The 54,614-nt window shown below is 74.9% G+C and carries 43 protein-coding genes (1 of these 43 running past the window's edge); 20 read left to right on the top strand and 23 right to left on the bottom strand.

Features of this window, described 5'->3' with window-relative positions:
- Window positions 1-921: the final stretch of a DUF6541 family protein gene (locus ACI79E_RS04775; RefSeq protein ID WP_456931395.1), read on the top strand. Its footprint begins 1,020 nt before the window's first position; the window shows 921 of its 1,941 coding nt (coding positions 1,021-1,941); its start codon lies beyond the left edge, outside the window; the stop codon is at window positions 919-921.
- 85 nt (window positions 922-1,006) lie between these two features.
- On the opposite strand, the gene ACI79E_RS04780 is transcribed toward ACI79E_RS04775, so the two are convergent.
- The 4 genes from ACI79E_RS04780 to rfbB form a co-directional block, all read right to left on the bottom strand.
- The gene (locus tag ACI79E_RS04780) at window positions 1,007-2,935 is read right to left on the bottom strand and encodes a SpoIID/LytB domain-containing protein (protein ID WP_456931396.1); all 1,929 of its coding nucleotides are present in this window, start codon (window positions 2,933-2,935) and stop codon (window positions 1,007-1,009) included.
- Window positions 2,925-4,901, bottom strand: coding sequence for a peptidoglycan recognition protein family protein (locus tag ACI79E_RS04785; protein WP_456931397.1), 1,977 nt, complete (start codon window positions 4,899-4,901; stop codon window positions 2,925-2,927). Before ACI79E_RS04785 ends, ACI79E_RS04780 begins: the two co-directional genes overlap by 11 nt.
- A gap of 255 nt (window positions 4,902-5,156) precedes the next feature.
- Entirely contained in the window at window positions 5,157-6,035 is an 879-nt protein-coding gene (rfbD, locus tag ACI79E_RS04790) for a dTDP-4-dehydrorhamnose reductase (RefSeq protein ID WP_456931398.1), read from the bottom strand.
- Entirely contained in the window at window positions 6,032-7,051 is a 1,020-nt protein-coding gene (gene rfbB, locus ACI79E_RS04795) for a dTDP-glucose 4,6-dehydratase (RefSeq protein WP_456931399.1), read from the bottom strand. The genes rfbD and rfbB overlap by 4 nt, the downstream gene beginning before the upstream one ends.
- A gap of 270 nt (window positions 7,052-7,321) precedes the next feature.
- On the opposite strand from rfbB, the gene ACI79E_RS04800 reads away from it, so the two are divergent.
- From ACI79E_RS04800 to ACI79E_RS04840, 9 genes are all read left to right on the top strand, one after another.
- On the top strand, window positions 7,322-8,887 hold the full coding sequence (locus ACI79E_RS04800; RefSeq protein ID WP_456931400.1) for an LCP family protein: 1,566 nt from the start codon (window positions 7,322-7,324) through the stop codon (window positions 8,885-8,887).
- Window positions 8,887-9,678, top strand: coding sequence for a TIGR03089 family protein (locus ACI79E_RS04805; RefSeq protein WP_456931401.1), 792 nt, complete (start codon window positions 8,887-8,889; stop codon window positions 9,676-9,678). The genes ACI79E_RS04800 and ACI79E_RS04805 overlap by 1 nt, the downstream gene beginning before the upstream one ends.
- 170 nt (window positions 9,679-9,848) lie before the next feature.
- Window positions 9,849-11,951, top strand: coding sequence for a DUF6541 family protein (locus ACI79E_RS04810; RefSeq protein ID WP_456931402.1), 2,103 nt, complete (start codon window positions 9,849-9,851; stop codon window positions 11,949-11,951).
- 144 nt (window positions 11,952-12,095) lie between these two features.
- Window positions 12,096-12,896, top strand: coding sequence for a CoA transferase subunit A (locus ACI79E_RS04815; RefSeq protein ID WP_456931403.1), 801 nt, complete (start codon window positions 12,096-12,098; stop codon window positions 12,894-12,896).
- 2 nt (window positions 12,897-12,898) lie between these two features.
- Window positions 12,899-13,567 (top strand): CoA transferase subunit B, encoded by a 669-nt coding sequence (locus ACI79E_RS04820; RefSeq protein ID WP_456931404.1) that lies wholly within the window; start codon window positions 12,899-12,901, stop codon window positions 13,565-13,567.
- A 48-nt stretch (window positions 13,568-13,615) separates the two neighbouring features.
- Window positions 13,616-14,437, top strand: a complete 822-nt coding sequence (locus ACI79E_RS04825) for a DUF1028 domain-containing protein (RefSeq protein ID WP_456931405.1) — start codon at window positions 13,616-13,618, stop codon at window positions 14,435-14,437.
- Window positions 14,438-14,623: 186 nt separating this feature from the next.
- A complete protein-coding gene (gene nhaC / locus ACI79E_RS04830; protein ID WP_456931406.1) occupies window positions 14,624-16,111 on the top strand; it encodes a Na+/H+ antiporter NhaC in 1,488 nt (495 codons plus the stop codon).
- Between the two features lie 74 nt (window positions 16,112-16,185).
- Complete coding sequence (locus tag ACI79E_RS04835; protein ID WP_456931407.1) at window positions 16,186-17,595, top strand: basic amino acid/polyamine antiporter; 1,410 nt, start codon at window positions 16,186-16,188, stop codon at window positions 17,593-17,595.
- 50 nt (window positions 17,596-17,645) lie between these two features.
- A complete protein-coding gene (locus tag ACI79E_RS04840) occupies window positions 17,646-18,197 on the top strand; it encodes a copper chaperone PCu(A)C (protein ID WP_456931408.1) in 552 nt (183 codons plus the stop codon).
- Between the two features lie 26 nt (window positions 18,198-18,223).
- On the opposite strand, the gene ACI79E_RS04845 is transcribed toward ACI79E_RS04840, so the two are convergent.
- The 3 genes from ACI79E_RS04845 to ACI79E_RS04855 form a co-directional block, all read right to left on the bottom strand.
- Window positions 18,224-18,877 (bottom strand): GAP family protein, encoded by a 654-nt coding sequence (locus tag ACI79E_RS04845; protein ID WP_456931409.1) that lies wholly within the window; start codon window positions 18,875-18,877, stop codon window positions 18,224-18,226.
- A gap of 67 nt (window positions 18,878-18,944) precedes the next feature.
- Window positions 18,945-20,645, bottom strand: coding sequence for an alpha/beta hydrolase (locus ACI79E_RS04850; protein ID WP_456931410.1), 1,701 nt, complete (start codon window positions 20,643-20,645; stop codon window positions 18,945-18,947).
- 29 nt (window positions 20,646-20,674) lie between these two features.
- Window positions 20,675-21,190: a DUF1269 domain-containing protein gene (locus ACI79E_RS04855; RefSeq protein ID WP_456931411.1), complete on the bottom strand. Its 516-nt coding sequence runs from the start codon at window positions 21,188-21,190 to the stop codon at window positions 20,675-20,677.
- Between the two features lie 307 nt (window positions 21,191-21,497).
- Here ACI79E_RS04855 and ACI79E_RS04860 point away from each other — a divergent pair, with 307 nt between their 5' ends.
- The 3 genes from ACI79E_RS04860 to ACI79E_RS04870 all read left to right on the top strand — a co-directional run bounded on the left by ACI79E_RS04860 (window position 21,498) and on the right by ACI79E_RS04870 (window position 23,884).
- Window positions 21,498-22,772: an arginine deiminase gene (locus tag ACI79E_RS04860; RefSeq protein WP_456931412.1), complete on the top strand. Its 1,275-nt coding sequence runs from the start codon at window positions 21,498-21,500 to the stop codon at window positions 22,770-22,772.
- A gap of 137 nt (window positions 22,773-22,909) precedes the next feature.
- A complete protein-coding gene (locus ACI79E_RS04865; RefSeq protein WP_456931413.1) occupies window positions 22,910-23,407 on the top strand; it encodes an META domain-containing protein in 498 nt (165 codons plus the stop codon).
- Window positions 23,408-23,494: 87 nt separating this feature from the next.
- The gene (locus ACI79E_RS04870) at window positions 23,495-23,884 is read left to right on the top strand and encodes a DUF308 domain-containing protein (protein WP_456931414.1); all 390 of its coding nucleotides are present in this window, start codon (window positions 23,495-23,497) and stop codon (window positions 23,882-23,884) included.
- Window positions 23,885-24,311: 427 nt separating this feature from the next.
- On the opposite strand, the gene ACI79E_RS04875 is transcribed toward ACI79E_RS04870, so the two are convergent.
- Window positions 24,312-24,437, bottom strand: coding sequence for a hypothetical protein (locus ACI79E_RS04875; RefSeq protein ID WP_456931415.1), 126 nt, complete (start codon window positions 24,435-24,437; stop codon window positions 24,312-24,314).
- Between the two features lie 365 nt (window positions 24,438-24,802).
- Here ACI79E_RS04875 and ACI79E_RS04880 point away from each other — a divergent pair, with 365 nt between their 5' ends.
- Entirely contained in the window at window positions 24,803-27,412 is a 2,610-nt protein-coding gene (locus ACI79E_RS04880) for a LuxR C-terminal-related transcriptional regulator (protein ID WP_456931416.1), read from the top strand.
- An 18-nt stretch (window positions 27,413-27,430) separates the two neighbouring features.
- On the opposite strand, the gene ACI79E_RS04885 is transcribed toward ACI79E_RS04880, so the two are convergent.
- Genes ACI79E_RS04885 through ACI79E_RS04900 form a run of 4 tightly spaced genes read right to left on the bottom strand, consistent with a single transcriptional unit; the run spans window position 27,431 to window position 31,173 of the window.
- Entirely contained in the window at window positions 27,431-28,588 is a 1,158-nt protein-coding gene (locus tag ACI79E_RS04885) for an acyl-CoA dehydrogenase family protein (RefSeq protein WP_456931417.1), read from the bottom strand.
- 49 nt (window positions 28,589-28,637) lie between these two features.
- Window positions 28,638-29,138 carry a 5-(carboxyamino)imidazole ribonucleotide mutase gene (gene purE, locus ACI79E_RS04890; protein ID WP_456931418.1) on the bottom strand — a complete coding sequence of 167 codons (501 nt, stop codon included), beginning with the start codon at window positions 29,136-29,138 and terminating at the stop codon, window positions 28,638-28,640.
- Between the two features lie 8 nt (window positions 29,139-29,146).
- Window positions 29,147-30,352, bottom strand: coding sequence for a 5-(carboxyamino)imidazole ribonucleotide synthase (locus tag ACI79E_RS04895; RefSeq protein ID WP_456931419.1), 1,206 nt, complete (start codon window positions 30,350-30,352; stop codon window positions 29,147-29,149).
- Between the two features lie 23 nt (window positions 30,353-30,375).
- Window positions 30,376-31,173 (bottom strand): SGNH/GDSL hydrolase family protein, encoded by a 798-nt coding sequence (locus ACI79E_RS04900; RefSeq protein ID WP_456931420.1) that lies wholly within the window; start codon window positions 31,171-31,173, stop codon window positions 30,376-30,378.
- A gap of 60 nt (window positions 31,174-31,233) precedes the next feature.
- On the opposite strand from ACI79E_RS04900, the gene ACI79E_RS04905 reads away from it, so the two are divergent.
- Window positions 31,234-31,689 (top strand): GtrA family protein, encoded by a 456-nt coding sequence (locus ACI79E_RS04905; protein ID WP_456931421.1) that lies wholly within the window; start codon window positions 31,234-31,236, stop codon window positions 31,687-31,689.
- A 19-nt stretch (window positions 31,690-31,708) separates the two neighbouring features.
- Here the strand turns inward: ACI79E_RS04905 and ACI79E_RS04910 are convergent, their stop codons facing one another.
- From ACI79E_RS04910 to ACI79E_RS04930, 5 genes are all read right to left on the bottom strand, one after another.
- Entirely contained in the window at window positions 31,709-34,669 is a 2,961-nt protein-coding gene (locus ACI79E_RS04910) for an AAA family ATPase (RefSeq protein ID WP_456931422.1), read from the bottom strand.
- Complete coding sequence (locus ACI79E_RS04915; RefSeq protein WP_456931423.1) at window positions 34,666-35,817, bottom strand: exonuclease SbcCD subunit D; 1,152 nt, start codon at window positions 35,815-35,817, stop codon at window positions 34,666-34,668. Before ACI79E_RS04915 ends, ACI79E_RS04910 begins: the two co-directional genes overlap by 4 nt.
- Before the next feature lie 79 nt (window positions 35,818-35,896).
- Complete coding sequence (locus tag ACI79E_RS04920; protein WP_456931424.1) at window positions 35,897-36,454, bottom strand: PH domain-containing protein; 558 nt, start codon at window positions 36,452-36,454, stop codon at window positions 35,897-35,899.
- A 56-nt stretch (window positions 36,455-36,510) separates the two neighbouring features.
- Window positions 36,511-37,785, bottom strand: coding sequence for an acyltransferase family protein (locus ACI79E_RS04925; protein ID WP_456931425.1), 1,275 nt, complete (start codon window positions 37,783-37,785; stop codon window positions 36,511-36,513).
- A 124-nt stretch (window positions 37,786-37,909) separates the two neighbouring features.
- Window positions 37,910-38,752, bottom strand: a complete 843-nt coding sequence (locus ACI79E_RS04930; RefSeq protein ID WP_456931426.1) for a biotin--[acetyl-CoA-carboxylase] ligase — start codon at window positions 38,750-38,752, stop codon at window positions 37,910-37,912.
- Between the two features lie 70 nt (window positions 38,753-38,822).
- Here ACI79E_RS04930 and ACI79E_RS04935 point away from each other — a divergent pair, with 70 nt between their 5' ends.
- The 4 genes from ACI79E_RS04935 (at window position 38,823) to ACI79E_RS04950 (ending at window position 43,140) form a co-directional block, all read left to right on the top strand.
- Entirely contained in the window at window positions 38,823-40,451 is a 1,629-nt protein-coding gene (locus tag ACI79E_RS04935; protein ID WP_456931427.1) for an acyl-CoA carboxylase subunit beta, read from the top strand.
- Window positions 40,448-40,654 (top strand): acyl-CoA carboxylase subunit epsilon, encoded by a 207-nt coding sequence (locus ACI79E_RS04940; protein ID WP_456931428.1) that lies wholly within the window; start codon window positions 40,448-40,450, stop codon window positions 40,652-40,654. The genes ACI79E_RS04935 and ACI79E_RS04940 overlap by 4 nt, the downstream gene beginning before the upstream one ends.
- Window positions 40,655-40,727: 73 nt before the next feature.
- Complete coding sequence (locus ACI79E_RS04945; protein WP_456931429.1) at window positions 40,728-41,336, top strand: Maf family protein; 609 nt, start codon at window positions 40,728-40,730, stop codon at window positions 41,334-41,336.
- Window positions 41,337-41,379: 43 nt separating this feature from the next.
- Complete coding sequence (locus tag ACI79E_RS04950; RefSeq protein ID WP_456931430.1) at window positions 41,380-43,140, top strand: acetyl/propionyl/methylcrotonyl-CoA carboxylase subunit alpha; 1,761 nt, start codon at window positions 41,380-41,382, stop codon at window positions 43,138-43,140.
- Window positions 43,141-43,159: 19 nt separating this feature from the next.
- Here the strand turns inward: ACI79E_RS04950 and ACI79E_RS04955 are convergent, their stop codons facing one another.
- The 3 genes from ACI79E_RS04955 to ACI79E_RS04965 form a co-directional block, all read right to left on the bottom strand.
- Entirely contained in the window at window positions 43,160-45,274 is a 2,115-nt protein-coding gene (locus tag ACI79E_RS04955) for a reprolysin-like metallopeptidase (protein ID WP_456931431.1), read from the bottom strand.
- 77 nt (window positions 45,275-45,351) lie between these two features.
- Window positions 45,352-47,091 (bottom strand): reprolysin-like metallopeptidase, encoded by a 1,740-nt coding sequence (locus ACI79E_RS04960; protein ID WP_456931432.1) that lies wholly within the window; start codon window positions 47,089-47,091, stop codon window positions 45,352-45,354.
- A 140-nt stretch (window positions 47,092-47,231) separates the two neighbouring features.
- Window positions 47,232-48,635, bottom strand: a complete 1,404-nt coding sequence (locus tag ACI79E_RS04965; protein WP_456931433.1) for an NAD(P)H-quinone dehydrogenase — start codon at window positions 48,633-48,635, stop codon at window positions 47,232-47,234.
- Window positions 48,636-48,753: 118 nt separating this feature from the next.
- Between ACI79E_RS04965 and ACI79E_RS04970 the strand changes: the two genes are divergently transcribed.
- A complete protein-coding gene (locus tag ACI79E_RS04970) occupies window positions 48,754-49,227 on the top strand; it encodes a gamma-glutamylcyclotransferase family protein (protein WP_456931434.1) in 474 nt (157 codons plus the stop codon).
- A gap of 90 nt (window positions 49,228-49,317) precedes the next feature.
- Here the strand turns inward: ACI79E_RS04970 and meaB are convergent, their stop codons facing one another.
- Genes meaB through ACI79E_RS04985 form a run of 3 tightly spaced genes read right to left on the bottom strand, consistent with a single transcriptional unit; the run spans window position 49,318 to window position 54,445 of the window.
- Window positions 49,318-50,337 carry a methylmalonyl Co-A mutase-associated GTPase MeaB gene (gene meaB, locus ACI79E_RS04975; RefSeq protein ID WP_456931435.1) on the bottom strand — a complete coding sequence of 340 codons (1,020 nt, stop codon included), beginning with the start codon at window positions 50,335-50,337 and terminating at the stop codon, window positions 49,318-49,320.
- Window positions 50,334-52,544 carry a methylmalonyl-CoA mutase gene (scpA, locus tag ACI79E_RS04980; protein WP_456931436.1) on the bottom strand — a complete coding sequence of 737 codons (2,211 nt, stop codon included), beginning with the start codon at window positions 52,542-52,544 and terminating at the stop codon, window positions 50,334-50,336. Before scpA ends, meaB begins: the two co-directional genes overlap by 4 nt.
- On the bottom strand, window positions 52,541-54,445 hold the full coding sequence (locus tag ACI79E_RS04985; RefSeq protein ID WP_456931437.1) for a methylmalonyl-CoA mutase subunit beta: 1,905 nt from the start codon (window positions 54,443-54,445) through the stop codon (window positions 52,541-52,543). The genes scpA and ACI79E_RS04985 overlap by 4 nt, the downstream gene beginning before the upstream one ends.
- Window positions 54,446-54,614: the final 169 nt, after the last annotated feature.

Here is a 54,614-nt window from a genome sequence, read left to right on the forward strand (position 1 = left end):
GTGAGCTGGCCGGCGGTCTCCTCACCGCTGGAGGCCGTCGCGGACCTGCTGCTGCTCGACCACGCCACGACCGACCAGCCGCAGCTCTGGCTGGTCGTGCCGCTGCTGGCCGGGCTGCTCGCGGTGCGGTCGGCGCGGTACCTGTGGTGGTGGCTGGCCGGCGGCGCGCTGGCGTTCGCGATGTTCGTCCTCACCGCGTCCTCCGACGCCGCCCTCGTCGAGGCGCTCAGCCGGCCCTGGTGGAACGACCGCTGGCGCTTCGCCGGGATCGCCGCCCTGGCGATGGCACCGCTGGCCGCGCACGGGGTGGTGCGCCTCGGCTCGGCGGGAGTCGCGCTGGTGGACCGCGTCCGCCCCGCCGTCGGCCGGCCGCGGCGGCGCGCGGTGGCCGTGGGCGCCGTCCTGCTGGCCGTCGTCGCCGGGTCGCAGGGGCTCTACTGGCGGGCCAACAGCGACCAGATCGCCTCGGCGCACCGGTCCGACCGGTACCTGGACCGCGCGGAGGAGACGGCGATGGCCTGGCTCGCCGCGCGGGTGCGCCCCGGGGAGACGGTCATGAACGACTCCGGGGACGGGTCGGCGTACATGTACGCGCTGGAGGGGATCCGGCCCCTGTTCGGGCACCTGGTCTCGTCGGGGTCCGAGCTCGGCCCCACGCAGCTCGCGCTGCTGGGGCGGTTCTCCTGCCTGGACACCGACCCCACCGTCCGCGACGCCGTCACCGAGCTCGGGATCCGCTACGTCTTCCTCGGCTCCGGCTTCGTCCTGCCGAGCACCACGCGGTTCCCGGGGCTCCGGGACCTCGACGCCTCGCCGTCGCTCCACCTGGTCTACGACCGGGACGGCGTGCGCGTGTACGAGGTCGACCTGCAGCCGCCGGCCGACCGGCCGGACGAGGACTGCCTGCGGTCGATGGGCTGACCCGCCCCAACACGGGACAGGGGGCGCCGGCGACCTCCTCGGTCGCCGGCGCCCCCCTGGTTGCCGTGCTGGTGTCGCGCCGGGCTCAGTAGCCCCGGCTCACCCCGACGACGGAGCCACCGCGGTCGGACCACCGGCCCGGCAGCGGCCGGTCACCCGGGTCCCCGAAGGCCACCGTCAGCTGCGCGCCGCCGGCGGTGTTGGCGTTGCGCAGCAGGAACCGCCCGGCCCGGTGGACCCCGACGGTGTCGCTGCCGTTGCCGTCCCAGTCACCGACGGCGGGCAGGTCACCGGCCGCGCCGTACGCCAGGACGACGTGGGTGGCCGGCTGGACGTTGCTCTGGGTGAGGTAGAACGCGCCGGGCCGCCAGACGCCGACGGTGTCGAAGCCGTCGCCGTTCCAGTCGCCGGCCACCAGGGTGTCGCCGGGTGCCCCGAAGAAGTACTGGCCGTCCGCGACGCCGGTCGTGGTGCTGTTGCGCAGGTACACCGTCCCGTTGCGGTAGACGCCCACGCTGTCGCGGCCGTTGCCGTCCCAGTCGCCGCACACCGGCTGGTCGCCGGCCTGGCCGAACCCGAAGACGAGGTCGGCGGTGCCGGTGCCCGGCTTGCTGGCCAGGTAGAAGGTGCCCGACCGGTAGACGCCCGGGGTGTCGACGCCGTCGCCGTCCCAGTCGCAGGCGACGGGGACGTCACCGGGCTGGCCGAAGGGCACGGCCTTCGCCGCCGCCCCGGAGGTGTTGCCGGCGCCCTGGAAGAGCGTCGGCACCGCCGGGCCCCCCGTGCCGCCGCCCCCCGAGGGCGGGCCGCCGACGACGAACCAGTCGGACTTCAGCCCGAGCCTGGTGCGCATCGTGCTGCCGGTGGCCGTCACGGACCCCGTGGTCCCGACCACCTGCACCTCGAGCACCCGGCCGCCGTCGGCGCCCAGCCCGTTCCGCTTGGTGACCCGGACGTCGGTCAGGGTGCCCACCCCGAAGGCGTTGGCGATGGTGGTGGCCGGCACGGCCTGCGTCCAGTCGTGGTGCGGGGAGACGACGTCGCCGTCGTCGGCGATCGCGGGGAACGCGCCGCCGGCGGTGTGGCCGCCGGTGGAGGAGCTGAACTCGGCCCGGACGATGGCGCCGGCCCCGTTGCGCAGCACGATGCCCGCGGTCGCGGCGATGGCCGCGTCGGTGCGGGGGTCCTCCAGCGCCTTGGTGCCGTTCTGCCCCGCCCCGAGGTACACCTGGCAGGACGTCGTGTCGCAGGTCTTGGCGTACGCCGAGCGCCCCTCGGCGTAGGCGTACGAGCGGGCCGCGACGGCCTGGGCCTTGAGCGCCTCGATGCCCTTGCCCCCGCCGCCGTCGCCCCAGCTGGCCGGGGACTCCCGCGGGACGACGCCGCGCAGGTAGTCCTCCATCCAGATGGTGTTCACCGTGTGCTGGGCGTTGGCCGCCCACACCACCGACAGCTCACCGCGGTACTGGGTCGTGCCGGCGGCGGTGCAGACGCTCAGCATCGCCGACAGGTCGTTGCCGGGCTGGACGGTCGAGGCCACCCGGGAGTTCGGGATGGTCGTCGTCCACACGCCCGGCTGCGCGCACCCGTGGCTGGTGGTGAGCACGAAGCTGCCGTCGGCGCGGGCCTGCACCCGGGCCGCCGACCCCGCGGAGACCGGCACGCCGCCCACGGTGAAGTCGCGCCCGGAGGTGACCAGGAGGTCCTTGCCGTCCTGCCCGTTGAGGTTGACGGTGATCACCGTGTTGGGCTGGGTGCCCTGGACGGTGCCGCCGTAGTAGTGCTGGAGGATCAGCCAGAAGGGCCAGCCGGAGTTGATGGCGTAGCCGTAGGCACCCCACTGGCCCAGGCCCCGCCCGTGGCCCCAGCCGTGGCCGGTGAACTGCACGTCGCCGGTGATGGCCGCCTGCGCGGCCGGCGCCGGGGCGCCCAGCACGGCCGCGCTGACCAGTGCGGCACCGGCGACGGCCGCCGCCGTCCAGCGGCGGAGGCGGGCGCGCAGGTCAGTAGCCACGGGTGACCCCCACGGTCGTCGTCTTGTTGCCGTCCCAGTCGGCGACCAGCGGGCGGTCGGAGGCGTCCCCGAACTTCACCGTCTTGTCCGTGCGCGGCTGGGTGAGGGAGTTGGTGAAGTGGAAGGTCCCGGCGCGGAAGATGCCGAGGGAGTCCCTGCCCGCCCCGGTCCAGTCCCCGACCACGGCGCGGTCGCTGCCCAGCCCGAACGGCACGACCCCGGCGGCCAGCGGCCGGACGTTGCTGTTCGTGTAGTAGAAGGCCGCGTTCTGGAACACGCCCACGGAGTCGTAGCGGTCGCCGTCCCAGTTGCCGGCGACCGGCTGGGCGTCGGGGTTGCCGTAGGCGAACGAGCCGTCGGCGGCGCCGGTGGTGTTGCTGTTCCTGAGGTGGAACCAGCCGCTGCGCCAGACGCCGACGGTGTCCTTGCCGTCGCCGTCCCAGTCGCCGCACAGGGGCGTGTCCCCGGCGTCGCCGAACCAGAACTGCGCCGTCGGCTTCGCGGTGGTGCTGTTGGAGTCGAAGAGGATGAACTGGCCGCGGCGGAAGACGCCGACGGTCTCGTTGCCGCTGCCGTCCCAGTCGCAGGCGATGGGGACGTCGCCGGCGTCACCCCGGTTGGTGGTCCACTCCGCGACGCCGGTGGTGTTGGAGTTGCGCAGCAGGGTCTGCGCCGGCTGGAACGCCGGGCCCGCGGCGTACCTCGCCGCGACCATCGTGCGGATGTCGTTCATCCGGCTGTAGGCGTACTGGCCCGGGCAGGCGGTGGCGCCGACGTCGCGGTGGGCGAAGACCGTGGGCAGCTTGACCGCCACGCCGGCGGCGTACTTGGCCGTGCCGCCGCCGCCCGAGGTGAGGGTGGTGGTGCCCCGCGGGTCGACGCCGTACAGGGAGAGCTTCCAGGCCACGACGTCGGCGACCATCTCCAGCATCACCGTGGGCGGCGCGACCACGTCGTAGTTGCCCAGCATCGAGACGCCGAACGTGCCGGTGTTGAAGCCACCGGCGTGGGCGCCCACGACCGTGCTCGCCAGGCCCCCGGCGCGGCCCTCCCAGGCACGGCCGAACTTGTCGACGACGACGTTGTAGCCGATGTCCCCCCACCCGCGGCTGACCGCGTGGTAGGCGTACATCGAGCGCATGATCTGCGGGACGTCGGCGGCGGTGTAGTTGTTGCCGTCGGCCGTGTGGTGGATGGTCGCGGCCTTGATCGTCGGCGCGTACTCCGGGTCCCAGCCCATGAGGTTCTCGTCGGCGCCCCACTGGGCCCGGGAGAAGATCGCCGGCATCGCGGTGGCGGCGTTGGCCTGGTCGGTGATCTCCGGCGTGCCCGGGGTGGCGTCGGCCGCGCTCTCCCCCGGGTCGATCAGCTGCACCTGGACGTCGCGCGGCGTGCTGCCGTCGGCGGCCTGGACGACGACCTCGACGCCGCGCGCCTCGCCCGTCCACACCGGGGCGGTGCCCCCGCGGACGTCGGCGCCGGCCGGCGCGGAACCCGCCTCCTGCTCGACGTCGTCCTGCTCCACCGTCGTCCAGGCCCCCCAGCCGCCCGACGTCTTCTCGACGCGCAGCTGGACGGTCACCCCGGTCACCGAAGCGTCCTGCGCCCAGGTGACGCCGACGGCCGAGAACGGCTCGGTGCCGGTCTGCGAGACGGTCAGCGCGGGCACGCCGTCGAGCTCCTTGCCGGAGCTGGCCACCTCGTCACCGACGGCCGTCGTCGCGGGCGGGGCCGGCTGCCCGGGGGCGGGCGCGGCGACCTCGGCCTGGGGCCCGGCGTCGACGACCGTCCCGTCCGCGGTCACCACGGCGGCGTCCTCGGGTGCCTCCACCGAGCCCAGGTCGACCGCCTCGATGGACGGCGCGACCGGCTTCGCGTCAGGCGTGGGTGCGGCGGAGACCGGCAGGACGAGGACGGTCCCGGTGAGGGCGAGGAAGGCGGACGAGGCGATGAGTGTGCGGCGCACGAACTGGTTCCTCCGTTGAGCGAGCGGGAGCCCGGAGACACGGTGAGACGGACCCGTACCGCAGCTTCATCGTCCGGAGGGCACTACTGCTTGAGGCGCGCCGCTCACCGACGGTGATTGTCGCGACGAGGAAACCACCACTCTCGGCGGCTCCTCCAGCACCTGTGACCGGAGGACGCCCGATCCGCCCCTCGCGTCACACGGGCACCTGCAGTCGCCGGGCGCACACGCCCCGGCGTCACGGGGAGTGCGGCGTCACCAGGAGCGCAGGGCCTCCGTCAGCGCCGCCCGCCACGGCCGGGGTGCCGGCAGACCGGCGCGCACCCAGGCGCCGGTGTCGAGCACCGAGTACGCGGGCCGGGGCGCCGGCCGGGGGAAGGCCTCGGTGGTCGTGGGCAGGACCCGGTCGGGGTCGGCGCCCCGCTCCTCGAAGACCGCCCGCGCCACCTCCCACCAGCTGGCCGCACCGGTGTTGGTGTAGTGCAGGACCGGCGGCCCGCCGTCCGCGCGGGCGCCGAGGGCCACCAGGCCGCGCGCGAGGTCCAGCGACCACGTCGGCGAGCCCACCTGGTCGGTCACGACCGACACCGTCGGCCGCTCGGCCTCCAGCCGGAGCATCGTGCGGACGAAGTTGCCCCCGTGCTCCCCGTAGACCCAGGCGGTGCGCACGGTGGTGGCGTCCCCGCCGGCCGCGGCGACCGCCTGCTCGCCGGCGGCCTTGGTGCGGCCGTAGACCGAGCGCGGCGCGGTGGGCGCGTCCACGTCGTAGGGCTCGGTGGCGGCGCCGTCGAAGACGTAGTCGGTGGAGACGTGCACCAGCCGCCCGGCGCCGGCCATCTCCTGCGCCAGCCACCCCGGGGCGTCGCCGTTCACCCGCTGCGCGGTCGCCTGGTCGGTCTCGGCGTCGTCGACCGCGGTGTAGGCCGCCGCGTTGAGCAGGACGGCCCGCTCACCGCGGGAGCGCGCACCGGCCAGCCAGTCGCGGACGCAGCGCCGTACGGCCTGCTCGTCGGTGAGGTCCACCTCGGCCCGCCCGACGGCGGTGACCCGCTCCCCCGCCCGGCCGGCCAGGACGGCCAGCAGGTCCGAACCCAGCTGCCCGCGGGCGCCGGTGACCAGCCAGGCGGTGCTCATGCCTCGGTCGTGTCCACGTCCGAGGCCAGCGCGGTCGCCGCCGAGGCCTTGAGCGGCTCCCACCAGGCGCGGTTGTCGCGGTACCACTGCACGGTCAGCGCCAGCCCGTCCTCGAAGGACATCCGGGGGGCGTAGCCGAGCGCCGCGGTCTTGGAGTAGTCGACGGAGTAGCGCAGGTCGTGGCCGCCGCCGCGCGGGTCGACGATGTGCTCCACGTAGCTCCAGTCGCGGCCGGTGGCCTCCAGCAGCTTCTCGGTCAGCTCCCGGTTCGACAGCTCCCGGCCGCCACCGATGTTGTAGAACTCGCCGGGCAGGCCCTTCTCCACCACCAGCTGGATGCCGCGGCAGTGGTCGTCGACGAACAGCCAGTCCCGGACGTTGGCGCCCTCTCCGTACAGCGGCACCGTGCGCCCGTCGAGCAGGTTGGTGACGAACAGCGGGATGACCTTCTCGGGGAAGTGGTAGGGCCCGTAGTTGTTGCTGCACCGGGTGATCGAGATGTTCAGCCCGTAGGTCTTGGCGTACGCCCGGGCGATCAGGTCGCTGCCGGCCTTGGCCGCCGAGTACGGCGAGTTCGGCTCCAGGATGTGGTCCTCGGTCCAGGAGCCCTCGTCGATCGAGCCGTACACCTCGTCGGTGGACACGTGCAGCACCCGGCCCACGCCATGGCGCAGGCAGGCCTCGAACACCTGCTGGGCCCCGAGCACGTTGGTGAGCACGAAGTCGGCGGCCCCGGAGATGGAGCGGTCGACGTGGGACTCCGCGGCGAAGTTCACGACGACGTCCACACCGGGCAGGGCCGCGTCGAGGTCGGCGGCCACGCAGATGTCGCCCTGCACGAACCGGTAGCGAGGATCGTCGGCGACCGGGGCGAGGTTGGCCGGGTTCCCCGCGTAGGTCAGCTTGTCGAAGACGACGACCTCGGCGTCCTCGAAGCCGGGATACCCACCGGTCAGCATGGTCCGGACGTAGTGGGAGCCGATGAACCCGGCACCGCCGGTGACCAAGACGCGCACGCGAAGAACCCCTCGTTCCTGCCGGGCAGCCCCCGGCACGACGTCCAGTGTCGCGCATCCACCGCGCACCCCCGCGTGCAGCGTGTGACCGGTGCGCACGGTGAGCCAGGCGGTGGCCGGTGGGCGGACGGGTCCGTGTCGCGCGGCCCCCCGTCGCGCCGGGCGCAACTAGCATCGCCGCATCGACGGTCTGGCTCCCGGACCCCCGCGCCCGTCGGCGCACCCGGACGGGACCGGCTCCCCGCCCCATCCCGAGTGAGGATCGATCCCGTGAGCGACGAGCGGAACAAGAACGCCGCCCCGGGCGGCCGTCCGCTGCCGGCGCGACTGGATCCGCGCAGCGGACGCCCGCCCCGGCGCAGCCCGGCCGGGGCCACGGCCGCCGGTGCCTCCGCCGAGGAGGGCGGGGCGCGCCGCTCCGGGACGTCGGGCGGGCGGGGCCGCCTGGCCGTGGCCACCCGCGTGGTGGCCGCCGCCCTCGCCGCCGTCGTCCTCGGCGCCAGCGGCTGGGGCTGGTACCTCGGTCAGGTGGCCGACGCCAGCGTCAACCGCACCGACGCCATCCCCACCGACGGCAACGACGAGAGCGGCGACGTCCGCGAGGCCATGAACCTGCTGCTGGTGGGCAGCGACAGCCGCAGCCGCCTCACCCCGGAGCAGCTCGGCCAGCTCACCGCGGGCGAGGACTCCGGCCTCAACACCGACACGATGATCCTGGTGCACGTCCCCGCCGACGGGTCCAAGGCCTCCTTCGTCTCCTTCCCCCGCGACTCGTACGTGGAGATCCCCGGGCACGGGTCGGACAAGCTGAACGCCGCCTACGCCTTCGGCTACTACGGGCTGCCGGACAGCGCCGACGAGGCGGCCCGGCAGGCGGCCGGCGCCCAGCTGCTCATCCAGACCATCAGCGGACTGACCGGCCTGCAGATCGACCACTACGCCGAGGTGGACCTGCTCGGCTTCTTCCAGCTGTCCAGCGTGGTCGGCGGCGTGGAGGTCAACCTCTGCACCCCCGTGAAGGACAGCTACTCGGGCGTGGACCTGCCCGCCGGGGTCCAGACGATCAGCGGCGAGCAGGCGCTGGCGTTCGTCCGCCAGCGCCACGGCCTCCCGCGGGGCGACTTCGACCGGATCGTCCGGCAGCAGACCTTCATCGCCGGGATGATCCGCAAGATGCTCTCGGACAACGTGCTGCTCGACCTGGGCAAGCAGCGCCAGCTCGTGGAGGCCGCCGCCGGCTCGCTGACCGTCGACCAGTCCCTCGACATGTTCGGCCTGGCCGCGCAGATGCAGTCGGTCACCCCCGGGGGCATCCAGTTCCAGACCGTCCCCTACGTCGGCGACGACCGCGACGAGCAGGGCCGGTCGATCATCCGGCTGGAGGACGAGGACACGCTCCACGACTTCTTCGCCGAGCTCTCGGCCGAGCCGACCCCGGCCGGGGAGACCCCGGCGGCGCCCCAGACGGTGGCCCCGTCCGCGGTGACGGTCAGCGTGTTCAACGGCTCCGGGATCGCCGGGGTCGCGGCCACCGCGGCCGCTGACCTCACCGCCGGCGGCTTCGTCGTCGCCGGCAGCGGCAACGCCGACTCCTCGGACTACGACCAGACCGTCGTCCGGTACGCCGCGGGCGACGAGGACCTCGCCGCGACCGTCGCCGCCGCCATCCCCGGCGCGGTCACCGAGGCCAGCGAGGACGCCGACCCCGGGACCGTGCAGCTCGTGCTCGGCACGGACTTCAACGGCGTGGGGCAGGCCGTCGACCCGGCGGCGCCGGTCGCGCCCGTGGAGGGCGCGGACGCCCGCACCGCGGCCAACACCGACTGCATCAACTGATGGCCGACACCCCCGCCGACCTGCTGACGGCGGTGCTGCGCCGCGACGCCGCGGCACCGCTGGTCACCTACTACGACGACACCACCGGCGAGCGGGTGGAGCTGTCCGGCGCGACGCTGGCCAACTGGGTGGCGAAGACGGCCAACCTGCTGCAGGACGAGTTCGACGTCACCGCGGGCAGCACCGTGGCCGTCACGCTCCCCGTCCACTGGCAGACCGCGGCGGTGCTGCTGGCGGTGTGGAGCTGCGGCGCGACCGTGCTCGACACCGCGGCGGAGGACGACGGCCGGCTGGACGGCGCCGACGTCGTCCTGGCCGCGCAGGACCGGCTGGCGCCGCTGGAGGAGCTGGACCTGCCCGAGCTGCTGGGGCTCTCGCTGCACCCGCTGGGCCTGGGCATGAGCGGGTACGCCGGCCCGGCCCGCGACTTCGCGCTCGAGGTGCGCGCGCACGGCGACGTCTTCACCCCCTGGCAGCAGCCGGACGCCGAGGCGCCGGGGCTGCTCCTCGGCGGGCTCGAGCTCACCCTCGGCGGGCTGGTCGCCGCCGCCCGGGAGCTGGCCGGCCGGCTGGAGCTCACCGCCGGGGACCGGGTGCTCGTCGACGAGCGCACCGCCGAGGAGGCCGGCCCCGTGGCGTGGCTGCTCACCCCGCTGGCCGCCGGCGCCTCGATCGTGCTGGTCCACTCCCCCGTGCCCGGGACGCTGGCCGCCCGCGCCGCCGCCGAGCGCGTCACGGCTACTCTCGGTGTAGCCATGGACGGGATCCGTGAGCTCGGCCGCGGACGATGACCGGCACCGCGGCACGGTCGGCCTCGGATCCGCTCCGCTGACCACAGTCCCGGCGTCCCGTGGCGGCGCCGGCCCGGTCGGCAGCGGCCAGCCGCCGGGGTGAGGAACGAGATGTCCAGAGAGTCCAGGTCGCCGGTGCACGCCCCCGGCACCGTCCGGGGGGAACTGCGGTGAGCGACCAGGTCCTGCTGTTCCTCGGCGCCCTCCTCCTCTACGTCCCGGGCGTGCTCCTGCTGCTGGCCTGCCGCGTCCGCAGCGCCCGCGTGCTGCTCGGTGTGGCGCCGGTCGCGACGCTCGGCATCCTCCAGCTGGCCACGCTGCTGTCCACCGCGACACCGCTGCAGCTGCCCACCGCGGCCGTCGTCCTCACCGCACTGCTCGCGGTGCTGCTGGCGGTGCTCGACCTGCGCGCGGGCCGGGACGGCGCCCTGGCCGGGGTGGTGCGGCAGACCGCGGGAGCGGTGCGCCGGGCGCCGGTCCCCTCCGCCGTCGCCGCCGTCGTCCTCGGCACCGCCGTCTGGCTGGCGACCTCGACCTGGCTGCGGGGCCTGGCCGGGCTGGCGACCGCGCCGCAGGAGCACGACACGGTCACCCACGCCCTGCTCACCGCCTACATCGCGCGGACCGGTGAGGGGTCCCCGTTCGACGTGATGCCGGTCGACCTGGCCACCGGCGACTTCGTCCGCTACTACCCCGCGGCGCTGCACACCTACGCCGCGCTGCTCACCGACCTGGGCGTGGACGCCGTCACCGGCCTGAACGCCGCGACCGTCCTCCTCCTCGGCCTCGCCGGACCGCTGACGCTCGCCGCCGCCGTGGCCTCGGTCGAGCCGCTGCGCACCCGCCCCCTGTTCGGCGCGGTCGCCGCGCTGCTGGCCGTGGGCCTGTACCGGCCCTACCTGCAGCTGCTCCACGACGCCGGGATCCTCGCCTTCGCCGTGGGCCTGGCGCTCGCACCGGCGCTGGCCACCTGCCTGCTGGCGATGCGCCGACGGGACTGGCCGACGGCGCTGGTGACCGCCGTCGTGGCACTGGCCCTGTTCACCCTCCACCCCTCCATCGCGATCATCGCGGTCATCGTCATCGCCACCGTCCTGGTCGTCGTCCTGACCTCCCGCGAGGGACGGGCGTGGTTCACCGGGCGGCTGACCGCGCTGGGGGCCACCGCCGGGTTCGCCGCGCTGCTCGCCGCTCCGTGGGCGCTCGCCAGCGTCACGGTGGCGGACTCCGTGGCGGGCTACCCCGAGACGCCCCCGTCGGAGTCGCTCGGCGAGGTGGCCCGGCGCATCGGCGGCTTCTTCTACGGCGGCTTCTTCGACCTCAGCAACGAGAAGCTGCAGCTCGCCTTCGCCGCCGTCTTCTGGCTCGGGTTCCTCGGCTGCCTGACCAGCCGGCGGCTCTGGCCGCTCCTGGCCGCGTGGTGCACGTGGGCCCTCGCCGCCCTGCTCTACGCCTCCGGCCACTCCGACCTGCCGGGCCTGGCCCAGCTGGGCCAGCTGTTCTTCAACAGCTGGGTGCGGATCATGAGCGTCAACGGGGTGCTCGCCCCGGCCGTGGCCGCGCTGGGCATCGCCGCGCTCACCGACCGTCTCGCGACCCGCCTGGCCGGGCGCCGCGCCACGGCCCCCGACGGGCCGGGCGGGCAGCGCCGGCTCGCCGCCCTCCTCCCGGCCGGGATCGCCGCGGTGCTCGCCCTGGGGTACGTCCTGACCGCCGGCCTGGAGTACCGCACCACCAACACCCAGGCCATCGCCGAGCGCTACAGCGACCCGGTCTTCATCCGCATCAGCGCGGAGGAACGGGCGGCCTTCGACTTCCTCGCCACCGAGCCCGACGTCGGGCGCGTGCTCAACAACGGCAACGACGGGTCGACCTTCCTCTACGTCTATGAGGGGCTCCCGCTGGTCAACATCTACCCGCTGGGCATGACCGAGGCCCGTCACGGCATCTACCTCATGGAGCACTTCAACGAGATCGGGTCGGACCCGGCCGTCGCCTGTCTCGTGGAGCGCTGGGACATCACCCACGTCATCGTCTCCGTGAGCTCGCCCCGCATCGGCGCCAAGGGCGCCCCGGACCGGTGGGTCGACACCGAGTTCTTCGACTACGCCCCGGGCTTCCTGGACCTGGTCGACGTACCGCAGGTCGAGGTCGCCTACGCCAACCCCGACGTGGCGGTCTTCCGCATCGACCCGGCGGTGGGCGAGCAGGCCGACCTGAGCGCCTGCACCGCCGACCCGGCCCACCCCCTGCCGGACGACCAGGACGGCTGACCGCACAGCCGGTGCGCTGCCCGCCCGCGTGGCCGTCGAACGGGTTCCGACTACGCTCGGCGGCACGATCGGGGGCATCCGCGAGCTGGGCCGCCCCGCCTGACGCAGTAGCGCCCAGCCGCCCGGACGAACGGTGGTTCCTGCATGGACAAGGTGGTGGAGAGTGCTGCCGCGGCGGTGGCCGACGTGCCCGACGGTGCGGTGCTGGCCGTGGGCGGGTTCGGTCTGTGCGGCATCCCGTACGGGCTGATCGACGCGCTGCTGGAGCAGGGCACCACGGACCTGACCACGATCTCCAACAACTGCGGCGTCGACGACGCGGCGCTGGGCGTGCTGCTGTACGCCGGGCGGATCCGCAAGACGATCAGCTCGTTCGTGGGTGGGTCCAAGGAGGTGGCCCGCCGCTACCTGTCCGGGCAGCTGGAGGTGGAGCTCACTCCGCAGGGCACTCTGGCCGAGCGGCTGCGCGCCGGCGGGGCCGGCATCCCGGCCTTCTACACCCCCACCGGGGTGGGCACGATGGTCGCCGACGGCGGCATCCCGGTCCGCTACGACGCCGAGGGCAACGTGGTGGAGACCTCCAAGCCCAAGGAGGTGCGGGAGTTCGACGGCCAGCAGTACGTGCTGGAGACAGCGCTGCGGGCGGACTTCGGGCTGGTCCGCGCCGCGCTCGGCGACCGGCACGGCAACCTGGTGTTCCACGAGTCGGCGGCCAACTTCAACCCGCTGGCCGGCATGGCCGGGCGGATCACCATCGCCGAGGTCGAGCGGATCGTCGAACCCGGTGAGATCACCCCCGAGCAGGTGCACCTGCCCGGGGTGTTCGTCGACCGCGTCGTGCAGGCCGACCCCGACGACAAGAAGATCGAGAAGCTGACCACCCGCCCGCGCCGCGCGCCCGCCAGCCCGGCGGCGGCCGGCGAGGAAGCCACGGAGGGGAACTGAAGATGGCCCTGACCCGCGAGGAGCTCGCCGCCCGGGTGGCCCTGGAGCTCGAGGACGGCCAGTACGTCAACCTGGGCATCGGCATGCCGACCCTGGTGCCCAACTACATCCCCGACGGCGTGCACGTGGTGCTGCACTCGGAGAACGGCATCCTGGGCGTGGGGCCCTACCCGTTCGAGGGCGAGGAGGACCCGGACCTCATCAACGCCGGCAAGGAGACCGTCACCATCCTGCCCGGCGCCAGCTTCTTCGACTCGGCGCTGTCCTTCGGCATGATCCGCGGCGCCCACCTGGACGTCGCCGTGCTGGGCGCGATGCAGGTCAACCCGCGCGGGGACCTCGCCAACTGGCTGATCCCGGGCAAGATGGTCAACGGCATGGGCGGCGCGATGGACCTCGTCCACGGCGCCCGCAAGGTGATCATCATGATGGAGCACACCGCCCGCGACGGGTCGGCCAAGCTGGTCGAGGAGTGCACCCTCCCGCTGACCGGCAAGGCCTGCGTCGACCGGGTGATCACCGACCTCGCCGTCGTCGACGTCACCCCCGGCGGGTTCGTGCTGCGCGAGACCGCCCCCGGCGTCACCCCCGACGAGGTCGCCGCCAAGACCGGCGCCCCCCTCACCATCGCCGACGACGTCCGCGAGATGGCCCTCCCCGCCGGGGTGTGACCGGGAGCGCGAGCCCCCGTCGGGACGCGGCGCCGGCCGGGAGGTGAGGTGACCTTCTCGGTCATCGCCCGGGACCCGGAGACCGGGGACCTCGGCATCGCGGTCTCCTCCTGCATCCTCGCCGTCGGGCGGGCGGTCCCGGCCGCCCGTCCGGGTGTGGGTGTGGTGGCGGTCCAGGCGCGCAGCCGCCGCGGGCTCGGGCCGGCGCTGCTGCACGGCCTCGAGGACGGCGCGGCCCCCGCCGACCTGGTCAAGCGGGCCGCGCACTCCGCCGAGGACGCCGACCGGCAGATCGCCGTCCTGGACCCCGTCGGCCGGGTGGCCGCCGACACCGGGCGCGGCTCGTTCCCGGTCAGCGGGCACCTGCTCGGTGACGGGATGAGCGTCCAGGGCAACATGCTCGCCTCGCCGGAGGTGCTGCCGGCGATGGTGCAGGCGTACACCGCGTCCCGCGGTGACCTCTCCGACCGGCTGCTGGCCGCCCTCACCGCCGGGCAGGACGCCGGCGGCGACGTGCGCGGCCGGCAGTCCGCCGCGCTGCTGGTGGTCAGCGGCTCCCCCGCCACCGACGAGGACGACGGCGTGCGGATGGACCTGCGGGTCGACGACTCCGGCGACCCCGTGGCGCAGCTGCGGATGCTGCGCAACCTGCAGCGCGCCTACGACGAGCGCGACTACGAGCACCTGGCGCTGTTCGCCCCCGAGGGCGCCCGGGACCTCTACGCGGCGCTGGCCGCCTCCCAGCGCGGCGACCGGGCCGGCGCCCGCGCCGCGCTGGAGGCGCTGCGGACCCGGCCCGGCTGGTCGGCCTGGCTGAGCGCGATGGCGGGCGACGCCCGCCTGTCGGGGGTCTCCCGCCTGCTGGAGTGAGGCACCGGACCGGTCGGCCCGCGGTGCCCGCGACTGCACGCCCCCCGGCACATCTCATCCCTCCCGGAGGAGGCCGGACGGCCGCGCCGGGGAGCAGCCTCCAGCCGCTGCGGTGACCCAGCAGTACTGCCTGCTGCCCCGCAGCGGGTCCTGGGTGCAGCTGGTTCTCCGACCGAGGGGCACACCATGGGTGAGCGCGGTGTCGCGACGCCGAGGCGGCCGTCCCTGGTCGACGCCGTGGTGCCGCTGGTCGCGCTGGCGACCCTCATCGCCGGCTGCCTGCTGCTGTTCGGCCTGGACGCCCTGGACGGGCCCCTGCAGGTGGCGCTGGTGGTGTGCGCCGCGGTCGCCGCGCTGGTCGCGCTGAAGAACGGGCACCGCTGGGAGGAGGTGCAGAGCGCCGGGCAGGAGGCGATCGCCTCGGTGACCAGCGCGATGTTCATCCTGCTGGCCGTCGGCGCGCTGATCGGCACCTGGAACCTGTCCGGCACCATCCCGACCCTCGTCTACTACGGGATCCAGGTGCTCTCCCCGTCGTGGTTCTACGCGGCCACGGCGGTCATCTGCGGCATCGTCGCGCTGAGCATCGGCAGCTCGTGGACCACCGCGGCGACGATCGGGGTCGGCCTGGTCGGCATCGCCGGCCTGCTCGACCTCTCGGTGGCGATCACCGCCGGTGCGGTCATTTCCGGCGCCTACCTCGGCGACAAGACCTCGCCGCTGTCGGAGACCACCGTCCTGAGCGCACAGATGGTGGGGGTCGACCCGCGCGAGCACATCAAGCGCCAGGTCTGGACCTCCGTGCCGGCGTTCCTGGTCGCGCTCGTCGTCTTCCTCGTCCTGGGCTGGGTCACGGGCCCGGACGTGCGGGACGCGGTGCCGACCAGCACGGAGCTGGCCGACCTGGACCAGCTGTTCTGGATCAGCCCGGTGAACCTGCTCCCCCTCGCGCTGCTGGTGGTGCTGTCGGTGCGCAAGGCACCGGCGTCGCTCTCCCTCCTCGGGTCGGCGCTGTTCGCGGGCCTGCTCGCGGCGTTCACCCAGCCGCAGGTCGTCGCCGACCTCGTCACCGGCCGGGGCAACGTGGTGGTCGAGTCGATCACGGCGACCTGGCAGACGATGGCGACCGGCTTCACCGCCGACACCGGCCTCGCCGACGTCGACCGGCTCGTCTCCCGCGGCGGCATGGCCAGCATGCTCCCCACGCTCTGGCTCATCTTCGGGGCGGTGACCTTCGGCGTCCTGCTGGAGAAGTTCGGGCTCATCGCCCGGCTGGTCGACCCGATGGTCGCCGCCGCCAAGAGCACCGGGCGGCTGTTCGCCACCGTGTTCGCCTGCGCCTTCGGCCTGAACGTCGTCGCCGGCGACCAGTACATCGCCCTGGTCCTGCCCGCGCGGATCTTCCGCGTGGAGTTCGCCCGGCGGGGCTTGGCTCCGACGAACCTGTCCCGGCTCGTCGCCGACAGCGGCACCGTCACCTCACCGCTGGTGCCGTGGAACTCGTGCGGGGCGTTCATGGCGGCCACCCTCGGCGTCTCCACCCTCCTCTACGCGCCCTGGGCCGTCTTCTGCTACGCGAGCCCCGCGATCAGCGTCCTGTACGGCATCACCGGCTTCACGATCGAGAAGGTCGAGCCGGTCGCGCTCGACCCGTTCCCAGAACGGAGCGCCTGACGATGGTCGACACGGCCCCTCCCCCCCGGACTGCAGGCGCGGCGGCCGAGGTCCCGAGCGCAGCGCCGGGGAAGATGAGCCTGCCCACGCTGACCGCGATGGTGGTCGGCGGCATGGTCGGTGCCGGGGTGTTCTCCCTGCCGGCGCGCTTCGGCGTGGCGACCGGCATCCTCGGCTCGCTGATCGCCTGGGCGATCGCGGGCGCCGGCATGCTCATGCTCGCCTTCGTCTTCCAGAACCTCGCCGTGCGCAAGCCGGACCTGGACTCCGGGGTCTTCATCTACGCCAAAGCCGGCTTCGGGGACTACGCCGGCTTCAACTCCGCGATCGGCTTCTGGGCCAGCGCCATCGCCGGCAACGCCTTCTACTGGGTCTTCATCACCGCCACCCTCGGGGCGTTCTTCCCCGCCTTCGGCGACGGCGACACCGTCCTCGCGGTGGCGCTCGCCACCGTCGGGGTCTGGTCGTTCCACTACCTGATCGCGCGCGGGGTCCGGGACGCCGCCGTGGTCAACCGGATCGTGACCGTCTTCAAGATCCTGCCGATCCTCGTGTTCATCGTCGTGCTGTTCTCTGCCTTCGACGCCGGCGTCTTCGCCGACAACTGGATCGCCACCGGCTACGGCGATCTCGGCTCGCTGGACGAGCAGGTCCGCAACACGATGATCATCACGACGTTCGTCTTCCTCGGCATCGAGGGCGCCAGCGTGTACTCCCGCTACGCCAAGCGCCGGGAGGACGTGGGCAGGGCGACGGTCCTCGGGTTCCTGAGCGTCCTGGCGATCTTCTCCCTGGTGACCCTCGCGAGCTACGCGGTGATGGCCCAGCCGGAGATCGCCGCGACCCGTCAGCCCTCGATGATCGGCGTGTTCGAGTCCGTCGTCGGCGAGTGGGGCAGCTGGTTCATCAGCGCCGCCGTCATCGTGTCCGTCCTCGGCGCCTACCTCGCCTGGACCCTGATGGCGGCCGAGGTGATGTACATCCCGGCCCGCCACGACGACTTCCCCGCGTTCCTCGGCCGGGAGAACGGCAACGGGACGCCGATCACCGCGCTGGTCGTCAGCTCGCTGGCGGTGCAGGGACTGCTCGCCGCGACCCTCGTCCTGACCGACGCGCTGAACTTCATGCTCGACCTGTGCACGAGCCTGGCGCTGATCCCCTACTTCCTCGCCGCCGCGTACGCGCTGAAACTCGGCCTGACCGGGGAGTCCTACGAGAACGTGGCTCCCGGGACGCGCCGCAAGGAGGCGGTCATGGCGGGGATCGCGACCGCCTACACCCTGTTCCTCTTCGAGGCCGCCGGCCTGCAGTTCCTGCTGCTGTCCGCGGTCGTCCTCGCCCCGGCCACCCTGCTCTACGTCAAGGCGCGCAGCGAGCACGGCCGCCGGCTGTTCACCTCCAGCGAGATCGCGCTCTGCGCCGTGATCGTGGCCGCAGGCATCACCGGCATCGTCGGCCTCTGGACCGGCTTCATCGCCGTCTGACGCGGCGCCCACCGGAACCTCGTCCCCCTAGCTCGCCCCTGGGAGTCCCCATGAACCGCACCGGCGTCGTCGGGGCGATCCTGTTCCTCCTGCTGGCGCTCACCGGCTGCGCCTCGGTGCAGACCGGCTCCGATCCCCTCTTCGGCCGCGCCCGGATCGGCCTGGACAGCGTGGACGGGCAGGTCGGCTCGCTCCGGCTGCTCAGCGTCTCCATCGCCTCCCCGGGGACACGCGGCAGCGTCCACGTCGCCGGCGACAGCGCCGCACTCCTCGTGACGATCGCGAACGACGGTGACGACGAGGACGTCCTCGCCGGGGTGGGCACCGACGTCGCGGAGGAGATCGTGCTCCGCGACGGCGACGACCCCCCGGATCCCGAGCCGCAGGTGCCCGTGCCCCCGGGCGGCGTCGCGGTCGTCCGCGACGTGACCGGAACGCACCTGGAGCTGTCCGGACTGCAGGAGAGGCTCCGGAGCGGCTTCAGCGTCCCGGTCACCTTCGAGTTCCGCGACGCCGGCCCGATCACCCTCTCGGTGCCGATCCGCACCTACGAGGACGTGCGACCGGACCGCTTCTCGAGCCCGTTGGCGTGCTGTGGCTGACCGTTCGGGATCGGCGCAGCGAGGGGTCAGAGTCCGGCGACGCCTTGGGCGATGAGCAGGATCGCCGTCGCCGAGACGCCGACGGCCATGACGGCACCGCTGTGGGCGGCCAGCCATCCCCGCGCCCGGCCCAGCGGGGCGAGGGTCCGCGCCGCCAGCAGAGCGTGCAGCGCGAGCGGCAGGGCGACCGTCACGGTGGCGATCACGGAGAACGCCGCCACCCCGGCCGCGGTGCCGGCGATGCCCAGATCGGCCGCGCCGATCGTCAACCCTCCGGCCGCGGCCAGCAGCACGGTCCTGGGGTTAGCCGCCGACAGGAGCAGCCCCAGGCGGAGCGCGCGGATCGAGGACGGCACGTCCACGATCGGCATCCATGCGGACTCCGCCCGGTCGCCCCGCGCCCACCACAGCCGCACGCCGAGGGGCAGCAGGACCAGACCGAGCCCGAGCTTGGCCCAGTTCGCCCAGCCGGGGGTCTCCTCGCCGAGTTCGACGAGCGAGGTCAGCGCAGCGAATGCGCCACTGGCCAGGACGATCCCGCTCATCCGGCCGGCCAGGAACCCGCCGGCTGCCGCCTGCGCCCGGGCCGTGGAGAGCAACAGGATCGTCACGATGACGCTGGACGGCGACATCGCGATCGCCAGCGCGTAGGGCAGGACCTCGCCGATCACCGCGGCCATGGCCGTCGCCTGGGACTGCGCCTCGCCCTCCCGGCCGGCTTCGGGGGTGTGGCCCTGGCCACCGGCCTCACCCCCGGATCAGCGCGCGCAGTTCGTCGGCCTTCTCGTCCGTCCAGCCGGCCGGGCGGAGCAGCAGCGCCCAGGCGTCGACCGACTCGCGCGTGTAGCGGTGCCCGTGGCCCTCGGGCACGTCGGTCGAGAACGGCATGTCGAGGGTGACCTGCCAGAAGGTGACCAGGGGGATCCACGTCATGGCGGGGAGGACGTCGCGCCCGCGGGGTTCGGCCAGCCAGTCCGGGCGGTCGATCATCAGCGACGGGCTCCACCAGGTGATCGGATCGGACGGGTGCTGGAGGACCAGCACGCGGGTCCCGGTCCAGGGGACGCCGGCGGGTGGTGCGCCGGCGCCGACCTCGTTGCTGAAGCGCACCGTGCGGCCACCCCGGTAGACCGGCTCGACCTCGGTGCTGCCGGGATCGCGGCCGTCGCGGAACTCGGTGTGCAGGGCGTTGAAGTTCGGCGGTCCCACGAACAGTGCGCCGGTCACCCGGTTGCGCAGGTCGTACTCGCCGCTGAACGCCGCCTCCGCGCCGAACGAGCCGAGGCTCTCCCCGAACACGTACAGCGCGGGCCGGCCGTCCGGCGGCAGCGCTGTCCACCTCTCGTAGACCGCGTCGAAGAGCTCCCGCCCGGCGGCCCGCGCCCGGGACTGGTCGACGAGGTAGGACAGCCCGGAGGGGACGTAGGAGTACTGCATCGTGACGACCGCCGAGTCGCCGCCGGCGAGGTACTCGAAGGCGGCCAGGGAGCCGGCGTCCAGCCAGCCGCGGCCGGTGGTCGTCGCGACCAGCAGCCGGGCCCGTTCGAAGCCCCCGGCCCGCTGCAGGTCGTCGACGGCCCGCTGGGCCCGCGTCCCGACGTCCTCGGCGGTCAGCACCCCGGCGTAGACCCGGATCGGTTCGGCGGCCGTCCCGCCGGAGAACGCCCGGATCTCGGCAGCCGTCGGTCCACCGGCGACGAAGGTGCGGCCCTCACGGCCCAGGGTGTCCCACTCGATCAGCGAGCCCGGTCCCCCGGAGCGCAGCGGGCTGTCCGGTTGCTCGACACCGTCGGCCGTCCCCCGGTCCTCCAGCGCGAAGGTCCGGTCGGCGGCGGCCAGCAACCCGTCCACGGCCACGCCGCTGACCAGGAACACCGCGAGGGCAGCGACGACCAGGCCCCCGAGTGCGTGGGCGGCGGACGGGCCGATCCAGCGGGACAGCAACCGACCCAGCCCGCGGGCCGCGGCGTGCACCGCACGGGACACCCCGATCAGCAGGGCGAAGACGACCAGGGCCACGACCGGCGCGAGCAGCGCGCTCCACAGCGGCTCGGCCGGCATGCCCATGAGCGCGCGGAGGTCACCCTGCCATCGCCGGCCGAGGACGGAGAACGCCGCGACCAGCACGGTCGCGCTGCCGAGGAACACCCGCCACGCCCACGGCCGCGGCGGGCGCGGGCCGCGGTCGGCGAACGCACGCCACACCGCGGCGAGCAGGACGCCCAGCCCGTAGCCCGTGGCCGCGCTGATCCCGCCGACCACACCCTGGACGGTCCCGCTGCGCGGCAGGAGCGACGGCGTGAGGGACAGGCACACCAGCACGACCGCACCCCAGCAGCCCGGCAGTGACAGCCGCGGCCACCGCCGCGCCGGGTGGCCGGTGGTCCGCGGACGCCCTGCAGCCGGCCGCGGCGGCGCCTCGGCCGCCACCGCGTCCGGGGCGGTCATGCCGACGACCCGTGGCGGATCCCGGCCGGCTACGCGGTTCCCTGGAGGACGGTGGGCTCGTCGTCGGCGAACGCCGCTCTCAGGGTGTCCTCCTGCTCCCGGGAGAGGTTCGTGTGCAGCAGGTGGGCGCGCCGGCCGGCGAACGCCTCCCGCACCCGGTCCAGGACGGCGTCCGAGGTCAGCACGAACAGCGCTGACGTGCCGGGGGTGATCTCCTCCCGCACCCGCTGGATGAACGTGTCGTCGATGCCGACGTCGGCGAGCCGGCCGGCGAGCGCGCCGGCCGCGGCGCCGATGGCCGCGCCGAGCAGCGGAACGAGGAACAGCAGGCCGAACAGCATCCCCCAGAAGGCCCCGCCGAGGGCGCCGGCGCTGGTGAGGTCTCGCAGCTGCCGGGTCTTCGGCTTCCTCGCGGCGGGCTGCCAGGACACCGTCGCCGCGTCGTGCACGGTGATCAACTGCTGCCGGGCGAGGTCGGTGAGGGTGGCGACGGCCTCGTCGGCCCCGTCGGGGGTGTCGAAGCGCCACACGCTGAGGGTGGACATGGGGGTTCCCTTCCTGCAGGTCCGTCTGCGGGCGGGAATCCTGTGCCCGCCGCCGCCGGGCCGCCTCCTCTGCTCGGGATGAGAGCTCCAGCGCAGGCGAGCGCGCGGGAGCGGTGCCCGCCGTCTCGGACCAGCCGGGACGGGCGGAACCGGGGAGCGCCCGGGACACGTCTCGTCCCCACCGGACGAGGCCGGCCGGCACGCAGCGCGGCAGTGTTCGACCCCTGCGAGGCACTCCTCCGGCGAGCGCTGGTCCTGTCGTGGCCGGTGCCCACTGGCCTTCTCTCGAGCGAGGAGCGAGCGGACGATGACCGACACCACGACCGCCCGGGCCGGCACGGGCGCGCCGGCCGCCGCCTACGGCGTGCACTCCGAGGTCGGTGTGCTGCGCAAGGTGATGGTGTGCGCGCCCGGTCTGGCCCACCGCAGGCTGACCCCGACCAACTCCGACGAGCTGCTCTTCGACGACGTGATGTGGGTGGACAACGCCCGCCGGGACCATGCCGAGTTCGTGACCATGCTGCGCGACCGCGGAGTCGACGTGGTCGAACTGCACGACGTGCTGGCCGAGACGATGGCCGTCCCGGAGGCCAGGACCTGGCTGCTGGACCGCAAGATCGTCGCCAACGAGGTCGGGCTCGGTCTGGTGGAGGAGACCCGCGCGTTCCTCCGGGAGCTCGACGACCGGCGGCTGGCCGAGTTCCTGATCGGCGGGCTGTCCACCGTCGACCTCCCCGCCGACTTCCGCCCCGGCTACGTGGCCCTCGCCCGCGAGTCCACCGGTGCCCGCGAGTACCTGATGCCCCCGCTGCCCAACACGCTCTACACCCGGGACACCACCTGCTGGATCTACGGCGGGGTGACGCTCAACCCGCTGTTCTGGCCCGCCCGGCACGACGAGACGTTGCTGTACAAGGCGATCTACACCTTCCACCCGGACTTCTCCGGCGCGCGCGTCTGGTGGGGCGACCCGGAGCAGGACTGGGGCCTGGCCACGCTCGAGGGCGGCGACGTCATGCCCATCGGCAACGGGGCGGTCGCGGTCGGGATGAGCGAGCGCACGTCGCGCCAGGCCATCACCCAGTTCGCCGCCGCGCTGTTCGCCGAGGGGGCGGCCGACCGGGTCATCGTCGCCGGCATGCCGAAACTGCGCTCGGCGATGCACCTGGACACCGTCTTCACCTTCGCCGACCGCGACCTGGCGACCGCGTACGCCGGCATCGTCGACGGCATCCACACCTTCTCCCTGCGCCCCGGGGACAGGGAGCCCGTCGAGGTCACCGAGGAGAAGGACCCCTTCCCCGCGGTCGTCGCCGACGCGCTCGGCCTGCGCGAGCTGCGGGTGCTCCCCACGGGTGGGGACGCCTACGAGAGCGAGCGCCAGCAGTGGGACAGCGGCAACAACGTCGTGGCCGTGGCTCCCGGCGTCGTCTTCGCCTACGACCGGAACACCACCACGAACGCCCTGCTGCGAGACGCCGGCGTGGAGGTCCTCCCCATCGTGGGCGCCGAGCTCGGCCGCGGCCGGGGCGGGGGCCACTGCATGACCTGCCCGATCATCCGCGACCCCGTCGACTTCTGAGCGGCCGAACGGGTGATCCGGTTCCGGTTCCCGTTGGTCGTCGCCGCGGCGACGGTCGGTGTCGGCTCACGGCGTGCGGCGGGTCGCCGAACGGCACGCGGAGCGGGGCGGCCGGAGTCCCGGACCTCGAGCAGTCGTTGACGGCCCACGACTGGCTGCTCGACGTCGCCGACAGCTCGCTCGCCGGCGGCGTCGCGGATCCGGTGACGCTGGCCTTCGCCGGGAGGACCGCCGCATCGGGCACCGACCCGTGCAACACCCACCGGGGCGCGGTCACCCTCGACGGGGACGACGGCGTGCGCATCGCGGACATCGCCACGACCCTCATGAGCTGCGAGCCGGCCCTCGAGGTGGCCGAACGCGAGTACCTCGACGCACTGGCACAGGTACGCACCGCCGACACCAGGGACCCGGACCGGCTGGTCCTCACGTCGGACGGCGTGCGGCTGTCCTTCACCGCCATCGAGCAGCCGACCGGGACGTCGGTGAACTGCGAGGAACCGGCCGGCGTCATGGCCCGGGAAGCCGCCATCGCAGCGGCGCTGACCGCCGCCTCGACCGTCCAGATCACCCCGGCCTCGCTGACCATGCGCGACGACGTCGGGGACATCGTGCTGACCGCGCTGCGGGCCTGAGCGCAGATCTCCCCCTGCGTGGGGGATCCGGGGCCGGCGTCCGCAGGGACAGCCTGCGGACCGACCGGGCTCAGGAAGGGGACGGACGTGACGACGACTCCGGTACGCCCGCGCACCGGCGGGGACGTCATCGTCGGCATCCTGGTCATCGTCGCTGCAGTGATCATGTTCGGGGACGTGGTGGTCGCCACGGTGGTCCCTGTCCTGCTCCTCGGCTGGACGGCGCTGGTCTGCGGGGTCGTGATGGTCGCCAGGACGCTGCTCCACATCCAGGCGGGCGTGTCCTGGACCGTCGCCCTCGGCGGGGTGGTCCTCGCGGTCGTGGGCCTCTTCTCCATCCGCAACCCCGGCATCGGCGCGCTGACCCTCACCCTCCTCGCGGGGTCCCTGTTCCTGACCTGCGGCCACGGCTGGGTGAAGCCGCTCGCGGCGAGAGGGTGGGCGTCGCGCGACGCGCCGGGTGACCACACCGGATGAGGAACCGGCCGCCGGAGGGGACCTCGTCCTCCGCGCAGCACCGAGGCCCCTCGTGGGTGGCCGGCTCGACGACGGGCCCGCGGGGTGGGCCCAGGGGGCGGTCGGCGAGGTCCACGCGCGACGTCCACGTCCCCGGCGCACGCGACACCGCCGGCTCCACGTCCCGTCCAGGACCGACCGGCCCTGAGGACCACGACGACTACAGCCCCGCCTTCGCCGCTGTCGCGCTCCTGCTCACGACCGTGCTGCTCGCCGGCCTGGTGCTCGCGGTGTGGACCCTGGGCGGGCTGTGACCGCACCCGAGCCGGCCGGTGGGCCGCCTGCCGCCGAGCCACCGCGCGCGGCCCGGCCACCGCGCGCGGCCCGGCCACCGGCGCCCGGGCCGCCCGCCCGGGGGACGTCCACGGACGCACCGGTCTCCCGGTCGCTAGGGCTTCACCTCGTGCACGGACACGACGTGCAGCCCGAGGTCCTGGATGAGCGCCAGCACCCCGTGCAGGTGGGCCTCGTCGACGACCTCCCCGTAGATGATCGTCTCCGATGGCGCGTCCATCAGGAGCATGTCGGGGAACGCCCCCCGGACCCGGTCGGACAGGCGTCCCGCGACACGGAACTGGTAGTGCGACGTCACGTTCGCCCCCCTCCCCGGTCGCTGCGCCGTCAACGTCGCACCCCCTCCCGCCGAGGCGCATCGTCCGGCCGAGGTGAGGTGACCGGACCGCCGCAGCGACGTCGCCGGACCAGGCGGCATGCGATGCGCATCCCGACGAGCGGGGCGCGACCCGCTCGCCGGACCGTCGCCGAGCGCTCGCAGGCACTGTCCAGATCGGGTCGCCGGTCGTAGTTTGATGGATCATGGCTGCCGCCGATCCAGCCCACGGCTCGGCTCGGGGCGCGAGGCGTCTCGGTGTGCCGAGGGTGAAGACCGCGCTGCCGCGACTACCCGCGCGGTACGTGCACCGCCCCCGGCTGATCGTCGAGATGGAGGCGGCGGCCCCGGGGCAGGTCACCCTGGTGTGCGCGCCGGCCGGGTACGGCAAGACGCTGCTGCTGGCCGAGTGGGCGTCCCGGCACCCGGACGCGACCGCCTGGATGTCGCTCGACGTCGACGACAACGACGACCACCGCTTCTGGTCGGCGGTGCTGAGCGCGTTCGCCGCGTGTCCGGCCGTACCGGAGGACAGCGCTGTCCGCGAGCTCGCCGTCCCCGCCCGGCCGAGCCGGGACCCGCCGTTCCTGGCGGCGGTGGTCGACGCGATCGATCTGCTGCCGGGCCCCGTCCACCTCGTGCTGGACGACGTGCACGAGCTGACCGCGGCCGATCCCCTGCACGGGCTGGCCTGCCTCGTCCGTGACCGACCACCGGGGTTGCACCTGGTGCTGGGTGGCCGCAGCGATCCACCGCTGGCGCTCGGCCGGATGCGGCTGACCGGCGAGGTCCGCGAGATCCGGGCCGGAGCACTCCGGTTCTCGGTACCCGAAGCGGACGAGATGCTGGCCGGGAGCGACATCGTGCTGCGCCCCGACCAGGTGCGTCTGCTGGTCGAGCAGACGGATGGCTGGGCTGCGGGGCTGCGGCTGGCAGCGCTGTCCCTGCGCGAGGCCGACGCCCCCGACAGGTTCCTCGCCGACCTCACCGGCAACAGCCGCGCCCTCTCCGACTACCTCGTCGACGAGATCCTCGCCCGGCTCCCGGTGGAGAAGCTGGACCTGCTGCGGGCGGTGAGCGTCTGCGACCCGCTGTCGGCGCCGCTCGCGGTGGCGCTGTCCGGCCGCCCGGACGCGGGCGAGATCCTCGACTCCCTGGAGCACGACACCTCCCTCATCCTCAGCTCCGGGCAGAGCCGCACCTGGTACCGGATGCACCCGCTGCTGCGCTCCCACCTGTTGTCCGACCTCCGACGACGGCGACCGGACCTGGTGCTGGACCTGCACCGGCGGGCCACCGACTGGTACGAGGCCCGAGGCGAGGCCGCCCTGGCGCTGGCGCAGGCCCGTCAGGCCCGGGCGCCCGATCGGGTGGGCCTGCTCCTGCGTGAGCACTCCGTCCCACTGATCGCCGACGGGGAGTACCGAGCCGTGCGGGAAGCCCTGGACGGGCTCGGAAGCGGGTACGTGGACCATGACCCGTGGCTGTCCCTCATCGCGGGTCTCGTGGACGCGGAGACCGGGGCACTGGCGGCGGCCGACGTCCACCTCGACCGTGCTGACGCGGTGTGGCCGGCCGAGCCGGTGCCCGACCTCTGGGCGCTGCGCGTCCTCGTGCACGCGCGCCGGGTGAGCCTGGGCGGGGATCCGCGCGCGATGGTGCAGGTGACCGAGGATCTCGACGCGACGTTCGACGGCCGGCCCGGGCTGGCCGTCATCGGGCAGCTGGACCGGGCCCTGGCCCTGCTCACGGTCGACCGGCAGGAGGAGGCGCAGGCCCTCGCCGGGGCCGCCACCCGGCGGGCACGGCTGGGCGGACAGCCCTACCTCGTCGCGCGGGGGCTCACCGTGCTGGCGGCGGCCGAGTCCGCACGCGGGGACTACCGGCGGATGGTCGCCCTCGCAGAGGAGGCCGACGGGATCGTGCCCGGCGCCGACTGGCAGGCGACGGCCGGGGCGGTGCTGTCCTCGATCCTGCGCGCCTACGGCGCACTGCTCAGAGCCGAGCCCACCGGCTGCCTGGAGCTGCTCGACCCGGCGCTCGCCTTCGGGGATCCGGAGGAGGCGCCGTTGAGCGCGGTCGACCCGACGACCCGCGGGCTGCGGGGCGCGGCACTGGTGGACCTCGGACGCGTCGCCGAGGGACTCGACGAGCTCCGACGCGCGCGCACGGAGACGGCGGACCATCCACGGGTGGCGGCCGTCACCGCGCTGCTCGCGTTGCTCGAGTACCCGGCGGCGACGCTCGCCGGTCGCCCGGAGGCCGCCCGTACCGTCCTGGACTGGGCCGAGCACAGCATCGGCCACACGGGGGACGTGGCCCTGCTGCGGGCTCGACGGCTGACGTCGATGGGCAGGCACGCGGCCGCCGCGGAGGCCCTGCGGCCGCTCCTCGACGGGACGTCGCCCGTCCTCCAGCCGTGGGCGGTGGTCGAGGCCTGCGCGCTGGACTGCCGCCTCGCGCTGCAGGCCGGGCGTCGGGAACACGCCCGCGCCTCGCTGCACCGGGCGCTGGCGTTGAGCGAGGAGATGGATGTGCTGCGGCCGCTGGCGTTCGGCCCGCCCGAGGTCGCCGACCTGCTCGCCGGCCTGCTGGGCAGCTTCGGCGCCCGGGAGCCGATCGCCCGCCGGGTCCTGCGCGCCCGGTTCGCGCTCAGCGCCGACGATCGCCCGGCAGCTCTGACCGAGCGGGAACGGACGGTCCTGGACATGCTGCCCTCCCAGCGCTCGTTCGGCGAGATCGCCACCGAACTGGCCGTCTCCCACAGCACCGTGAAGACCCACGTCCGGGCCATCTACGGCAAGCTCGGGGCCACCTCCCGCCGGGACGCCGTCGACCGGGCGCGCAGCCGCGGCCTCCTCTCGTCGGCGACGACGTGACCGCGGACCGGAGGCCGGTCAGCGCAGCAGGCTGCGGGCGATCACCATGCGCTGGATCTGGTTGGTGCCCTCGTAGATCTGGGTGATCTTGGCGTCGCGCATCATCCGCTCCACCGGGAAGTCCTGGGTGTACCCGGCCCCGCCGAACAGCTGGACGGCGTCGGTGGTCACCTTCATCGCGACGTCGGAGGCGAACGCCTTGGCCGCGGCGCACAGCCGGCCGAGGTCCGGGCCGCCGGTCTCGCCGCGGGCGGCGGCGACGTAGACCAGGTGCCGGGCGGCCTCGATCTGCATGGCCATGTCGGCGAGCATGAACTGCACGCCCTGGAAGTCGGAGACGGCCCGGCCGAACTGCCTGCGGTCGCGGGTGTACTCGACCGCGGCGTCCAGCGCGCCCTGGGCGATGCCGACGGCCTGCGCACCGATGGTCGGGCGGGTGAAGTCCAGCGTCCGCAGCGCGGTCTTGAAGCCGGTGCCGGGCTCGCCGATGATCCGGTCGGCCGGGATGGTGCAGTCGGTGAAGTACAGCTCGCAGGTCGGCGAGCCCTTGATGCCCATCTTCCGTTCCTTGGGCCCGACGGCGAAGCCCGGGTCGTCCTTGTGGACGACGAACGCGGAGATCCCGTTGGCTCCCTCGTCCGGGTCGGTGACGGCCATGACCGTGTACCAGGAGGAGACCCCGGAGTTGGTGATCCAGGCCTTGGTGCCGTTGAGCACCCAGGAGTCGCCCTCGCGGCGGGCGCGGGTCTTCATCGCCGCGGCGTCCGAGCCGGCCTCCCGCTCCGAGAGGCCGTAGCTGATCATCGCGTCGCCGGCGGCGATCGAGGGCAGCACGGCCTGCTTGAGCTCCTCCGACGCCGACAGGATGATCGGCATCGAGCCCAGCTTGTTCACCGCAGGGATCAGCGAGGCCGACGCGTCGACGCGGGCGACCTCCTCGATGACGATGCAGGTCGCGATCGGGTCCGCGCCCTCACCGCCGTAGGCCTCGGGGATGTGGGTGGCGTGGAAGCCCGCCGCGGTCAGCGCCTTCTGCGCCTCGATCGGGTACCGGGACTCGGCGTCCACCTCGGCGGCGAACGGGGCGATCTCCCGCTCGGCGATGTCCCGGACCGCGGCCCGGATCGCGTCGTGCTCCTCGGTCAGCGCGTACAGCCCGCCGGCGTTGTTACCCACGGGTAGATGGTAGGACGCCGCAGCGGGGAACACGACGCACGCGCCCCCGTCAGGAGGAGGCGAGCCGCTCCTGCAGCGCCGCGTCGCGGGCGACCACCGACTCGGCCAGCTCGGCCTGGAAGCGCTCCACCGCGGCCCGCAGCTGTGCGTCGGCGGCGGCCAGGATGCGGACGGCGAGCAGCCCGGCGTTGCGCCCTCCGCCGATGGACACCGTCGCCACCGGCACACCGGCCGGCATCTGGACGATCGACAGCAGGCTGTCCAGGCCGTCGAGGCGGTCCAGCGGCCGCGGAACGCCGATCACCGGCAGCGGCGTGGCCGCGGCGACCATCCCCGGCAGGTGGGCCGCTCCCCCGGCGCCGGCGATGACCACCCGCAGCCCGCGGCCGGCGGCCGACTCGGCGTAGGCGAGCATCCGGCGGGGGGTGCGGTGGGCGGAGACGACGTGCACCTCGTAGGGGACGCCGAACTCGGCGAGCGCCTCGGCCGCGGGCTCCATCATCGGCCAGTCGGAGTCACTGCCCATGACGATGCCGACGACGGGGTCCACGACTCTCCTCAGTGCTCGGTGGCGAACGCGAAGGCCGGGCCGATCTCACCGTCGGCCAGGTAGCGGGCGGCGGCCACGGCGCGGGCCCGCACCTGGTCGAGGTCGTCCCCCAGCGCCGTCACGTGGCCGAGCTTGCGGCCGGGGCGCTGGCCCTTGCCGTACCAGTGCAGCTTCACGTCGGGCCAGTGCGCCATGAGGTGGTGCACCCGCTCGTCCAGCCCCGGACCGGCCCAGCCCTCCTCCATGGCCTTCCCGCCCAGGACGTTGGCCATCACCACGACCGGCGCGGTCATCCCGGTCGAGCCCAGCGGGTAGTCCAGGACCGCCCGCAGGTGCTGCTCGAACTGGCTGGTGCGCGCGCCCTCGATCGTCCAGTGCCCGGAGTTGTGCGGGCGCATGGCCAGCTCGTTGACCAGGACGGCGTCCGGGGTCTGGAACAGCTCGACGGCCAGCACGCCCACCACCCCGACGCGGTCGGCGACGCGGACGGCGAGCTCCTGGGCGGCGGTCGCGAGGTCGTCGTCCAGGCCGGGGGCGGGGGCGAGCACCTCGGTGTTGATGCCGTCGCGCTGCACGGTCTCGACGACCGGCCACACGGCGACCTGCCCGAACGGGGAGCGGGCGACGAGGGCGGCGAGCTCGCGCACCAGCGGCACCCGCTCCTCGGCCAGCAGCGTGCCGTGCCGCTCGACCAGCTCGGCGGCCGCGGCGGCGTCGTCCACCACGAACACGCCCTTGCCGTCGTAGCCGCCGCGGGGCGTCTTGAGCACCACCGGCCAGCCGTGCGCGGCGGCGAAGCGCTCGACCTCGGCGACCGAGGCCACCTCGGCCCACGCGGGCTGCGGCTCCCCCGCCTCGGCGAGCGCCCGCCGGAGGACCAGCTTGTCCTGCGCGTGGACCAGCGCGTCCGGCCCGGGGGCCACCCGGTGGCCCGCCGCCTCGAGGGCGTGCAGGTGCTCGGTGGGGACGTGCTCGTGGTCGAAGGTCACCACGGTGGCGCCGTCGGCCACGGCCAGCAGCGCCTCGAGGTCGCGGTGGTCACCGAGGCGGACGTCGGCCGCGACGAGCGGCGCGGACTCCTCCGGGCCGGTCGAGAGCACCCGCAACGACTGGCCGAGGGCGATCGCCGCCTGGTGCGTCATGCGGGCCAGCTGCCCGCCACCGACCATCGCGACGACGGGCAGCCCGGTACGGGGGTCGAGTCGGGACGCCATGGTGCGTCGAGCCTAACCGCCGGTCACCCGGCGGCCGCGATCGCGCCCGCCAGCCGCTCCCCCACCAGCGCGACCACCTGCTCGACCGGGTGGATGCCGTCGTCGCTGCCGCCGGCGACCCAGGCGCCCTCCGCCGACATCCCCGACCACGGGTCGACGAACTGCCACCCCTGCTCGGTCGCCAGCTGCTCCAGCCGCGCGTTGAGCTCCAGCACCCCGGCGGCGTGGTCGTCCTGGGGCGGGACCGCGGACAGCAGGACCGTCGGCACGTCCGTGGTCGCCACGATCTGCAGCAGGTTGTCCCGGACCGCCTCCCAGGGCACGTCCTCCCGGAGGTCGTTGGTCCCGCCCATCACCACCACGACGTCGGCGTCCACGGGGCCGACGCCGTCGCGCATGACCGCGGTCGTGGCGCCGGGGACCGCGTAGCCACCGGCGAACCCGACCCGCTCGTCCTCGTCCGCGAACGGGATCCACGAGCTGCGGTCGTTGACCGTCGTCCCCAGCACGGCCGCGAAGCCGGCGGTGATGGAGTCCCCGACCACCGCGAACCGCAGCCCGGCACCCGTCCCGGTGTCGGCCTCCGACTGCGCCGCGCCCGGAGCCCCGGCCTCCGGCGACCCGGCAGCGGAGGACGTCGACGGGGCGGTCGTGGCGGGCGTCGACGCGGCGGCGGTCGGCGACGTGGGCGGGGTCGTCGTCGTCCCGGCCGGCTCCGGGGCCCTGTCGTCGCAGGACGCGAGGAGCAGCACACCCAGCACGACGGCGACCAGCCGGAGCCGGCGACCGGACGGCCCGCGGCCGGCTCGGGTCGGGGTCACGCGGGCACGTGTCGCGCCGGACGTTCCACACACCGTCGGCGACCTCCGTAGATTGCCGTCATGCCCGTCCCCCGGCCCGCCGGATCCGGCGTCCGTACCAACGGGCGCCTGCTGCTGAAGGAACTGGGTGCCTTCGGCAGCGTCGGCGCCGTCTGCTTCGTGATCGACCTCGGCCTGTTCCAGCTGCTGTACGGCGCGCTGGGCGTCGGGGCCGTGACCGCCAAGCTGGTCTCGACCCTGGTGTCCACCACCGCAGCGTTCCTCGGTCACCGCTTCTGGTCCTTCTCGCACCGGGCGCGCACGGGGCTGCGGCGTGAGTACCCGCTGTTCGTCATGGTCAACGGCGTCACCCTGGCCCTCGGCCTGGCGATCGTCGCGTTCGTCCGGTACCCGCTGGGACAGGAACACGCGCTGGTCCTCCAGGCGGCGAACGTCGTGTCGATCCTCGTCGGCAGCGTCATCCGCTACCTCTCCTACCGGCGCTGGGTGTTCCCGGCGGTCGCCCCCTCGGCCTGACGGCGGCGCCCCACCCCGCTCATCCGGCCAGGCGGGAGCCGTGCCGCCCGGCGACGACCTCCAGCCGCGTCGGGATGCGGGTGCGCAGCTCCTCCAGGTGGCTGATGACGCCGACCGTCCGGCCGCCGCGGCGCAGCTCGTCGAGCACGTTCATCACCGCGTCGAGCGCCTGGGCGTCGAGCGTGCCGAAGCCCTCGTCGACGAAGAGGGTGTCCATCTGCACGCCCCCGGCCTCGGCGGTGACGACGTCGGCCAGCCCCAGCGCCAGCGCCAGCGAGGCCATGAAGCTCTCGCCGCCGGAGAGGGTCTTGGTGGGCCGCCGGGTGCCGGTGTACTCGTCGAAGACGTCCAGCCCCAGGCCGCCGCGGGCGCCGTGCCGGCCCTGCGCGTCGCTGTGCAGGAAGGTGTAGCGGGCGCCCGACATGTCCTGCAGGCGCCGGCTGGCCACCTCGGCGACCTGCTCCAGGCGGGCGGCTAGCACGAAGGACTGCAGCCGCATGCGCATCGTGTTGGCGCCGCGGCCGGTGACCAGGTCGGCCAGGCCGGTGACCTGCCCGGCCCAGGCGCGCCGCTCGGCGAGCTCGACCTCCGCGGCCACCACCTCGCCGGCCAGCGCGTCGAGGGCACCCGCGCAGCGCCGGGCCTGCTCGAGGGCGGCCACCGCCTCCTCCCGCCGGGTGGTGAGCGCGGCGCACCGCTGCTCGAGGGCCGGGACGTCGGGCCGCTCCGGCAGGTCGGTGAGCTCCGGGTCGGCGAGCGTGGCGACGAGGACGGAGCGGGCCTCGTCGTGCTCCCGGATCCGGCGTTCCAGCGCGGCGAGCTCACCGGTCTCCAGCAGGGCCCCCGCGGCGTCGAGCAGGTCGTCGAACCCGGCGGTGGCCGCGCGCTCGGCCGCGGTGCGCCGGGTCGACTCCGCGGCGGTGCGGGCCCGCAGCTCCTCGGCCTCCGCGGCGACGACGGCCTCGCAGCGCTCGGCGGCCGCGGTCAGCCGCCGGACCCGGGCGGGCAGGTCGGCGTCCTCGCCCCGGGCGGCGTCCAGGCGTGCCGTCAGCTCGCGGAGGGCCTCCTCGCGGGCCGCACGCTCCGCGGCGCAGCGCTGCAGCTCCTCGCGGTCGGTGGCCAGCGCGGCCGCGGCGGCGTCCCGGCCGGCCTCGGCCGCGGCCAGCCTCCGGCGGGCGTCGTCGGCGGCCCGGGCTCGGGCGGCGACCTCGGTCAGCTCGGCCCGGGCCTGCGCGGCGCGGGCGCCCAGCTCCGGCACCGGCAGCTCCCCGGCCCGGGCGCGGAGGACAGCCAGCTCGCGGTCCCGCTCGTCGACGGCGCCCCGGGCGGCGGTGGCCCGCGCCTCGGCGGCGTCGGCGGCGGCGCGCGCCCGCTCCTCGTCGTCGGCGGAGACCGCCGGGCCGGCCGGCGACGCCGGTCGTGGGTGCTCCGTGGCGCCGCAGACCGGGCAGTCGGCGCCCGGGACCAGCCCGGCGGCGAGCTCGGCGGCCATCCCGTCGAGCCGGGCGGCCCGCAGCTCCACCAGCTGCTCCCGCGCCTCCAGCCAGGCGGTGCGCGCGGTGTCGGCGGCGGTCCGGGCCGCCTCGAGGTCGGCGGCGACCCGCTCGGCGGCGGTGGCGGCGGTCAGCGCCGACCGGGCGGCCTCCTCGGCCGCGGTCAGCCCGGGCAGCCGGGCCGCCGCCGCCAGCGCCTCGTCCAGCCGTTGCTGGGCGTCGGTGACGCGGCCGGGCCACTCCTGCGCCGCGCGGGCACCCTCGTCGCAGCGGGCGGTGAGCGCAGCGACCCCGCGCGCCAGTCCGGCCAGCTCGCGGGTCAGCGCGTCGGCCCGGGCGGCCTCGGGGGCCAGCGCGCGGGCCGCGGCGGCCTCGTCGCGCAGTTCCCGGGCGACGAGGGGGTCCGCGGCGCGGCCGTCGGCGACCACCGCCCAGGCGGCCCGGGCCGCGGCCAGCGCCGCCGCGGCGGTCTCGGCGTCCCGCGCGGCGCGGCCGGCCGCCTCCAGCACGTCGCGCAGCCCCTCGGCGCGGCGCCCGGCGTCGGCACGGGCGCGCAGCGGCGTCAGCTGCTCCTCCCGGCCGGTCAGCCGCTCGAGCTCCTCCCGGGCGCGGTCGCGGCGGTCGTGCCGCGCGGCCAGCGCGCGGGCGTCGGCCAGCTCGGCGTCCAGCCGGGTGCTCGCGGCGGCGGCGGCCTCGGCGTCGGCGGCGGCCCGCGTGCGGTCGGCGGCGGCCCGGGTGCGCACGGCGGTCACCCAGGAGCCGACGGACGTCCCCGGGTGGGCCCCCACCAGCTCGGGGGCCAGCTCCTCGGGCACCTCGACGTCGGCGATCTGGGCGACCCGGTGCAGCAGCGTGCTGATGCGGTGCCGGTCGGCGCGCAGCGTCTCCTCGGCGGCGCGCCGCTCGGTGGCCAGCCACTCCTCGGCGCGGGCGAACCGGCCGACGTCGAACAGCGTGCGCAGCAGGCGCGCGCGGTCCTCCGGTTCGGCGCGGAGGAACCGCGCGAAGTCGCCCTGCGGGAGGAGCACCACCTGGCAGAACTGCTCGGCGGACAGGCCGAGCCGCACGCGCAGGTACTCCGAGCCCTCGTCGACCCGCGTGCTCACCGGCGTCCAGCCGGCGCCGTCCTGCCGCTGGACGAGCAGCCGGGCCTGCTCGGTCGTCTGCCCGGCGCCGCGCTTCTTCGGGCGGGTCTGCTCGGGGCGGCGCACCACGAGCAGCCGCTCCCCGGCCAGGGTGAGCTCGAGGGAGACCTCGGTGCGGGTGGCGGCGTCGGCGTGGTCGCTGCGCAGCCGCTTCTCCTCGCCGCGGGCGCCGGGCACGGTGCCGTAGAGGGCGAAGACGACGGCGTCCAGCAGCGTCGTCTTGCCCGCACCGGTGGGGCCCCACAGCAGGAACAGCCCGTCCCGGGCGACCTCGTCGACGTCGACGGTCTCGGTGCCGGCGAAGGGCCCGAAGGCGGACAGCGTGAGCCGGTGCAGCCTCACCGGGCCGCCTCCTCGCGGGCCTCGGCGCCCAGGGCCCGGGCCAGGAGCTCGCGCTCGGCGGACGTGGCCGCCACCCCGTCGCGGACGTGGGTGACGAACTCCCCGGCGACGTCGATGTCGCTGCGGCCGCGCAGCCGCTCCTGGTAGCTGCGGCCGTCTCCCCCGGCCTCGCCCGCGGTCCACTCCAGGTGCACGCAGTGCGGGAACCGGCCGCGCAGCTGCCGCATCGGGTCGGCCGGGCGGACGGCGTCGGTCAGCCGGGCGGAGACGAAGTGCTCCACGACGTCGGCGTGGGCGGGGTCGGCCAGCAGCTCGTCGAGGGTGCCGGTGAGCACGGTCAGCGGGCGGGGCGTGGGCAGGGGCAGCGGGCGCACCTCGGCCAGCCCGGTGGCGTCGAGGTCGACCAGCCAGGCCTGCTTCTGCTGGCCGGCCTCGCCGAAGGAGTAGGCCAGGGGGGAGCCGCTGTAGCGCAGTCGCGGGGTGAGCGTCTGCGGCCGGTGCAGGTGCCCCAGGGCCACGTAGTCGACGCCGTCGAAGACCGCCGCGGGCACCAGGTCGACGCCGCCGACGCAGATGTCGCGCTCGCTGTCGCTGGCCACCCCGCCCCCGACGAACGCGTGCGCCAGCACCACCGAGCGGGCGCCCGGGCGGAGGAAGAGGTCGGCGCGGACGCGGTCCATCGCCTCGGCGAGCACCGCCTCGTGGCTGCGCGCACCCGGCACGCCGAGCTCGTGCCGCGCGATCTCCGGCTCCAGGTAGGGCAGCCCGTAGACGGCGACCTCACCGTGCTCGTCGCGCAGCAGCACCGGCTCGTCGAGCCCGCTGGTCGACGCGCGCACGTGCAGACCCGCCACCGACAGCAACCCGGAGAAGGTGCCCAGCCGGCGCGCGGAGTCGTGGTTGCCGGGGGTCAGGACGACGGTGGCGCCCGCGCGCAGCAGGCGGCCGACCACCCGGTCGAGCACCGCCGTGGCGTCGGCCGAGGGCACCGCACGGTCGTAGACGTCACCGGCGACGACCACCGCGTCGACCGACTCGGCGACGACCACGTCGGCCAGGCCGGAGAGCACGGCCTCCTGCTCGCGCAGCAGGTCGGCACCGTGCAGGGAGCGGCCGATGTGCCAGTCGGAGGTGTGCAGCAGCCGCATGGCCGCAGAAGGTAGGTCGGGGTGCCGACAGAACCGGCCAGGCGCGCCGTGACGGACCCGTCACACCGCGCACCGGCCGTCAGAACCGGGCGGTCGGGTACGCCGTCTCCCAGCCGGAGCCCCAGCCGGCCGCCTCCTGGGCCCGCCGGTCGGCGTCCTCCTCCATCATGTGGTTGAGCAGGTGCTGCACCCCGTCGCTGTCGGGGATCTGCCGCAGCACCGTCGCGCCGCCGTCCCCGGCCGACTCGATGGTCAGCGTCCCGGAGTTGATGACCCGCTCCCACAGCGTCTGGCGGTAGGAGACGTCGGTGATGCGGGACAGCCCGATGTCCCGGCCCCGGCGGGCGAGCACGCCCTCCCGGAACAGCAGCCGGTGCGTGGTGATGACGTAGTGGGTGGTGCGCCACCGCAGCAGCGGCACCAGCACGGTCCAGGCGAGCAGCACCAGGGCGACACCCGCGACGACCAGCCGGACGACGCCCTGCTGAGGACCCTCCGGCACCAGCGCAGCCCCGAAGCAGGCGGCCCCCACGACGAGGAGGAAGGCCACGATCGGCCAGAAGATGGTCAGCCAGTGCGGGTGCAGGTGGCGGACCACCTCTTCGTCGTCGGCGAGCAGCTTGTCCGGGTACGGCACCGCGCCAGGATGGCCCAACGATCGGCGCGCCGTCACGCAGCGCGCCGACGTGTCCGCTATTCGGTGGTGGCGCCGACCGGTGTGCGCGCCGGGGCCGGGACGACCCGCTCCGCGCGGGGCTCGGGCAGCACGAGGTGGCCCACCGGCGGCTGCACGCGGGCCGCGCGCGCCCACCGGCCGGGCCCGCGGTGGCGCAGGAACAGCCGCGCCGGCTCCTCGAGGTGGCGGTAGCAGAGGTGGGCGAGGAGCACGGTGAGCAGCAGGACGTGCGGGATGAGGAAGCCGGCGAGCCCGCTGCCCGGCGCGATGGAGGGCGTCCACCCCATGGAGGTCCAGAAGACCTCGAAGACCGGGACGTGCACCAGGTAGAGGCTGTAGGAGATGCGTCCGCCGTGCACCATCGGCTCGGTGGCGAGCATGCGGCTGAGCCCGCGGCGGGACAGCGCCAGGGCACCGACCAGGACGGGGAAGGCCAGGACGACGACGCCGCCGTACTCCCCCTCGCCCTGACCGCGCCACTCGCCCCACCACAGGCCGACCAGGATCTCGGCCAGGGCGAGCACCGCCACGCCCGCGGCGACCCGCTCCACGCGCGGCGTCACCGGGATGCGGCGCACCGCCAGGCAGGTGAACGCACCGGCCAGGAAGCCGGCGCCGATGCGCAGCGCCCAGCTCCACGGGAAGTACGGGTCGCCGGTGGTGAAGCAGGTGTAGGCGAAGGGCAGCATCGCCCCGATCGCGAGGGCACCGGTGACCACGGCCGGGGCGTTGCGCAGCCGCCACAGCAGGAGGACGGCCAGGGGGAAGAGGACGTAGGCCAGCCACTCGGCGCTGATCGACCACGCGGCGCCGACCCACGACGAGCCGTCGAAGCCGGGCCGGGTCCAGAGCTGCACCATGGCCAGCTGCTGGAGGTAGTGCCAGAGGTCCACGACCGGCTGCTCGGTCTGGTAGGCGACCACGCCGTCGGCGACCCGCGTGCCCTTGTAGAGCAGCCACCCGCCGAACAGCGTCGTGACCACGGCGTAGACCGGCCAGACGCGGCAGATCCGCGCCCACCAGAACGTGAGTGCACCGCGCCCGGAGGGTCGCCGCCCCATCTTCTGCAGGTAGGTCAGGGTGATGACGAAGCCGCTGAGGACGTAGAAGAGGTCCACGCCCAGCGCGCCGGTGCGCACGATCGGGCGCAGCGGCTCCCAGAGGGCGGTGTAGGTGTCCCCCGGGGTGAAGGAGAAGTGGAAGGCGACGACCCAGAACGCGGCGACGATGCGCAGCCCGGTCAACGACCGGATCTCTCCGCCGGTCAGCGGGCTGGGGCTGGCAGCGCTCACGGGAGGGCCCTCCTGGCACGGCGGTGAGTCAACGACTGCCTACTGGCAGTAGCCGCAACCTACCGAGCGGACCCGTCCGTCCGGTGCCGCGACACCGTCGTCCCGGCCCCGCTGCCCCCACCTGTCACAGGCGTCCCGGAGGCGTCGTCCGCACGTGCCGCACGTCCCCGCTGGCCAGCTCCAGACGGCCGGCCGCCGTCCGGACGACGAGCCGGCCGTCCCAGTCCACGCCCTCGGCGACGCCCTCGACGGCGGAGCCGTCCGGGAGGGTGACCGCGACCGGGACACCGACCGTGGAGCACCACGCCAGGTAGTCGCGGGCCAGGCCGGTGCCGACCGGGTCGCCCAGCGCCCGCACCCAGGGCAGGTAGCGGCGCTCGAACCCGCGCAGGAAGCCGAGCAGCACCGCCGCGCGGTCGACCGGCGCCCCCGCGGCCAGCGCGAGGGAGGTGCCGCCCTCGGGCAACTCGTCGGCGCGGGTGGAGACGTTGAGCCCGACCCCCACGACGACCGCGCCGGACGCCACCTCGGCGAGGATGCCGGCCAGCTTGGCCCCGTCGGCGGCCAGCAGGTCGTTGGGCCACTTCAGCGAGGCCCGGACGCCGGGGACCTCCCCGACCGCCTCGGCGAGCGCGACCCCGGTCAGCAGCGGCAGCCAGCCGCGCCGCGCGGCGGGCACGTCGGGGCGCAGCAGGAGGGAGACGGTGAGGCCGGCCCGGGGCGGCGAGGCCCAGGTGCGGTCCAGGCGGCCGCGGCCCGCGGCCTGGTGCTCGGCGACCAGCACGGTGCCCTCCGGGGCCTCGTCGGCCGCCTCGGCCGCGAGGACGGCGTTGGTGGAACCGACCTCCGCCACGACCCGCAGCGAGCGCCACAGCGCGCTGTCCGAGGTCAGCGCGGCCGCCACCCCCGCCTCGTCGAGGGGCGGCCGGTCCGGGTCGACCGAGCGGGACGGCGTCGGTTCGGGCACTCCCCTACGCTACGGAACTCGTGAGCGAGCATCGCAGCGAGCGACCGAGCCGGCAGCGGAACGGGTCCCGGTGAGCGCGGCCGAACTGGAGAGCGCCGGCGAGCACGTCACCGGCGACGTCGACATCCACACGACCGCGGGCAAGCTCGCGGACTTCGAGCGGCGCGTCCAGGAGGCCACCCACGCGGGCTCGGCGCGCGCGGTGGAGAAGCAGCACGCCGCCGGGAAGATGACCGCGCGGGAGCGGATCGAGGCGCTGCTGGACCCGGGCTCGTTCACCGAGCTCGACGAGTTCGCCCGCCACCGCTCCACCAACTTCGGCATGGAGGCCCGGCGGCCCTTCGGCGACGGCGTGGTCACCGGCCACGGCACCGTCGACGGCCGGCCGGTGTGCGTGTTCTCCCAGGACGTCACCGTCTTCGGCGGCAGCCTCGGCGAGGTCTACGGCGAGAAGATCGTCAAGGTGCTCGACCTGGCGATGCGCAACGGCTGCCCGGTCATCGGCATCAACGAGGGCGGCGGCGCGCGGATCCAGGAGGGCGTGGTGGCCCTGGGCCTCTACGCGGAGATCTTCCGGCGCAACGTGCACGCCTCCGGCGTCATCCCGCAGATCTCGCTGGTGATGGGCGCCGCGGCCGGCGGGCACGTCTACTCCCCGGCGCTGACCGACTTCATCGTGATGGTCGACCAGACCAGCCAGATGTTCATCACCGGCCCCGACGTGGTGAAGACCGTCACCGGTGAGGACGTCACCCTCGAGGAGCTCGGCGGCGCCCGCACGCACAACACCAAGTCCGGGGTCGCCCACTACCTGGCCGAGGACGAGAACGACGCGCTGGACTACGTCAAGGCGCTGCTGTCCTACCTGCCCAGCAACAACCTCGACCCGCTGCCGGTCGCCGAGGTGCCGCCGGTCGACGTCACCGTCCCCGACGGCGTCACCGACGAGGACCTGGAGCTGGACACCTTCATCCCGGACTCCCCGAACACCCCCTACGACATGCACACCGTGATCGAGCACGTCCTCGACGACGGTGAGTTCCTCGAGGTGCAGGCGCTGTTCGCCCCCAACATCGTCACCGGCTTCGGCCGGGTCGAGGGCCGGCCGGTGGGCGTGGTGGCCAACCAGCCCACGCAGTTCGCCGGGACGCTGGACATCGACGCCAGCGAGAAGGCCGCGCGCTTCGTGCGCACCTGCGACGCCTTCAACGTCCCGGTGCTGACCTTCGTCGACGTCCCCGGCTTCCTGCCGGGCACCTCGCAGGAGTGGGACGGGATCATCCGCCGCGGCGCCAAGCTGATCTACGCCTACGCCGAGGCCACCGTCCCCAAGATCACCGTGATCACCCGCAAGGCCTACGGCGGCGCGTACGACGTCATGGGCTCCAAGCACCTGGGCGCGGACCTCAACCTGGCCTGGCCGACGGCCCAGATCGCGGTCATGGGCGCGCAGGGTGCGGTCAACATCCTGTACCGCAAGGAGCTGGCCGAGGCCGAGGACGCCGAGTCACGCCGCGCCGAGCTCATCACCGAGTACGAGGACGCGTTGCTGAGCCCGTACATCGCGGCCGACCGTGGGTACGTGGACATGGTGATCCGGCCCTCCCACACCCGGCTGCAGGTCACCCGCGCGCTGCGCCTGCTGGCCAACAAGCGCCAGACCCTGCCGCCCAAGAAGCACGGGAACATCCCCCTGTGAGCGAGCCGCTACTGCGGGTCGTGCGGGGCGAGCCCAGCCCCGAGGAGCTCGCCGCCCTGACCGTCGTGGTCGCGGCCCTCGGGCAGCGCCGGGAGCGGCGCCGCCCGGCGCCGGTCGGGGCGTGGGCCTCCCCCGGCGACGCCCACCGCGTGCCGCTGCGCGCCGGCCCCGGCGGGTGGCGCGCCGCGGGCAGGTTCGCGTGAGCGCGTGGCGGCGCCCCCGCGCCCGGGCAGCAGCGCCGCGGGGGCAGCAGATGGACGTGGACGAGGAGAACCCATGAGTGTCGACCGGCGGCTGGTGCTGGCATCGGCGTCGCCCGCGCGGCTGGCGCTGCTGCGGCAGGCCGGCCTGAGCCCCGAGGTCGTCGTCAGCGACGTCGACGAGAGCACCGTGCAGGCGCCGCGGGTGGGCGAGCAGGTGGCCCTGCTGGCCGCGGCGAAGGCCACGGCGGTGGCCAGGAGGGAACGGGACGCGCTGGTCCTCGGCGCCGACTCGCTGCTGGAGTTCCGGGGCCGCCCGATGGGCAAGCCGACCGACGTCCAGGAGGCCCGCGACCGCTGGCAGCGGATGAGCGGGAAGAGCGGCGTCCTGCACACCGGCCAGGCGCTGTTCGACGTGCAGGACGGCCAGGTCCTCGGCCGGGACGTCGCCGTCGTGTCCACCGTGGTGCACTTCGCCGACCCGACGCCGCAGGAGATCGAGGCCTACCTGGCCACCGGCGAGCCCCTCGCCGTGGCCGGCGCCTTCACCCTCGACGGGCTCGGCGCGCCGTTCGTCCGCCGGGTGGAGGGCGACCCCGCGGCGGTGGTCGGGCTCTCGCTGGCCGTGCTGCGCACGCAGCTGGCCAAGCGCGGGCTGACGATCACCGACCTGTGGCGTCGCTGACCCCACCCGCCCCCCACCGTCCGAACACCCGAGGAGAACACCGGTGCAGAAGGTCCTGATCGCCAACCGCGGTGAGATCGCGGTGCGCGTCGCCCGCGCCTGCAAGGACGCCGGGCTGACCAGCGTCGCCGTCTACGCCGAGCCCGACCGCGACGCCCTGCACGTGCGGGCGGCCGACGAGGCCTTCGCCCTCGGGGGGACGACGCCCGGCGACTCCTACCTGGTGATCGACAAGATCCTCGACGCCGCGAAGCGGTCCGGCGCCGACGCGGTCCACCCCGGCTACGGCTTCCTGTCGGAGAACGCCGACTTCGCCCGCGCCGTCCTCGCCGCCGGGCTGACCTGGATCGGCCCCTCCCCCGAGGCGATCGTCGCGCTCGGCGACAAGGTGCAGGCCCGGCACATCGCGACCAAGGCCGGCGCCCCGCTGGTCCCCGGCACCAAGGACCCCGTCTCCGGCGCCGACGAGGTGGTCGCCTTCGCCGAGGAGCACGGCCTGCCGGTCGCCATCAAGGCGGCCTTCGGCGGCGGCGGCCGCGGGCTGAAGGTGGCCCGCACCATCGAGGAGATCCCGCACCTGTTCGACTCCGCCGTGCGCGAGGCGGTGTCCGCCTTCGGCCGCGGCGAGTGCTTCGTGGAGCGGTTCCTGGACAAGCCGCGGCACGTCGAGGCCCAGGTGCTGGCCGACACGCACGGCACCGTCGTCGTCGTCGGCACCCGCGACTGCTCGCTGCAGCGGCGCAACCAGAAGCTGGTCGAGGAGGCGCCGGCGCCGTTCCTCACCGACGAGCAGCGCGAGCGGATCCACTCCTCGGCCAAGGCGATCTGCGCCGAGGCCGGCTACCACGGGGCCGGCACCGTGGAGTACCTCGTCGGTGCCGACGGCTCGATCTCCTTCCTCGAGGTCAACACGCGGCTGCAGGTGGAGCACCCGGTCAGCGAGGAGACCAGCGGCATCGACCTGGTCCGCCAGCAGTTCCGGATCGCCGAGGGCCTGCCGCTGGAGATCACCGAGGACCCCACGCCCCGCGGGCACAGCATCGAGTTCCGCATCAACGCCGAGGACGCCGGCCGCAACTTCATGCCCGCGCCGGGCCCCGTGCGCCGGCTGGAGATCCCGCAGGGCCCCGGCGTGCGCTGGGACTCCGGGGTGGAGACCGGCGGCGAGGTGGCCGGCGCGTTCGACTCGATGCTGGCCAAGCTGATCGTCACCGGCGCCACCCGCACCGAGGCGCTGCAGCGGGCCCGCCGCGCCCTGGACGAGCTGGTCGTCGAGGGCATGCCGACGGTCATCCCCTTCCACCGGGCCGTGGTCCGCGACGAGGCGTTCACCAGCGAGCCGTTCACGGTGCACACCCGCTGGATCGAGACCGAGTGGGACAACCAGGTGCCCCCCTACGACGCCGCCCCGGCCGAGGCCGAGGAGGCCGAGCCGCGGCAGACCGTCGTCGTCGAGGTCGGTGGACGCCGCCTGGAGGTGTCCCTGCCCGCGGGCCTGGCCGCCGGCGGCGGCGCACCCGCGGCCGGCGGCGGCGCCAAGCCGCGCAAGCGGGGCGGCGGGCACGGTGGGTCGGCGGCGTCCGGCGACTCCCTGACCAGCCCGATGCAGGGCACCATCGTCAAGGTCGCGGTCGAGGAGGGCGCGACGGTGGCCGCGGGCGACCTGGTCGTCGTCCTGGAGGCGATGAAGATGGAGCAGCCGATCGCCGCGCACAAGGCCGGCGTCGTCAAGGACCTCGCCGCCGAGGTCGGCGCGTCGGTCTCCAGCGGCGCGGTGATCTGCACGATCGCCGACGCCGGGTAGCGCGCCGCCCCGCGGGGCCTCAGCCGGGGCGGCGCACCCCCAGGGTGTCCACGCCGTCGGCGTTCCAGTCGCCGGCGAACGCGGTGTCGGAGGGATCGCCGTAGCCGACCTGCAGGTCCGCCGGGCCCGAGGTCAGGCTGAAGCGCAGGTGGTAGACCATGCCGCGCCGCACGGCCAGCGTGTCCCCACGCTGCCCCGCGCTCCAGCGGCCGACCAGCACGGTGTCCTGCGGCTCGCCGTAGCCGAAGACGCGGTCGGCCACGCCCGTGCTCAGCCCGTTCTTCACGTGGTAGGTCGCACCGCGCCGGACGGTGAGGCTGTCGGCGCCGTCGCCGTCCCAGTCCCCGACGAGGACGACGTCGTCCGGGTCGCCGTAGGCCAGGACGCGGTCGGCCACCCCGGTCTGCAGTGAGTTCTTGACGTGGTAGCTGTTCCCGCGCCGCACGGCGAGGGTGTCGCGGCCGTCGCCGTCCCAGTCGCCGACCAGGACCGCGTCACCCGGGTCGCCGTAGGCGAAGCTGCGGTCGGCGACACCGGTGGTGTTCTGCTCGCGGACGTGGAAGGTGTTGCCCCGGCGGACCGCCAGGGTGTCGACCCCGTCGCCGTTCCAGTCGCCGACGAGGACGCTGTCCAGCGGGCCGCCGAAGGAGAACACGCGGTCGGCGAGTCCGGTGAAGCGGTCGTTGAGGAGGTAGGTGCTGCCGCTCCCGCCGATCTCGGTGCTCCGCGCGGCGGCGGGGGCCGCGGCCGGGACGAGTGCGGGACCCGAGGGGCCGCTCGCGACCTCGATCCGCGCCGCCGCTCCGGTCGCCTCCACGACCCGCACGGTGAACCGGGCGTCCCCGAAGGACACCGGCGCACCGCCCGGCAGCGCCACGGCCGGATCGCCGCCGGGGGGCGCCGTCCGCGACGGGGTGGCGTCGAGCAGCACCGAGGTGTCGTTCCCGTCGCGGGCGAGCCGGAGCACGACGCCCGACTCCAGCCGGCGCCGGTTCGCCGCCGAGCCCAGCCAGCCGTCCTGGCCGGTGGGCGTCCGGTACTCCAGCCAGTACTGGTCACCGTCGCTGTCGAGGAGCCGGACCGCGCGGGTCCCGGTGCGGGCACCGACCGGCGAGAGCACGAACTGCCCCGGGGGTGATCCGGCGAGGACCGTGGGCGCCGAGCCCGGGGGCAGCAGCCCGAGCCGCGCGGCGTGGGGGGCGCCCAGCGAGCCCAGCTGCTCCCAGGAGACGCCCATGACGTCGTACCAGTCGGCGTAGCCGATGACCCGGCAGGCCCCCGTCTCCACGGCACCGTCGCACTGCAGCTGCGAGGCGTGCCCCAGGCCGAAGTTGTGCCCCAGCTCGTGCGCCAGCACCGAGGTGACCGTGCTGCGCACGTAGAGCCGGCCACCGGAGGCCACCGTGCTGCCGACCTCGGCGAGGCCGGCCGAGCAGTCCGTCGCCGTCGACGGCAGGTAGACCAGCAGGTGCTGCCCGGGACCGCCGCGCCAGCCGGCGTGCGCGGCCGCTTCGTTCCACAGGGCGTAGGGCGAGCCGCAGCCGGCGGAGGCGCGGAACCAGCCGAACGACGCGGTGACGCCGAGCCGGACCGCCCCGTCGCTCTGCCGCGCCCAGAAGTCCGCGACCGGGCCGTTCACGGCCCCGACGACGTCGGCGAGGCCGGTGGCGTCCGGTGCCGAGCCCGCCGGGACGGCCATGACGACGGTGACGGCGTTGGTGGTGCCGCCGCTGGCCGCGGCCACCGGCGGGTCGACGGGGGCGGCGGCCAGGACGTCGGCGGCCAGCACCTCCACCGCCGGCTCCAGGTCCGCAGCGGTCGGCGACCGGTCGGCCACCTCGTCCCCGACGACCACCTCGACCGTGGCGCCGACGGGCAGGTGGTCGACGTCCTCGGTCGGCACCCGCACGGCCTCGCCGTCCCCGGTCTGGATCCAGGTCAGCGGGCCCTCGTCGGCGTGCGCCGCGGCGTGGCCCGCCTCCGGCCAGGCCTGCACCAGCTCGCCGACGACGGTGTCCCCCGCCACGGGCTCCTCCTCCGCGGCAGCGGGGAGCGCGGCGGACAGCACCACGACCGCAGCGACGGCGGCGACCATGTGCAGGCGTCGGGGCGGGGAACCGGGGAGAGCAGGCACGGCGGGACTCCTGGGGACGAGGACTCTCCCCTCATCGGCGCACCGGCCGGCGAACTGGAGGCCCGAGAGGGAGGAGGTCAGGCGGGGGTGCGCCGGCGGGCGGCGGCCCAGCCCGCGAGGGAGGCGAGGACCAGTCCGGCCAGGGCGGTGGCCGGGACCGCCCACGGGGAGCCGCCCGAGGTCTGTGCGGCGGTGGCCAGCACCGCGCGCACCGGCGCCGCGTCGGCCGTCCCGGGAGGCGGTGTCCCGGGCGCCGCGCCGGGGACGGCCTCCGGCAGGGCCGGGGGCACCGGCGGAGCCGGGGCCGGCGGCGTGCCGGGGGCGGACGTCCGCGGACCGGCGGCCCCCGCGCCGGCGAGCACCGACGGGGTGCCGGTGACGGGGGGCGCCGGCGTCGCCGGGACGCTGCGGGCGGTGGTGGTGACGCTGACCGTGGCGGCGGTGTCGGTGAGACCGGTGACGGTCACGGTGACGTCACCGCCGGAGAGGGACACCGGCACGCCGGCGGGCAGGGCGGCCTGCAGGTCGCCGTCCCACGACGCGGGGGCGGTGGGGGTGCCGTCGAGCAGCAGCGAGGTGTCCGGCATCGCGCCGGTGCGGTGCAGCAGCACCCCGGTCTGCAGCCGGAACCGGTTGTCCGCGGTACCGAGCCAGGTGTCCCGGCCGGCGGCGGCGCGCAGCTCCAGCCAGTAGGTGCCGCCCTCCGGGTCGGCGATCCGGACCGCGCGGGTGCCGGTGCGGCCGGCGAGCGGGGCGAGGGTCAGCGAGGTCGTCGCGCCGTCCGCGGGCAGCGCCACCTGGGCCGCGGCGGGCAGCACGCCGAGGGCCTGCGCCTGCGGGGCGTTCAGCGCGCCGAGCCGGCTCCAGGAGGCGCCCATGACGTCGTAGTAGTCCCGGTAGGGCGCGGTGCGGCAGGTGCCGCCCTCGACGGCGCCGTCGCACTGGTGTGCCGAGGAGTGCCCCAGGCCGAAGTTGTGGCCCAGCTCGTGGGCGATCACCGAGGGGAGGACGTCGCGGACGTAGAGCCGGCCGCCGGCACCCGGTCCCGCACCGACCTCGCCCATCGCGTAGGCGCAGTCGCCACCGGCGGGGCCGGCCACGTACAGCAGCAGGTGCTGGCCCGGGCCGTCGCGGAAACCGACGGCCTCGGCGACCCGGTTCCACAGCAGCGTCGGCGAGGAGCAGTCGACGTCCGCCTGCACCCAGCCGGGGACGGTCGCGGTGACGCCCAGGCGGATGCCGCCGTCGGTCTGCTCGGACCAGAAGTCGGCGACCTCGCCGTCGACCGCGCCCACCAGCTGCTCCAGCGTCGTCCCGTCCTCGTGCCCGCCGGGCGGCAGGACCCGCACGACGGTGACCTCGTTGGTGAGCGTCGCGGTGCGGGCGGCGGCCACGGGGGTGGCCTGCAGCAGGGCGGCGTCCAGCAGCTCCCGGGCCGGCTGGAGGCCCTGCTCCGCCGCGGCGTCGGTCAGCCGCTCGCCGACGGTGACCTCCACGGTGGCGCCCACGGGCAGTCCGGCGGCGGCGTCCGTCGGGATGCGGACGGCCGCCCCGTCGGCCCCCTCGACCCACGTCAGGGGGGCGTGGTCGGCCTCGTGGCCGGCCAGCGGACCGTGGCCGGCGGGCCCGGCCTCGGCCCAGGTCTGCACGAGCTCGCCGACGACGGTCTGCCCGGGGCCGGCCGGCTCGTCGGCGTGCGCGACCGCGGGCGGCAGCGCGAGGGAGACGGCGACCGCGGTCGCCAGACCGGCCAGCGCCCGGAGCGGGCGGCGGCGGGTGGCGGGGGTCTTCCGGGCGGGGTGCATCCCCCCAGCCATCGGCGGTCCGCGCCCCTGTCGGCACCGGATCCGGGAAGTCCAGTCGAACGCCCCGTCACATCGGTCGCAGGTGCCTCCTGCGCCCCGCGCGTCGCCTCCCGGCGACCCCGGCCGCCTCCGCCGCCCCGGGCGGCGCCGGCTCAGGCCAGGGCGTCGGCGCCCATCAGCCGGCGGCCGGCCTCGGTGATCGACCCCGACAGCGACGGGTAGATCGCGAAGGTGTGCGCGAGGTCGGTGACGGTCAGCCCCTTGGTGACGGCGAGGGCGATCGGCAGGATCAGCTCCGAGGCGCCGGGTGCCACCACCACACCGCCGACGACGACGCCGGTGGCCTGGCGGGCGAAGAGCTTGACGAAGCCGTCGCGCAGGTCGGCCATCTTGGCGCGGGCGTTGGTCGCCAGCGGCAGCCGGATCACGTCGATGTCGGCGCCCTCGGGCAGGGTCTTCTCCTGCACCCCGACGGTCGCGATCTCGGGGTGGGTGAAGACGTTGGCCGCGACCGTCTTGAGCCGGATGGGCGTGACCGCCTCGCCGAGGGCGTGCCACATGGCGATCCGGCCCTGCATCGCCGCGACCGAGGCCAGCTGGAACACCCCGGTGACGTCACCGGCGGCGTAGATGCCGGGCACGCTGGTGCGCGAGACGCGGTCGACGACGACGTGCCCCGACGGCGCGAGCTCCACCCCGCACTCCTCCAGGTTCAGCCCGGCGGTGTTGGGCACGGTGCCGACGGTCATCAGGGCGTGCGAGCCCTCGACGGCGCGCCCGTCGGTCAGCTCGACCGAGACCCCCTTCTCGGTGCGCCGCACGGCCGCGGCCCGGCCGCGCTCCAGCCGGCCTCCGCGGGACTGGAAGACCTCCTCGAGCACCTCGGCGGCGTCGGAGTCCTCCCCGGGCAGCACCCGGTCGCGGGAGGAGACCAGCGTGACCGGGACGCCGGCCTCCAGGTAGCCGGAGGCGAACTCCGCCCCGGTGACCCCGGAGCCGACGACGACCAGGTGCTCGGGCATCTCCTGCAGGTCGTAGACGTCGCGCCAGTCCAGGATCCGCTCGTGGTCGGGCTCGGCGCCCGGCAGCACGCGCGGGTCGGCGCCGGTGGCGATCAGGACGACGTCGGCCTCCAGCGTCTCGAGGACACCGCCGTCGGCGTCCACGAGCTCCACCCGGTGCTCGGCCAGGCCGCGGACCTCGTCGGCCATCCGCGCCTGCCCGGCGACCACGCGCACGCCCTCGTTCTCCAGGCGGGCCTTGATGTCGGCCGACTGCGCGACGGCCAGCCCCTTGACCCGCTGGTTCACCGCGGGCAGGTGGATGCCGACGGCGCCCAGCTCGGCGCCCTGGATGCCGAGGCGGAGGGAGTCGCGGACGTTGGTCATCACACCGGCGGAGGCGATGAACGTCTTGGAGGGGACGCAGTCGGTGAGCACGCTGGCCCCGCCGACGCCGTCCCGCTCGACGACGGTGACCTCCGCACCGAGGGATGCAGCGACGAGCGCGGCCTCGTAGCCGGCGGGACCGCCGCCGATGATCACGATGCGGGTCATGAGGGTCCTTGTCGGTGCGGTGCGGACACGTGCGGGGGCCCATTCTCCCCGCCGCGGACGCCCCCGTCGCCCATCCCCCGGGGTCGAGCGCGCCACACCGGCCGTAGGCTCGCGGTCGATGGGCCTCTACGCCGCCTACGGGTCGAACATGGACCCCGCGCAGATGCTGCGGCGGTGTCCCTCCTCCCCGCACACCGGCACCGGCTGGATCCGGGGCTGGCGGCTGACCTTCGGCGGGGAGGACCTCGGCTGGGAAGGGGCGCTGGCCACCCTCGTGCCCGACGACACCACGCCCGGGGAGTCGCTGTCCCCCGGCGTCTTCGTCGCCCTCTACGACCTCACCGACGCCGACGAGCGGGCCCTGGACGCCTGGGAGGGCGCCGACCTCGGCCTCTACCGCAAGCTGCACCTGCGGGTCGCCACGCTGACCGGCGACCAGGTCGCCTACGTCTACGTCCTCGACGCCTTCGAGGGCGGTCTGCCCTCGGCCCGGTACCTCGGCGCGCTGGCCGACGCGGCCGAGGCCGCCGGTGCCCCGGCCGACTACCTGGCCGAGCTCCGGTCGCGGGAGTGCCGCTCCACCGGCGTCTGACCCGCGCTCACGCGCAGGTGTCCGACCACCGGTCGGTGAGCTGGTCCTTGGCCGCGCTGACGTCGCCCGCGTCGGCCAGAGCGGGGTCGGTCACCGAGCCGCCGGGGGCTGGTCGGCGCCGGTGGGCGCGCCGAGGAAGGTCTCCAGCAGCTGCCGGGCGGCCAGGGCGGGGGTCAGCTCACCGGCGAGCACGGCCTGCTCCAGCTGGGGCGCGGCGGACCGCACGCCGGGGTGGGCGCGCAGCCGGTGCTCCAACCCGTCGCGGACCAGCTGCCGGGTCCAGCGCACCTGCTGGGCGCGCCGCTGCTGCTCGAGGGCGCCGGAGGCCCGGCGCCGCTCCTGGTGCTCGACCAGCTTGGCCCAGACCTCGTCGAGCCCCTCATCGGTGAGACCGGCGCAGGTGAGCACCGGGACGTCCCAGTCCTCCCCGTGCCCGCGCAGCATGCGGATCGCCCCGGCCAGTTCCCGGGCGGCCTTGCGGGCGTCGGTGGCGCCGGGCCCGTCGGCCTTGTTGACGGCGATGACGTCGGCGATTTCGAGGATGCCGCGCTTGATGCCCTGCAGCTGGTCGCCGGTGCGGGCGAGGGTGAGGAAGAGGAAGGAGTCGACCATCTCCGCGACGGTGATCTCCGACTGCCCGACGCCGACGGTCTCGACCAGCACCACGTCGTAGCCCGCGGCCTCGACGACGACCATCGACTCCCGGGTGGCCTGCGCGACCCCGCCCAGCGTGCCGGAGGTCGGCGAGGGGCGGATGAAGGCGGCCGGGTCGACGGCCAGCCGCGCCATCCGTGTCTTGTCACCGAGGATCGAGCCGCCGGACCGGGCGGACGACGGGTCGACGGCGAGCACGGCGACCCTGGACCCGGCCGCGGTCAGCGTCACCCCGAGCGAGTCGATGAAGGTCGACTTGCCGACACCGGGCACGCCGCTGATGCCGATCCGCCGCGCCGCCCCCGCGTGCGGCAGGAGCTCGACGAGGAGCTCCTGCGCGCGCTCGCGGTGGTCGGCACGGTGGGACTCGACGAGGGTGATGGCCCGCGCCACGGCACGCCGGTCCCCCGCCAGGACGCCCTCGACCAGCGCCGGGACGTCGACCGCCCGGCTCATGCGTGCCCGAGGCGGGTCGACAGCGTGCGCAACAGCTCCTGCGCCGCCTCGGCGATGACCGTGCCGGGCGGGAACACCGCCGCCGCCCCCATCTCGCGCAGGGTCGGGACGTCGTCGGGCGGGATGACGCCGCCGACGACGATCAGCACGTCCTCGGCACCGAGGGCGGCCAGCGCGTCGCGCAGCGCCGGGACCAGCGTGAGGTGGCCGGCGGCCAGCGAGGACACACCCACCACGTGCACGTCGGCCTCGACCGCCTGGCGGGCGACCTCCTCCGGCGTCTGGAACAGCGGGCCCACGTCGACGTCGAAGCCGAGGTCGGCGAACGCGGTGGCGATCACCTTCTGGCCGCGGTCGTGGCCGTCCTGGCCCATCTTGGCGACCAGGATGCGGGGACGGCGTCCCTCGGCCTCCTCGAACGCCTCGGCCATGCGGCGGGTCTCCTCCACCGGGCCGGACTGCCCCGCCTCGTCGCGGTACACACCCGAGATGGTGCGCACCTGCCCGGCGTGCCGCCCGTAGACCTCCTCCAGCGCGTCGGAGATCTCCCCGACGGTGGCCTTGGCCCGCGCCGCGTCGACGGCCAGCTTGAGCAGGTTCGCGTCCAGCTCGCTGCCCCGCCGTCCCTCGGCCGCGGCGCGGGCGGCGTCGGTGAGCCGGCGCAGCGCGTCCTGCACGGCCCCGGCGTCGCGGGTGGCGCGCAGCTCCTCCAGCTTGGCCTTCTGCTGGGCGAGCACGTCGGCGTTGTCGACCCGCAGCACCTCGATCGCCTCGTCGGCCTCCACCCGGTACTTGTTGACGCCGATCACCGGCTGGCGGCCGGAGTCGATGCGCGCCTGGGTGCGGGCGGCGGCCTCCTCGATGCGCAGCTTCGGGATGCCGTCGTCGATCGCCTGGGCCATGCCGCCGTGCTCGGCGACCTCCTGGATGTGCGCCCACGCCCGGCGGGCCAGGTCGTAGGTGAGCCTCTCCACGTAGGCCGAGCCGCCCCAGGGGTCGATGACCCGCGTGGTGCCCGACTCCTGCTGCAGCAGCAGCTGGGTGTTGCGGGCGATCCGGGCGGAGAAGTCCGTCGGCAGGGCCAGCGCCTCGTCCAGGGCGTTGGTGTGCAGCGACTGGGTGTGCCCCTGGGTGGCGGCCATCGCCTCCAGACAGGTGCGGACGACGTTGTTGTAGACGTCCTGCGCGGTCAGCGACCAGCCCGAGGTCTGCGAGTGGGTGCGCAGCGACATCGACTTGGCGTTCTGCGCGCCCGCCTCCTTGACCAGCCTCGCCCACAGCAGCCGCCCGGCCCGCAGCTTCGCGACCTCCATGAAGAAGTTCATGCCGATCGCCCAGAAGAAGGACAGCCGGGGGGCGAACGCGTCGACGTCCAGACCCGCGGACTTGCCCGCCTGCAGGTACTCCACGCCGTCGGCGAGGGTGTAGGCCAGCTCCAGGTCGGCCGTCGCCCCGGCCTCCTGGATGTGGTAGCCGGAGATGGAGATCGAGTTGAACCGCGGCATCTCCTGCGAGGTGAACGCGAAGATGTCGCTGATGATCTGCATCGAGGGCTTGGGCGGGTAGATGTAGGTGTTGCGGACCATGAACTCCTTGAGGATGTCGTTCTGGATGGTCCCGGTCAGCTGACCGTGGGAGACCCCCTGCTCCTCGGCGGCGACGATGTAGAGCGCCAGCACCGGCAGCACCGCGCCGTTCATGGTCATCGACACGCTCATCCGGTCCAGCGGGATGCCGTCGAACAGCTGCCGCATGTCCAGGATCGAGTCGACCGCCACCCCCGCCATGCCGACGTCGCCGACCACGCGGGGGTGGTCGGAGTCGTAGCCGCGGTGGGTGGGCAGGTCGAAGGCGATCGACAGCCCCTTCTGACCGGCGGCCAGGTTGCGCCGGTAGAAAGCGTTGGACTCCGCCGCGGTGGAGAACCCGGCGTACTGCCGGATCGTCCACGGCTGCGTCGTGTACATCGTCGGGTAGGGGCCGCGCAGGTACGGCGGCAGCCCGGGCAGGGTCGCGAGGAAGTCCAGGCCCTCGAGGTCGGCCGGGCCGTACAGCGGGGGGACGGCGATGCCCTCGGGGGTCTCCCAGGTCACCTCCGCCACGCTGCGGCCGGTGGTCTCCTCGAACCGCTTGGCCCAGTCGTCGACCGAGACGCCGGCCGCCGGACGGCCCAGCTCGACGCCGCTGAAGTCGGGGATGCCGCTCATGCCGGAACTCCCAGCTGCTCGTGGACTCGCTGCAACACGTCGAGCGCGTCGCACCCGGCGTACACGTACCCGTCGACGCCGTCGACACCCAGCGACGGCTTCCCGGCCAGCCACACCTGCGTGGCACCGGCGGCGCGCAGATCGGCGGCCAGCGCGGCCGCGGACTCGGCGTAGTCGCGGTCGGTGCCGCAGATGCAGGCCACCGTCGTCCCGGCCTCGGCGAGGCCGCCGGCCCCGTCGCCGGCCGGGGTCGCCAGGCCACCGGCCTGGAAGAGGTTGGCCGCGAACGTGGCCCGGGCGGTGTGCCGGGCGATGGGGCCGATCGTGGCCAGGTAGACCCGCGCCTGCCCGCCCGCGGCCTCGGCGCGGTCCCGCAGCGCCTCGTACTCCTGCGCCGCCCGCACCCGCGGCAGCCCCCCGGTCGGCAGCACCTCGGCGGCCGGCTGCCGCTCCGGCAGCCGCTCGGCCGGGTTGGGGAACTCGCTGACCCCGGTGATCGCCTCCGCGCGGGAGGCCAGCCGCCGGGAGCGGGTGGCCCACGCGGCGCCGATCCGGTCGGCGACCAGGCCCGAGGTGAGCGCGGCGGCCAGCCCGCCGGCGGCCTCGATCTCGGTGAACCACGCCCAGGCGGCCTGCGCCAGCGACTCGGTCAGCGACTCCACGTACCAGGAGCCGCCGCCCGGGTCGAGGACCCGGGCCAGGTGCCCCTCCTCGACCAGGAGGCTCTGCGTGTTGCGCGCGATCCGCCGGGAGAACGCGTCGGGCAGGCCGAGCGCGGCGTCGAAGGGCTGCACGGTCACCACGTCGGCCCCACCCACGCCGGCGGCGAAGCAGGCGACCGTGGTGCGCAGCATGTTCACCCACGGGTCGCGGCGGGTCGTCATCACCGAGGAGGTGACGGCGTGCTGGCGCTGACCCCGGACGTCGGCGGAGGCGCCGCTGACGTCGCCGACGCGGTCCCACAGCCGCCGGGCCGCGCGCAGGCCGGCGATGGTGGTGAACTGGTCGGCGCTGGCGGCGAACCGGAACTCCAGCTGGCCGAACGCCTCGTCCACGCCCAGGCCACCGTCGGTGAGCGCCCGCAGGTAGGCCACCCCGGCGGCCAGCGCGCAGCCCAGCTCCTCCACCGCCGAGGCGCCGGCGTCGTGGAACACCGTCCCGTCGACGACGACGGTCCGCAGACCCGGGTGCGCCATCGCCCGGCGGGCCAGGGCGGCCAGCCCGGAGAGGTCCTGCTCCTGGCCGGAGGCGGCGTGCAGCCCGAGCGGGTCCAGGCCCAGCGAGCCGCCCGGCGCGAGGTCGGTGCGGCCCTCCACGAGGGCGAGGAACGCCTCGGCGGCCGGCTGGCCGCCCTGCACCGTCACCGGCGCGAGGTCCAGCAGGACGTCGGTGAGCACCTCGCCCAGCGCGTCGACCGGGATCGCGCCCTCTCCCAGCACCAGCCACAGCGAGGTGACGCCGTTCTCCAGGTCGGCGGCGATCGCCTCCCGCGTGACCGCCACGTCGGGGTGGGCGTGCCGCTGCCGGACGTCCCAGCCGCCGGGGACGCCGAAGCCCGCCGGGTCCCCGCCGCCGGGCACCGTGGCACCGGCGCGGGAGCCGCGGACGAACGGCGGGAGACCGGGGACGCCGACCGCCGCGGGCAGCTCCCCGGCGTCCTCGGCGGTGTACAGCGGACCGACGGTCACCCCGGTCGCGACGGTCCGGCGCAGCGCGTCCTCGACCGGGTCGGGGAGCTCCTCGCGGCCGGCCTTGCGCAGCACGCCGGCGACGAGCTCCCGCCACTGCTCCCGGGTGGCCGCGGGGAACTCCCCGGCGAGCCGGAGGTCCTCGGGGACCTCGTGCTCGGCCGGCACCTCGGCGTCGCCGGGATGGGCCGGCTGCTGGTCGGCGGAACTCATCGTCGGGCTCCCCTCAGTCGATCTGCGGAGTATCTACCGCCGTTCGCCGGGACGTGCCCGGCCGGGGTGCGGTGGGGGGGCCCCCCCCCCCCCCCCCCCCGCCCCCGGCCCCCCCGGCCCCGCGCGCCCCGCCCCCCCCCCCCCCCCCCCCCCCCAAGGCCCCCCGCCG

The sequence above is a fragment of the Geodermatophilus sp. SYSU D00079 genome, from assembly GCF_054050635.1.

Excerpts from the sequence above, each read along its gene's own strand:
- rfbD (WP_456931398.1), bottom strand. The coding sequence starts at position 6,035 with ATGAGCACCGCCTGGCTGGTCACCGGCGCCCGCGGGCAGCTGGGTTCG.
- ACI79E_RS04805 (WP_456931401.1), top strand. The coding sequence starts at position 8,887 with ATGGCCGACACCCCCGCCGACCTGCTGACGGCGGTGCTGCGCCGCGAC.
- ACI79E_RS04815 (WP_456931403.1), top strand. The coding sequence starts at position 12,096 with ATGGACAAGGTGGTGGAGAGTGCTGCCGCGGCGGTGGCCGACGTGCCC.
- ACI79E_RS04820 (WP_456931404.1), top strand. The coding sequence starts at position 12,899 with ATGGCCCTGACCCGCGAGGAGCTCGCCGCCCGGGTGGCCCTGGAGCTC.
- nhaC (WP_456931406.1), top strand. The coding sequence starts at position 14,624 with ATGGGTGAGCGCGGTGTCGCGACGCCGAGGCGGCCGTCCCTGGTCGAC.
- ACI79E_RS04835 (WP_456931407.1), top strand. The coding sequence starts at position 16,186 with ATGAGCCTGCCCACGCTGACCGCGATGGTGGTCGGCGGCATGGTCGGT.
- ACI79E_RS04840 (WP_456931408.1), top strand. The coding sequence starts at position 17,646 with ATGAACCGCACCGGCGTCGTCGGGGCGATCCTGTTCCTCCTGCTGGCG.
- ACI79E_RS04845 (WP_456931409.1), bottom strand. The coding sequence starts at position 18,877 with ATGGCCGCGGTGATCGGCGAGGTCCTGCCCTACGCGCTGGCGATCGCG.
- ACI79E_RS04850 (WP_456931410.1), bottom strand. The coding sequence starts at position 20,645 with ATGACCGCCCCGGACGCGGTGGCGGCCGAGGCGCCGCCGCGGCCGGCT.
- ACI79E_RS04855 (WP_456931411.1), bottom strand. The coding sequence starts at position 21,190 with ATGTCCACCCTCAGCGTGTGGCGCTTCGACACCCCCGACGGGGCCGAC.
- ACI79E_RS04860 (WP_456931412.1), top strand. The coding sequence starts at position 21,498 with ATGACCGACACCACGACCGCCCGGGCCGGCACGGGCGCGCCGGCCGCC.
- ACI79E_RS04875 (WP_456931415.1), bottom strand. The coding sequence starts at position 24,437 with ATGGACGCGCCATCGGAGACGATCATCTACGGGGAGGTCGTCGACGAG.
- ACI79E_RS04895 (WP_456931419.1), bottom strand. The coding sequence starts at position 30,352 with ATGGCGTCCCGACTCGACCCCCGTACCGGGCTGCCCGTCGTCGCGATG.
- ACI79E_RS04905 (WP_456931421.1), top strand. The coding sequence starts at position 31,234 with ATGCCCGTCCCCCGGCCCGCCGGATCCGGCGTCCGTACCAACGGGCGC.
- ACI79E_RS04915 (WP_456931423.1), bottom strand. The coding sequence starts at position 35,817 with ATGCGGCTGCTGCACACCTCCGACTGGCACATCGGCCGCTCCCTGCAC.
- ACI79E_RS04945 (WP_456931429.1), top strand. The coding sequence starts at position 40,728 with ATGAGTGTCGACCGGCGGCTGGTGCTGGCATCGGCGTCGCCCGCGCGG.
- ACI79E_RS04960 (WP_456931432.1), bottom strand. The coding sequence starts at position 47,091 with ATGGCTGGGGGGATGCACCCCGCCCGGAAGACCCCCGCCACCCGCCGC.
- ACI79E_RS04965 (WP_456931433.1), bottom strand. The coding sequence starts at position 48,635 with ATGACCCGCATCGTGATCATCGGCGGCGGTCCCGCCGGCTACGAGGCC.
- ACI79E_RS04970 (WP_456931434.1), top strand. The coding sequence starts at position 48,754 with ATGGGCCTCTACGCCGCCTACGGGTCGAACATGGACCCCGCGCAGATG.
- meaB (WP_456931435.1), bottom strand. The coding sequence starts at position 50,337 with ATGAGCCGGGCGGTCGACGTCCCGGCGCTGGTCGAGGGCGTCCTGGCG.
- scpA (WP_456931436.1), bottom strand. The coding sequence starts at position 52,544 with ATGAGCGGCATCCCCGACTTCAGCGGCGTCGAGCTGGGCCGTCCGGCG.
- ACI79E_RS04985 (WP_456931437.1), bottom strand. The coding sequence starts at position 54,445 with ATGAGTTCCGCCGACCAGCAGCCGGCCCATCCCGGCGACGCCGAGGTG.